The sequence below is a fragment of the Actinomadura fulvescens genome (assembly GCF_039533225.1).
Lineage (GTDB): Bacteria > Actinomycetota > Actinomycetes > Streptosporangiales > Streptosporangiaceae > Spirillospora > Spirillospora fulvescens.
Genome location: NZ_BAAATD010000001.1, coordinates 1,244,478 through 1,299,481 on the forward strand (window position 1 = coordinate 1,244,478; position 55,004 = coordinate 1,299,481).

The 55,004-nt window shown below is 72.5% G+C and carries 58 protein-coding genes (2 of these 58 cut by a window edge); 24 read left to right on the top strand and 34 right to left on the bottom strand.

The genetic code is table 11. The features are described 5' to 3' along the window. Positions 1-897: the 5' portion of a PheS-related mystery ligase SrmL gene (gene srmL / locus ABD333_RS05840; protein ID WP_344538353.1), read on the bottom strand. 282 nt of this gene lie to the left of the window's left edge; only the first 897 of its 1,179 coding nucleotides appear in the window; its start codon is at positions 895-897; the stop codon falls past the left edge of the window. Positions 898-1,221: 324 nt separating this feature from the next. Here srmL and ABD333_RS05845 point away from each other — a divergent pair, with 324 nt between their 5' ends. Beyond that, complete coding sequence (locus tag ABD333_RS05845) at positions 1,222-1,581, top strand: histone-like nucleoid-structuring protein Lsr2 (RefSeq protein WP_344538354.1); 360 nt, start codon at positions 1,222-1,224, stop codon at positions 1,579-1,581. Between the two features lie 28 nt (positions 1,582-1,609). Then, the gene (locus ABD333_RS05850; RefSeq protein WP_344538355.1) at positions 1,610-1,939 is read left to right on the top strand and encodes a histone-like nucleoid-structuring protein Lsr2; all 330 of its coding nucleotides are present in this window, start codon (positions 1,610-1,612) and stop codon (positions 1,937-1,939) included. 120 nt (positions 1,940-2,059) lie between these two features. On the opposite strand, the gene ABD333_RS05855 is transcribed toward ABD333_RS05850, so the two are convergent. From ABD333_RS05855 to ABD333_RS05870, 4 genes are all read right to left on the bottom strand, one after another. Then, positions 2,060-3,064, bottom strand: a complete 1,005-nt coding sequence (locus ABD333_RS05855) for a Ppx/GppA phosphatase family protein (protein WP_344538357.1) — start codon at positions 3,062-3,064, stop codon at positions 2,060-2,062. 127 nt (positions 3,065-3,191) lie between these two features. Further along, positions 3,192-3,746, bottom strand: coding sequence for a hemerythrin domain-containing protein (locus ABD333_RS05860; protein WP_344538358.1), 555 nt, complete (start codon positions 3,744-3,746; stop codon positions 3,192-3,194). A gap of 88 nt (positions 3,747-3,834) precedes the next feature. Continuing rightward, the gene (locus tag ABD333_RS05865) at positions 3,835-4,272 is read right to left on the bottom strand and encodes a DUF6098 family protein (RefSeq protein ID WP_344538360.1); all 438 of its coding nucleotides are present in this window, start codon (positions 4,270-4,272) and stop codon (positions 3,835-3,837) included. Positions 4,273-4,346: 74 nt separating this feature from the next. Beyond that, the gene (locus tag ABD333_RS05870; RefSeq protein ID WP_344538362.1) at positions 4,347-5,528 is read right to left on the bottom strand and encodes an MFS transporter; all 1,182 of its coding nucleotides are present in this window, start codon (positions 5,526-5,528) and stop codon (positions 4,347-4,349) included. 74 nt (positions 5,529-5,602) lie between these two features. Between ABD333_RS05870 and ABD333_RS05875 the strand changes: the two genes are divergently transcribed. Further along, positions 5,603-6,634, top strand: a complete 1,032-nt coding sequence (locus tag ABD333_RS05875; RefSeq protein ID WP_344538364.1) for an ROK family transcriptional regulator — start codon at positions 5,603-5,605, stop codon at positions 6,632-6,634. Between the two features lie 14 nt (positions 6,635-6,648). Here ABD333_RS05875 and ABD333_RS05880 read toward each other — a convergent pair whose 3' ends face one another. From ABD333_RS05880 to ABD333_RS05900, 5 genes are read right to left on the bottom strand one after another with little or no spacing between them, the layout of a single operon-like run. After that, positions 6,649-6,873 (bottom strand): hypothetical protein, encoded by a 225-nt coding sequence (locus ABD333_RS05880; protein ID WP_344538366.1) that lies wholly within the window; start codon positions 6,871-6,873, stop codon positions 6,649-6,651. A 60-nt stretch (positions 6,874-6,933) separates the two neighbouring features. Then, positions 6,934-7,497, bottom strand: a complete 564-nt coding sequence (locus ABD333_RS05885) for a Clp protease N-terminal domain-containing protein (protein ID WP_344538368.1) — start codon at positions 7,495-7,497, stop codon at positions 6,934-6,936. Positions 7,498-7,500: 3 nt separating this feature from the next. Then, on the bottom strand, positions 7,501-7,734 hold the full coding sequence (locus ABD333_RS05890) for a helix-turn-helix domain-containing protein (protein ID WP_344538370.1): 234 nt from the start codon (positions 7,732-7,734) through the stop codon (positions 7,501-7,503). 31 nt (positions 7,735-7,765) lie between these two features. Beyond that, complete coding sequence (locus ABD333_RS05895; protein WP_344538372.1) at positions 7,766-8,827, bottom strand: hemolysin family protein; 1,062 nt, start codon at positions 8,825-8,827, stop codon at positions 7,766-7,768. After that, positions 8,824-10,179 (bottom strand): hemolysin family protein, encoded by a 1,356-nt coding sequence (locus ABD333_RS05900; protein WP_344538374.1) that lies wholly within the window; start codon positions 10,177-10,179, stop codon positions 8,824-8,826. Before ABD333_RS05900 ends, ABD333_RS05895 begins: the two co-directional genes overlap by 4 nt. A gap of 109 nt (positions 10,180-10,288) precedes the next feature. On the opposite strand from ABD333_RS05900, the gene ABD333_RS05905 reads away from it, so the two are divergent. From ABD333_RS05905 to ABD333_RS05920, 4 genes are all read left to right on the top strand, one after another. Further along, the gene (locus tag ABD333_RS05905; RefSeq protein ID WP_344538375.1) at positions 10,289-11,248 is read left to right on the top strand and encodes an MBL fold metallo-hydrolase; all 960 of its coding nucleotides are present in this window, start codon (positions 10,289-10,291) and stop codon (positions 11,246-11,248) included. Between the two features lie 13 nt (positions 11,249-11,261). Further along, positions 11,262-12,854 carry an FAD-dependent monooxygenase gene (locus ABD333_RS05910; RefSeq protein WP_344538377.1) on the top strand — a complete coding sequence of 531 codons (1,593 nt, stop codon included), beginning with the start codon at positions 11,262-11,264 and terminating at the stop codon, positions 12,852-12,854. Between the two features lie 30 nt (positions 12,855-12,884). Further along, positions 12,885-13,880, top strand: coding sequence for a hypothetical protein (locus ABD333_RS05915; RefSeq protein WP_344538378.1), 996 nt, complete (start codon positions 12,885-12,887; stop codon positions 13,878-13,880). Positions 13,881-13,970: 90 nt separating this feature from the next. Further along, entirely contained in the window at positions 13,971-15,497 is a 1,527-nt protein-coding gene (locus ABD333_RS05920) for a flavin-containing monooxygenase (RefSeq protein WP_344538380.1), read from the top strand. Here ABD333_RS05920 and ABD333_RS05925 read toward each other — a convergent pair. After that, positions 15,484-17,310: a translocation/assembly module TamB domain-containing protein gene (locus ABD333_RS05925; protein WP_344538382.1), complete on the bottom strand. Its 1,827-nt coding sequence runs from the start codon at positions 17,308-17,310 to the stop codon at positions 15,484-15,486. The two genes, ABD333_RS05920 and ABD333_RS05925, sit on opposite strands and share 14 nt — an antisense overlap. Before the next feature lie 68 nt (positions 17,311-17,378). Between ABD333_RS05925 and ABD333_RS05930 the strand changes: the two genes are divergently transcribed. From ABD333_RS05930 to ABD333_RS05945, 4 genes are all read left to right on the top strand, one after another. Then, a complete protein-coding gene (locus ABD333_RS05930) occupies positions 17,379-19,286 on the top strand; it encodes a hypothetical protein (protein ID WP_344538383.1) in 1,908 nt (635 codons plus the stop codon). Positions 19,287-19,365: 79 nt separating this feature from the next. Beyond that, the gene (locus ABD333_RS05935) at positions 19,366-20,580 is read left to right on the top strand and encodes a GNAT family N-acetyltransferase (protein WP_344538385.1); all 1,215 of its coding nucleotides are present in this window, start codon (positions 19,366-19,368) and stop codon (positions 20,578-20,580) included. Between the two features lie 66 nt (positions 20,581-20,646). Next, positions 20,647-21,693, top strand: coding sequence for a MerR family transcriptional regulator (locus ABD333_RS05940; RefSeq protein ID WP_344538387.1), 1,047 nt, complete (start codon positions 20,647-20,649; stop codon positions 21,691-21,693). 173 nt (positions 21,694-21,866) lie between these two features. Continuing rightward, positions 21,867-22,922 carry a magnesium and cobalt transport protein CorA gene (locus tag ABD333_RS05945; protein WP_344538388.1) on the top strand — a complete coding sequence of 352 codons (1,056 nt, stop codon included), beginning with the start codon at positions 21,867-21,869 and terminating at the stop codon, positions 22,920-22,922. A gap of 1 nt (position 22,923) precedes the next feature. Here the strand turns inward: ABD333_RS05945 and ABD333_RS05950 are convergent, their stop codons facing one another. The 5 genes from ABD333_RS05950 to ABD333_RS05970 form a co-directional block, all read right to left on the bottom strand. Beyond that, the gene (locus ABD333_RS05950) at positions 22,924-23,994 is read right to left on the bottom strand and encodes an esterase-like activity of phytase family protein (RefSeq protein WP_344538390.1); all 1,071 of its coding nucleotides are present in this window, start codon (positions 23,992-23,994) and stop codon (positions 22,924-22,926) included. A gap of 52 nt (positions 23,995-24,046) precedes the next feature. Then, positions 24,047-24,955 (bottom strand): maleylpyruvate isomerase family mycothiol-dependent enzyme, encoded by a 909-nt coding sequence (locus ABD333_RS05955; RefSeq protein WP_344538391.1) that lies wholly within the window; start codon positions 24,953-24,955, stop codon positions 24,047-24,049. Beyond that, a complete protein-coding gene (locus tag ABD333_RS05960; protein WP_344538393.1) occupies positions 24,952-25,506 on the bottom strand; it encodes a sigma-70 family RNA polymerase sigma factor in 555 nt (184 codons plus the stop codon). The genes ABD333_RS05955 and ABD333_RS05960 overlap by 4 nt, the downstream gene beginning before the upstream one ends. Before the next feature lie 104 nt (positions 25,507-25,610). Then, positions 25,611-27,371, bottom strand: a complete 1,761-nt coding sequence (locus ABD333_RS05965) for a glycoside hydrolase family 3 protein (RefSeq protein ID WP_344538395.1) — start codon at positions 27,369-27,371, stop codon at positions 25,611-25,613. Positions 27,372-27,382: 11 nt separating this feature from the next. After that, the gene (locus ABD333_RS05970) at positions 27,383-28,480 is read right to left on the bottom strand and encodes a lactonase family protein (RefSeq protein WP_344538397.1); all 1,098 of its coding nucleotides are present in this window, start codon (positions 28,478-28,480) and stop codon (positions 27,383-27,385) included. Positions 28,481-28,661: 181 nt separating this feature from the next. Here ABD333_RS05970 and ABD333_RS05975 point away from each other — a divergent pair, with 181 nt between their 5' ends. Further along, the gene (locus ABD333_RS05975) at positions 28,662-29,435 is read left to right on the top strand and encodes an IclR family transcriptional regulator (RefSeq protein ID WP_344538399.1); all 774 of its coding nucleotides are present in this window, start codon (positions 28,662-28,664) and stop codon (positions 29,433-29,435) included. Positions 29,436-29,439: 4 nt separating this feature from the next. Here ABD333_RS05975 and ABD333_RS05980 read toward each other — a convergent pair whose 3' ends face one another. After that, positions 29,440-30,273 carry an SAM-dependent methyltransferase gene (locus ABD333_RS05980; protein ID WP_344538401.1) on the bottom strand — a complete coding sequence of 278 codons (834 nt, stop codon included), beginning with the start codon at positions 30,271-30,273 and terminating at the stop codon, positions 29,440-29,442. Positions 30,274-30,665: 392 nt separating this feature from the next. Here ABD333_RS05980 and ABD333_RS05985 point away from each other — a divergent pair, with 392 nt between their 5' ends. Then, entirely contained in the window at positions 30,666-33,635 is a 2,970-nt protein-coding gene (locus tag ABD333_RS05985) for an AfsR/SARP family transcriptional regulator (protein WP_344538403.1), read from the top strand. Here the strand turns inward: ABD333_RS05985 and ABD333_RS05990 are convergent. Next, complete coding sequence (locus ABD333_RS05990; protein ID WP_344538404.1) at positions 33,610-34,974, bottom strand: MFS transporter; 1,365 nt, start codon at positions 34,972-34,974, stop codon at positions 33,610-33,612. The genes ABD333_RS05985 and ABD333_RS05990 overlap by 26 nt on opposite strands. Continuing rightward, positions 34,971-35,939, bottom strand: coding sequence for a TIGR03557 family F420-dependent LLM class oxidoreductase (locus ABD333_RS05995; RefSeq protein WP_344538406.1), 969 nt, complete (start codon positions 35,937-35,939; stop codon positions 34,971-34,973). The genes ABD333_RS05990 and ABD333_RS05995 overlap by 4 nt, the downstream gene beginning before the upstream one ends. A 264-nt stretch (positions 35,940-36,203) precedes the next feature. On the opposite strand from ABD333_RS05995, the gene ABD333_RS06000 reads away from it, so the two are divergent. Beyond that, complete coding sequence (locus tag ABD333_RS06000) at positions 36,204-37,544, top strand: MFS transporter (protein WP_344538408.1); 1,341 nt, start codon at positions 36,204-36,206, stop codon at positions 37,542-37,544. Positions 37,545-37,572: 28 nt separating this feature from the next. On the opposite strand, the gene ABD333_RS06005 is transcribed toward ABD333_RS06000, so the two are convergent. Then, complete coding sequence (locus ABD333_RS06005) at positions 37,573-38,046, bottom strand: hemerythrin domain-containing protein (protein WP_344538410.1); 474 nt, start codon at positions 38,044-38,046, stop codon at positions 37,573-37,575. 237 nt (positions 38,047-38,283) lie between these two features. On the opposite strand from ABD333_RS06005, the gene ABD333_RS06010 reads away from it, so the two are divergent. From ABD333_RS06010 to ddaH, 6 genes are all read left to right on the top strand, one after another. Next, positions 38,284-38,736 carry a hypothetical protein gene (locus ABD333_RS06010; protein WP_344538411.1) on the top strand — a complete coding sequence of 151 codons (453 nt, stop codon included), beginning with the start codon at positions 38,284-38,286 and terminating at the stop codon, positions 38,734-38,736. Continuing rightward, on the top strand, positions 38,733-39,962 hold the full coding sequence (locus ABD333_RS06015; RefSeq protein WP_344538412.1) for an NRAMP family divalent metal transporter: 1,230 nt from the start codon (positions 38,733-38,735) through the stop codon (positions 39,960-39,962). Before ABD333_RS06010 ends, ABD333_RS06015 begins: the two co-directional genes overlap by 4 nt. Position 39,963: 1 nt before the next feature. Next, positions 39,964-40,371, top strand: a complete 408-nt coding sequence (locus ABD333_RS06020) for a hypothetical protein (RefSeq protein WP_344538414.1) — start codon at positions 39,964-39,966, stop codon at positions 40,369-40,371. Continuing rightward, positions 40,358-40,720, top strand: coding sequence for a PRC-barrel domain-containing protein (locus tag ABD333_RS06025; protein ID WP_344538416.1), 363 nt, complete (start codon positions 40,358-40,360; stop codon positions 40,718-40,720). The genes ABD333_RS06020 and ABD333_RS06025 overlap by 14 nt, the downstream gene beginning before the upstream one ends. A gap of 101 nt (positions 40,721-40,821) precedes the next feature. Then, positions 40,822-41,244 (top strand): pyridoxamine 5'-phosphate oxidase family protein, encoded by a 423-nt coding sequence (locus tag ABD333_RS06030; protein WP_344538417.1) that lies wholly within the window; start codon positions 40,822-40,824, stop codon positions 41,242-41,244. 48 nt (positions 41,245-41,292) lie between these two features. Continuing rightward, a complete protein-coding gene (gene ddaH, locus ABD333_RS06035; protein WP_344538419.1) occupies positions 41,293-42,126 on the top strand; it encodes a dimethylargininase in 834 nt (277 codons plus the stop codon). A gap of 23 nt (positions 42,127-42,149) precedes the next feature. Here ddaH and ligD read toward each other — a convergent pair whose 3' ends face one another. The 9 genes from ligD to ABD333_RS06085 form a co-directional block, all read right to left on the bottom strand. After that, on the bottom strand, positions 42,150-43,079 hold the full coding sequence (ligD, locus tag ABD333_RS06040) for a non-homologous end-joining DNA ligase (protein WP_344538421.1): 930 nt from the start codon (positions 43,077-43,079) through the stop codon (positions 42,150-42,152). A gap of 40 nt (positions 43,080-43,119) precedes the next feature. Further along, complete coding sequence (amaP, locus tag ABD333_RS06045) at positions 43,120-43,692, bottom strand: alkaline shock response membrane anchor protein AmaP (protein ID WP_344538423.1); 573 nt, start codon at positions 43,690-43,692, stop codon at positions 43,120-43,122. 2 nt (positions 43,693-43,694) lie between these two features. Continuing rightward, complete coding sequence (locus ABD333_RS06050) at positions 43,695-44,324, bottom strand: DUF6286 domain-containing protein (protein ID WP_344538424.1); 630 nt, start codon at positions 44,322-44,324, stop codon at positions 43,695-43,697. Then, positions 44,321-44,668, bottom strand: a complete 348-nt coding sequence (locus tag ABD333_RS06055) for an Asp23/Gls24 family envelope stress response protein (protein ID WP_344538426.1) — start codon at positions 44,666-44,668, stop codon at positions 44,321-44,323. The genes ABD333_RS06050 and ABD333_RS06055 overlap by 4 nt, the downstream gene beginning before the upstream one ends. Further along, positions 44,665-44,859: a hypothetical protein gene (locus tag ABD333_RS06060; RefSeq protein ID WP_344538866.1), complete on the bottom strand. Its 195-nt coding sequence runs from the start codon at positions 44,857-44,859 to the stop codon at positions 44,665-44,667. Before ABD333_RS06060 ends, ABD333_RS06055 begins: the two co-directional genes overlap by 4 nt. 28 nt (positions 44,860-44,887) lie before the next feature. Continuing rightward, a complete protein-coding gene (locus ABD333_RS06065; protein ID WP_344538428.1) occupies positions 44,888-45,130 on the bottom strand; it encodes a hypothetical protein in 243 nt (80 codons plus the stop codon). Next, positions 45,117-45,470, bottom strand: a complete 354-nt coding sequence (locus tag ABD333_RS06070; RefSeq protein WP_344538429.1) for a hypothetical protein — start codon at positions 45,468-45,470, stop codon at positions 45,117-45,119. The genes ABD333_RS06065 and ABD333_RS06070 overlap by 14 nt, the downstream gene beginning before the upstream one ends. Then, entirely contained in the window at positions 45,467-45,997 is a 531-nt protein-coding gene (locus ABD333_RS06075; protein WP_410557279.1) for an Asp23/Gls24 family envelope stress response protein, read from the bottom strand. Before ABD333_RS06075 ends, ABD333_RS06070 begins: the two co-directional genes overlap by 4 nt. A 260-nt stretch (positions 45,998-46,257) precedes the next feature. Next, the gene (locus ABD333_RS06085; RefSeq protein ID WP_344538431.1) at positions 46,258-47,109 is read right to left on the bottom strand and encodes a DUF72 domain-containing protein; all 852 of its coding nucleotides are present in this window, start codon (positions 47,107-47,109) and stop codon (positions 46,258-46,260) included. A 112-nt stretch (positions 47,110-47,221) separates the two neighbouring features. On the opposite strand from ABD333_RS06085, the gene ABD333_RS06090 reads away from it, so the two are divergent. Beyond that, positions 47,222-48,478, top strand: a complete 1,257-nt coding sequence (locus ABD333_RS06090) for a PucR family transcriptional regulator (RefSeq protein WP_344538433.1) — start codon at positions 47,222-47,224, stop codon at positions 48,476-48,478. A gap of 30 nt (positions 48,479-48,508) precedes the next feature. Here ABD333_RS06090 and ABD333_RS06095 read toward each other — a convergent pair whose 3' ends face one another. The 3 genes from ABD333_RS06095 to ABD333_RS06105 form a co-directional block, all read right to left on the bottom strand. Continuing rightward, a complete protein-coding gene (locus tag ABD333_RS06095) occupies positions 48,509-49,963 on the bottom strand; it encodes a sigma-70 family RNA polymerase sigma factor (protein ID WP_344538434.1) in 1,455 nt (484 codons plus the stop codon). Between the two features lie 206 nt (positions 49,964-50,169). Beyond that, the gene (locus tag ABD333_RS06100) at positions 50,170-50,370 is read right to left on the bottom strand and encodes a hypothetical protein (protein WP_344538435.1); all 201 of its coding nucleotides are present in this window, start codon (positions 50,368-50,370) and stop codon (positions 50,170-50,172) included. 113 nt (positions 50,371-50,483) lie between these two features. Then, on the bottom strand, positions 50,484-50,720 hold the full coding sequence (locus ABD333_RS06105) for a hypothetical protein (protein WP_344538436.1): 237 nt from the start codon (positions 50,718-50,720) through the stop codon (positions 50,484-50,486). Positions 50,721-50,881: 161 nt separating this feature from the next. On the opposite strand from ABD333_RS06105, the gene ABD333_RS06110 reads away from it, so the two are divergent. Beyond that, on the top strand, positions 50,882-52,222 hold the full coding sequence (locus tag ABD333_RS06110) for a cytochrome P450 (protein ID WP_344538438.1): 1,341 nt from the start codon (positions 50,882-50,884) through the stop codon (positions 52,220-52,222). Positions 52,223-52,235: 13 nt separating this feature from the next. Here ABD333_RS06110 and ABD333_RS06115 read toward each other — a convergent pair whose 3' ends face one another. Beyond that, positions 52,236-52,511, bottom strand: a complete 276-nt coding sequence (locus tag ABD333_RS06115) for a hypothetical protein (protein WP_344538440.1) — start codon at positions 52,509-52,511, stop codon at positions 52,236-52,238. 116 nt (positions 52,512-52,627) lie between these two features. Here ABD333_RS06115 and ABD333_RS06120 point away from each other — a divergent pair, with 116 nt between their 5' ends. After that, positions 52,628-53,269 carry a S1 family peptidase gene (locus ABD333_RS06120; RefSeq protein WP_344538441.1) on the top strand — a complete coding sequence of 214 codons (642 nt, stop codon included), beginning with the start codon at positions 52,628-52,630 and terminating at the stop codon, positions 53,267-53,269. Between the two features lie 27 nt (positions 53,270-53,296). Here the strand turns inward: ABD333_RS06120 and ABD333_RS06125 are convergent, their stop codons facing one another. Continuing rightward, a complete protein-coding gene (locus ABD333_RS06125) occupies positions 53,297-54,064 on the bottom strand; it encodes a 2,3-dihydro-2,3-dihydroxybenzoate dehydrogenase (RefSeq protein WP_344538443.1) in 768 nt (255 codons plus the stop codon). Positions 54,065-54,198: 134 nt separating this feature from the next. Here ABD333_RS06125 and ABD333_RS06130 point away from each other — a divergent pair, with 134 nt between their 5' ends. Continuing rightward, positions 54,199-55,004, top strand: partial view of an isochorismate synthase gene (locus ABD333_RS06130; RefSeq protein ID WP_344538445.1) — the 5' portion only. It continues 391 nt past the right edge of the window; the window shows 806 of its 1,197 coding nt (coding positions 1-806); it begins with the start codon at positions 54,199-54,201; its stop codon lies beyond the right edge, outside the window.

The following is a 55,004-nucleotide window of genomic DNA, read 5'->3' on the forward strand; positions in this document are numbered from 1 at the left end:
GTCGGCGCCCGCCGCGACGGCGACCGAGAGGTCACGGGAGATCGCCGGATGCCTGGACACCGGCCGGTAGGGGGCCAGGTCGAGCATCTGGCCGGCGATGCGCGGGTCGGCAGCCGACAGCAGCCTGATGTCGGGTATCCCCTTGCGGAGCATCAGGAGCCTGTCCACGCCGAGGCCCATGGCCAGGCCGGTGGTCTCCGGGCCGAGGCCCGCGCGGGCCAGGACGTGCGGGGCGGCGAGCCCGCACTCGGCGAGCTCGATCCACTCGCCGCCGACCTGGACGTCGATCTGGCGCCCGTCCGTGGTGTAGGGGTGGTCGGCGGGCACGGTGCGGTACGCGGCGTCCGGCAGGACGGAGCGTACGACGGTGTCGATCATCTCGCCGAGGTCGGCGGTGCCCATCGGGCGGTCCCGCACGACGCGCCACAGGTCGAGCTGATGCGGGGTACCCGTATGGATACGGTCGACCACGTCGCGCCGGTACACGACGCCCGCGCAGGCCAGCAGGACGTCGTTCCAGTCCTGCGCGCCGGCGAGCTCGCGGAGGGAGGGCGGGACCATGGCACTGGTATGGCTGCGCAGCATGCAGGTCTCGCTGGCGTAGCGGGTATAGCGGGCGTCGCGGGTCACGGCGCCGGCCGGATAGCCCAGACGCTCGTAGTTGTCCTCGACGGGAACGAGCGGATGGGCGCGGACGAGGCGCAGCTCGTTCCGCCAGCGCGCCCGCAGCGCTTCGGTGAGCGCGCTGATGACGAGCTGCGCGGCGTGCGGGCCTTGAGCGGGGTCGGTCAGGTCCCGGACGCTGAGCGCGCGGGCGAGCTCGTCCGGGCTGAGCAGGCGGGAGTGCGCGGAGGGCTGTGCGGGGGAGTGCGTAAGGGAATGCGCAGGGGACTGCATGATCGCTCCGATCGGTGCGTGGTGTCCGGATGGGCGGTGATCCCCCCGGCCGGGCCGCGCTGGCACCGATACGGCTGCGATCAGGTCAGAGCACGCCGATTCGCCCCAGCGACCGGCGTTGCCGGCCGGGGGCACGGAAATCGATGTGCTCTCGGCATGATGTCCGCACTCTAGCATTCGGCGCGGCGACCTGATGATCATGCTGGGCGCTCCTGCGGCGGGCCGTCCGCCCAGGTCGGGGCCTCGGCCGAGGTCGGAGTCGGGCGCGTAATCCGCTAAGGTCATGGGCGCCGCACCGGCGAGGGGAAGGAAGACGGGACACATATGGCCGAGAAGGTCATTCGCGTGGATGACATCGACGGTTCCGAAGGGGGCGATGTCGCCAAGCGCGACTTCGAAATCCTGGGACGGATGTTCACCATCGACTTGAGCGATGACAACCACAAGCGCCTGACGGAGGCGCTGGAGACCGTGGCGTTGTACATCGACAAGTCCGTGGAGGTGAAGCGCGCCGGTAAGGGGCGCAAAGCACCCAGTCCGGCAAAGGTGAAGGGGTACACCAATGCCGAGGTCCGGGAATGGGCCGGCCGCAAGGGCGTAGAAGTGCCGGAACGCGGTAAGATTTCCGACGAGGTCTATGCGGCGTTCATAAATGATCACCCGGATGCCAGGCCGGACGCATAGTCGAAAGTAAGCGAATTGGGGGGCTCGCATGGCACAGAAGATCGAGGTTCTGCTGGTCGATGACCTGGACGGCGGCAAGGCCGACGAGACCGTTCGGTTCTCGCTGGACGGCACCGCCTACGAAATCGACCTGAGCAAGAAGAACGCCGCCAAGCTGCGCAAGGGCATCGAGCCCTTCCTGGCCGGCGCCCGCAAGTCGGGCAAGCCGGGGCGCCGCCGCGGAGCGGCATCGTCCGCGGCGAGCAACCGGGAGCGGTCCGCGGCGATCCGTGAATGGGCGCGCAAGAGCGGCATCGACGTCAACGCCCGGGGCCGCATTCCCGCCAACGTCATCGAGAAGTACGAACAGGCGCACTGACGCGCACCGGCCCAGGTTTCCGGCTTCGGGCAGAGTCTCGCGCCCAGGGCCGTCCCCGCTCAGCCAAGCGTTTCGCGCTTGGCTGAGTTGCTTTGTGCCGTATTCCGGCGGGCCACGGCGCTATGCCCGGGCCGGCGTGCGGATCGGGGCCGGGGCGTCCCGGAGCGGCTGCAGGAGATGCCCGATGTCGTCGTTTATCGGAGCGGCGTCGGCGTGCAGTTGCTGGAGGCGGCGCAGTGCGATGCCCTCGCGCAATGCCCAGGGGCAGATTTCGATACGGGTGAGGCCGAGGGCGGTCATGGTGGCCTCGGCGACCATCGCGCCGGCGAGGATCTGACGGGCCCGGGAGTGGGAAATCCCCTTGAGCTCGGCGCGTTCCGCGGCGGTGCGCTTGGCGAGCCTGGGGATCTGCTCGTCCAGCGCTTTGAGGCGCAGTACCCGGTATCCGCTGGGATTACGGTCCCGGGTGAGCTTGGCCAGCTGGGTGAACGTCTTGGACGTGGCGACCGCGTGCGCCTTCGGCCGGCCCCGGTCGCCGGGACGCAGGTGCTCGGAGAGCTGGGCGGCGAGGAAGCGGCGCAGCCGCCGGACGTGCTTGCGGGAGGGCGGGTCGCCGGGCAGATGGTCGCGGGTCAGCCGCCCGGCTCCGAGCGGCAGCGAGAGCGCCGTGCCCGCCTCCGCGCCGCTGCCCGTGGCGATCTCCAGTGAGCCGCCGCCGATGTCGGCCATCAGCAACGGCCCGGCCGACCAGCCGTACCAGGCGCGGACGGCGAGGAAGGTGAGGCGGGCCTCGTCCCGGCCCGACAGGAAGCCGAGGTCGACGCCGGTCCGGCCGGTGACCTGGTCGACGATGTCGCTGCGGTTGACGGCGTCGCGGACCGCCGAGGTGGCGAACGCGATGAGCTCGGCCGAGCGTTCGGCCCGGGCGATGCAGTGCGCCGCCGAGACCGCGGAGACCAGGCGTTCCACCGCCGTGCGGGAGATCCGGCCGTCCTTCTGGATCGCCTCGGCCAGGCGGGTGGGCCGCTTCACCGACAGGACGGTGCGGATCGGCCCGCCCGCGGCCAAATCGACGATCTTCAAATGGGCCGAGTTCGAGCCCACGTCCAGAATCGCGGTTCGCATGGCCCGGAAATGCCCGCCGGCAGGTGGATGTATCCGCCGTGGACATTTTGGGCGCCCGTTTTGGCGGCCCGCCGTTCGGTCACTCAACACGGATCGGAATCCGCCAGAGGGGTTCGGCCGGTCCGCGTCAGCTCATCGCCTTGCGGATGGCGTCACGGGTGCGGTCCATCACCGCGGCCATCGGGCCGAGCGCGAGGTTCTTGGCGGCCGACTCGGTGCCGGGATGCGGATGGGTCGGCGCGACCGCCTCGGCCGCCTTGACCGCCGCCTGCATGCCCTTGAGCTGCTGCGCGGTGGCCTTGTCGGCGAGCTCGGGAAACTCCAGCCGCTCCTCCTGCTCGGCGTGCGACTCGACCGCCTTGTGCAGGCGTTCGAACAGCGAGTCGAACTCCGGCGAGCCGGTGCCTGACTTCTCCAGCTCCTGCAAGAGCTCCTTGGCGCTCTTCTCCTCCTTGAGCCGGGCATCGATGATCCGCTCACCGTTGCCGATGGTCCGGCGGGCGAACGGGTGCACGATCTCCTCTTCGGCCGTCTCGTGCACGGCCAGCAGGTGGCGCAGCCGGTCGAACGCCTCGTCGCGGGCCTTTCCGGTGCTCTTCTCCACCGTGGAGAACAGGTTCCGGATCTCGGTGTGCTGCCGCAACAGCAGGCCCACCACCGTGTTGTCGCTCTGCTGGGTCATGTGAAGGCTCCCAACTCCACGCGCCCTCCGTCAGGGTGCTTGGACCGCCTGCCCTACCCCGGCGGCGGGATTCAATCTGAGGTGTGGGTCACGGTCTTCTCAACGGCCCCCATTCGCCGTTCTGCTCCGTCATCACGCGGGTGGCGTCCGCCAGGACGGACTCGGCCACCCAGGCGACCGGCCTGCGCACGCGGACGAGCGGCTCGTTGTCCGGGCCGCGCGCCAGTTCCTCGCCCTCCAGCACCCACGGCCGTACGCCGGGACCCTTCTCACGCTTGAGATGGGAGTAGTCGTAGAGGCGGCGGGCCACCCAGACCCAGGTGGGCCGCGGGCGCCACCACTCCTCCACGGCCAGCGGGTTGGCCGACAGCCCTGGCAGGTCGACGCCGGTCAGGGCGTCCTTGCTCTTCCCGGCCGAGTCCGCCGCCGGGCCGCGGGACCACCGGACGAACAACGCGTCCGTGCCCTCCACCAGTTCGGCGAGCTCGTCGAGGGTCGTGATCGTGGGCAGCTCCTTGTCGCACACACCGCACGTCTACCCCCTGAGCCACATCGGAATCACGCAGGTCAGCGCCGGTCAAGCCGCCATCGAGGTCGATCTCAGGCCGAGGCCGGAGCCGCCTCGTCGCGCGGCACGCGGGCCCGGGCCGGTGGCGCTCCGTGCGCCCTCAGCACACCTGCCAGCAGCGTCATCACCACGAGCACCGCCGTGATCATCGCGAAGGCCGCAGGGTACGAGGCGGCGTCCGCGACCCAGCCGGTGATGGCCGGCGCGGTCAGCACGGACAGATAGGTGATCGTGGCGACGCCCGCGACGCCCTCGGCCGGGGTCCGGCCGGCGTTGGCGGCGGCGACGAAGACCAGCGGCACGATGGCGGCGACGCCGAGCCCCATGAGCGCGAACCCCGCGATGCCGAGGGCGGGCGTCCGGGCGAGGACGACGAGCACGCCGCCCGCGGCGGCCGTGGCGCCACCGCAGCGCACGATGGCCACGGCCCCGAAGCGCCGGACGAACCGGTCGGCGACCAGGCGGGCGGACGCCATGGCCAGCATGAAGATCGTGTAGCTGGCGGCGGCCGTCCCGGGTCCGGCGTCGGTCACCTCGGTGAGATAGACGGCGGTCCAGTCGGCCGCGGCACCCTCGGCGAACGTCCCGCAGAACCCGACGGCGCCGATGGCCGCGATGGCCTTGGACGGCAGGACGAAGCGGCGCGGGGCCGCCGCCGCCTCGGCCTCCGTCTTCCCGGCGAACAACGAGCGCCCGCTCACCGCGCCCACGCCCAGCAGGACCAGGGCGGCCGTCCCGAGGTGCGCCCGCGCGTCGATCTCCAGGTGGGCGGCCAGCATGCCCGCCGCGCCACCCGCCAGGCTGCCGACGCACCACATCCCGTGCAGGCCCGACATGATCGAACGGCCGAGATGCCGTTCCAGCCGCACCGCCTGCGCGTTCATGACCACGTCGGACATGCCCGCGGTCAACCCGAACAGCAGCATCGCCCCGCACAGCCAGACGGGCGCCGGCGCGAGCGCGGGCAACGCCAGCACCGCGCACCACGCGGCCAGCAGGAGGCGGATGGCGAGCCGCTCTCCGAGGCGGTGCGCCAGCCGGCTGGCCATCGGCATTCCGGTCAGCGCGCCGATCGACGGGCAGAGGAGCGCGACGCCGAGCACGCCGGGGCTCAGGTCGAGCCGGTCCTGGATCCACGGGATGCGGGTGGCGAAGCTCCCCGCCACCGCGCCGTGGAGGGCGAAGACGAGGACGAGGGCACGATGGGGGCTCATGGCCACCGAAACTAACAGGCAGGCTTCCTGATGAAAAGAGCTATCAGGCAGGTTCCCTGACTATTATGTGCGGTGTGAAGACCGCCACCCCAGCCCTGGCCAGGGCGATCAACGATCGGCTGGCCCTCGACCTGCTGCTCGACAAGGGCCCGCTGACCGCCCCGCAGCTCCGCGCGCTCACGGGCCTGTCCCGCCCCACCGTGTCCGACCTCCTGGAACGCCTCCAGGGCGACGGGCTGGTCCAGGTCGCGGGCGAGTCGGGCGAGGTCCGCCGCGGCCCCAACGCGCGCCTCTACGGCCTCGTGGCCGACCGCGCCCACGTCGCCGGGGTGGACGTGCGCCGAGGCTCCGTGCACGTCACCGTCTCCGACATCACCGGGGGCATCGCCGGCACGATCACGAAGGTCGCCGAGCCGGACGATCTGGCGCCGTTCATCGCCGGCGCCGTGGTCGAGGCGGCGGCCGGGCGGGAACTGCACACGGTCGCGCTGGGCGTCCCCGGGCTGGTCGATCCGCGCACCGGGCTGACGACCGACAGCGGCCTGCCCGGCTGGCGGCCCGATCTCGCCGCCGCCGTCCGCGAGGCGCTGGCCGAGCGCGGCCCCGTTCCGGACCTCGTGCTGGAGAACGAGGTCAACCTCGCCACCGTCGCCGAGCACCGGCTCGGGTCGGCGGCCGGCCACGAGGACTTCGCCCTCCTCTGGGCCGACGACGGCGTCGGCGCCGGTGTCGTGCTGAACGGACGGCTGCGCCGCGGTGCCTCGGGCGGCGCCGGGGAGGTCGGGTTCCTGGACGCCGACGGCGTCGACTTCTGCGGCCTGATGGAGGCGCGCTTCACGCGGGGTCTGCCGCTGGAGGCGCTGGCCGACCGGCTCGCCAAGGGTGTGCTGCCCCTGGTAGCCGTCCTGGACCCCGGCCTGGTGGTGCTCGGCGGCACGACGGGCCGCGAGGGAGGAGGCGAGCTGGCGGCACTGGTGGCCGACCGTCTCGCCGCCCGCTCGCCCGCGCCCACCGCCGTCCGCCCGACCACCGTGGAGGGCAACGGCATCCTCCAGGGCGCCGTTCTCACCGCCCTGGACCGGACCCGGGACGCCATCTACGGCTGACGGCGTACCGCGCCTCAGCGGGAGTCGTCGTGGCTTTCGGCCTCCTGGACTCCTTCCTCGGTCGGCGGAAGCGTGTCGGGGTGGGGCTCGTCCACGCCGGGCGTGCCGGTGCCGCTGACGTCCCGAGGGCCGGGGCCGCCCTGCTGGCGGCCCCGGGCGTCGGCTCCCCGGTTGACCGGCGCGAACTCCTTGTCGTGGGTCTCCTCGGGCTCGTGGCCCAGATCCTCGCGATCACTCATGCCGAGCCCATACCCGGTGTGGTGCGCCCATAGCCGGTGGGACGCGGCCATGGGCGGTGGTCAGGCCGCCGCCTCGGCCACGATCAGGCGCGTGACCTCGGCGCGGAGCTCGTCGAGGTCGGCGCCCGACTCCACCAGCACCCGGACGGCCCGCGGGTCGCGGTCCTGGAGGATGCCCAGCAGCACGTGACCGGCGCCGATGTAGTTGTGCTTGAGCCGAAGCGCCTGCCGCAGGCTGAGCTCCAGGGACTTCTTGGCCGAGGGGCCGAACGGCAGATGCCGCTTGCCGGACGACCGGAACCGCCCTGGCGGCGCGTCCAGGGCTCCTTCGCCGAACGTCCGCTCCGTGGCCTGGCGTACGGCGTCCAGATCGATGCCCAGGGTGCGCAGGGCGTCGGGATCGAGCGGGTCGCCGTCGGCGTCCGCGGCGAGCCGTGCGACCGCCGCGCGCATCGCCGCCGCGTCCACTCCCTGGGCCCGCATCGCGGCGGCGGCGGGCCCGTCGCAGGCGATGAGGGCGAGCAGCAGATGCTCGGGACCGATCCGGTCGTGGCCGAGGCCGCGGGCCTCCTGCTGGGCGCCGGTCACGGCGTCCCGGGCCTGCTGGGTGAACCGTTCGAACATCCGTCAGCGCTCCTTCTTCAGTATCCGTCGGCCGCCACCGTGCTTCTTATGCACGGCCTGCCTGCTCACGCCGAGGCAGACCGCGATCTCCTGCCAGGACCAGCCCTGCTCGCGGGCGTTGGCCACCTGGAGCGTCTCCAGGCGCTCGGCCAGCTCGCGCAGTGCCCGTACGGCCCGCAGACCGATCGCCGGATCCCGGCTGCCCGCCTCCTGGGCGAGCTTCACTCCGTCGCTCATGGTGTCAATGTAGGTTGACAGTCGAGCGGTGTCAACCAGGGTTGACATCCTGGCCGGTGCGGCCGGGCGCCAGCAGCGTGGTGAGGAGATCGTCGAGGTTGATCACACCGGCCGGGGCGCCGTCGTGGCCGAGGACCAGGCCCAGGTGGCTGTGGTGGGCCCGCAGGGTGCTGACGGCCTCGCTCACCGGGGTCTCGACGCCGAGGGTGGGCACCGGGTGGCCGAGCTGCCCGGCCGGCGTACGACGGCCCCGCGCACGGGCGAGGTAGGCGTCGCGGACGTGGACCATGCGGGGCCGGCTCTGACGGCCGCCCGGGACGTGGCCCCGGCTCCGGAGCATGATCCGGGTGCGGCCGGTGCGGACCGAGGTGTCGATGACCTCCTGCGGCGTGGCGGACGGCGGGACCGAGACGATCTCGTCGACCGGCGTCAGCAGGTCTTCGAGCGAGGACTCCGGGGCCTCCAGGGCCGCCCTGAGCAGCCGGACGTCGGGCTCGTCGATGAGGCCCAGCCGCCGCGACTCCTCGACCAGGTCGCGCAGCTGCTCCGGCGTGCGCGACACGCTCAACGTGTCCTGCGGCGGCACGCCGATCGCCCGCAGCAGCAGGTTGGTGACGGTGTTGAGCGCGGCGAGCCCGGGGCGGACGAGCGTGGTGAACGCGCGGAACGGCGGGGCCAGCATCATGGCCGAACGTTCGGGACGGGCGATGGCCCACGACTTGGGCGCCATCTCGCCGATCACCATGTGCAGGAACGTGACCAGGGCCAGCGCGAGGACGAAGGCCACCGCGTGCGCGCCCGTCTCCGGCAGCCCGGCGGCGTGGAACACCGGTGTCAGCGTCTGGGCGATCACCGGCTCGGAGACCAGGCCCAGCCCCAGCGAGCACATCGTGATGCCCAGCTGGGCGCCCGCGAGCATCAGCGACAGCTCGCCGATGCCGGCGACGGCGGCCGCGGCGGCGCGGCTGCCCTCGGCGGCGGCGCGCTCCAGCCGTGGCCGCTTGGCCGCCACCAGCGCGAACTCCGCGGCCACGAAGAACCCGTTGCCGAGCAGCAGCAGGACGGTGAGCGGGACGCCGACGGAGAGGTTCACGCCTCCTCCCCGGTCTGGCTCTCGACCGACCGGACGCGGATCAGCTCCGGCACGTGCCGGTGGACGGTCAGCACCTCGATCGTGGCCTGCTGCGGCGGGTCGTCCAGCTGCCGGGGCGGCAGGTCCACCGTGACGCGGTCGCCCGGCTCGGCGATCCGGCCCAGCTGCTTGAGGACCAGGCCCGCGACGGTCTCGTAGTCGCCCTCGGGCAGGGCGATGCCGGTCTCGTGCGCGACCTCGTCCACGCGCAGTCCGGCGTCGGTCGTCCACCATTCGCCGCGCCGGACGGCCAGATCCTCCTCGACGTCGTTCTCGTCGGCGATCTCCCCGACCAGCTCCTCCGCGACGTCCTCCCAGGTGATCAGGCCCGCGAAGCCGCCGTACTCGTCCACCACGCAGGCCATCGCGCCGCTGTCGGCGCGCAGCCGCGTCACCAGATCCGGCAGCGGCAGCTTGCCCGGGACGAGCAGGGCGGGCCGCGCAAGGTCGCGCACCGGCGTGCGGCCGGACTCCTCGGGGGTGAGCCGGATCAGCTCCTCCAGCCCGACCGTGCCCACCACGTCGTCGACGCTGTCGCCGACGACCGGATAGCGCGTGTGCCCGTGGGCCGAGATGACCTCGCTGAGCTCGCTCGCCATGGCGGGCGCGGGGACGGTGACCACGTCCACGCGCGGCACCATGACCTCGTCGGCGGTGCGGTCGGAGAACGTCAGCGCGCGTTCCAGCAACTCGGTGTGGCCCTCCTTCAGGTACTCGCCGGACTCGCCGATGATGTGGCCCAGCTCCTCCAGCGTCGCGCCGTGGTGCAGCTCCTCCACCGGCTCGATGCCGACCGAGCGCAGCAGCCTGTTGGCGGCGGCGTCGAACAGCTTGATGAGCGGTGCCGCCAGCGTCATGTAGACCAGGGTGGAGGAGGCCAGCGCGCGGGCGAGCGGCTCGGCCCGGGCCAGCGCCAGGTTCTTGGGGAACAGCTCGCCCAGCACCATCTGGATGATGGTCGCCAGCGCGAAGCCGGCGGCCACCGCGATGCCGCCGACCGCGGCCGCCGGGACGCCGGCGGCGTCCAGCGGCGGCGCGATGAGGTCGGCGAGCGCGGGCTTGGCGATGAAGCCGACGACCAGCGCCGTCACCGTGATCCCGAGCTGGGCGCCCGACAACATGAACGACAGGCGTTCCATCACCCGCACGGCGCGGGCCGCGCGCCGGTCGCCGTCCTTGGCCTGGTGGTCCAGCGCGAGGCGGTCGGCGGTGACGTAGGCGAACTCCTGCGCCACGAAGTAGCCGGTGGCGGCGGTCAGCACCAGAACGGCCGCCAGCCCGAGCACGACGTTCACCTGGATTTCCTTCCCCATCCAAGATCTACTTATCCCGGATGTCCCACTGCACCGAGTGTGACGGTTATCGGGGCTCCCGCAGTGGAATGAATCCTGCGCGCCGGGTCCACACAGCGAAGGGGCGACGATGCCCAAGCCGTTCGCGTCCTCAGCCGATCTCTCTGACAAGACGCCGACCCTGGAGGTCCTCGCCGAGGGCGTGTACGCGCTCACCGCCGAGGGCGATCCCAATGTGGGGGCGATCGAGGGCGAGGACTTCGTCGTCTGCTTCGAGGCGCTGGCGACCCCGACCGCGGCCCGCGACTGGCTGGCCGTCCTGCGCGCCTACACCGGCAAGCCGATCCGCCATCTGGTGCTCTCGCACTACCACGCGGTGCGCACGCTCGGCGCGAGCGCGTTCGGCACCACGTCGATCATCGCGCACGACCGCACCCGCGCGCTCATCGCCGAACGCGGCAAGCAGGACTGGGAGTCGGAATTCGGCCGGATGCCCCGGCTGTTCAAGGACCCGGCGTCGGTCCCGGGGCTCACCTGGCCGACCGTCACGTTCAGCCGCACGCTCTCGATCGACCTGGGCGGCGACCGGGGCGAGCTGGACCTGGCGTACTGCGGGCGCGGTCACACCGAGGGCGACATCGTCGCCTGGCTGCCGCGGCAGCGGATCCTGTTCGCCGGCGACCTGGTGGAGACGCAGGCGGCGCTCTACACCGGCGACGCCTTCCACCGGGAATGGTCGACCGGCACCCTCGACCACGTCGCCGGGTTCCCCGCCGAGACGCTCGTCGGCGGCCGGGGCGCCGTCGCGCACGGCCGCGACGCGGTGCGGGCCGCCGTCGCCCAGACCCGCGGGTTCCTCACGGTGATGATCCGCGAGGTGGAGGCGGTCCGGGATCGGGGCGGCACGCTGAAGAACGCCTTCGAGGCGGTGCACCGGGCGCTGGAGCCCTCCTACGGCGGCTGGCCCATCTTCGAGCACTGCCTGCCGTTCGACGTCTCCCGGCTGTGGGACGAGCTCGACGGCGTCGAACGACCGCGCGTCTGGACCGCCGAGCGGGACCGCCGGGTGTGGTCCGAACTGCAGGGCTGAGCCGGTGCCGGCGATGGACCCGGTCGCCGTCATCGGCGCCGGCCCGGTGGGCCTGACCGCCGCCCTGCTGCTCGCCCGCTGGGGCCTTCCCGTCGTCGTCCTCGAACGCGAGCCCGCCCGCGCTCCCGAGGGCTCGCGGTCGATCTGCCAGCAGCGCGACGTGCTCGACATCTGGGCGTCGGTCGGCGCCGCGGCGATCGCGGAGGAAGGGCTCGCCTGGACCACCGCGCGCACGTACTACCGCGAGCGCGAGCTGTTCTCGTGGCGGTTCGCCGACACCGAGACGCTGCCGCCGTGCGTCAACATCTCCCAGACCCGCACGGAGGAGATCCTCGAAGAGCGCGTCGCGGCGCGCGGCGATCTCATCGAGCTCCGGCGCGGGCGGGAGGTGGTGGGGCTGGCGCAGGACGCCGGCGGCGTGACGCTCCGGTGCTCGACGGGGGAGGAGGTCAGGGCGTCGTACGTGGTGGCGTGCTCGGGGGCCCGTTCCGACGTTCTGCGGCGCGCGGTCGGCGTGGGCTTTCCCGGGGAGAGCTTCGACGACCGATTCCTCATCGTCGACCTGCGGGCAAAGCTGGCCGGATGGGAGCACGAGCGCCGGTTCTACTTCGACCCGCCGTGGAACCCGGGCCGCCAGGTGCTGATCCATCCCTGCCCCGGCTCGCGGTACCGCGTCGACTGGCAGGTGCCCCCCGGGTTCTCGCTGGCGGAGGAACGCGCGAGCGGCGGGCTCGACCGCCGGGTCCGGCAGATCATCGGGGACGGCCCGTACGAGACGTCGTGGGCGTCGGTGTACCGCTTCCATTCCCGGGTCGCCGAACGGATGCGGGTGGGGCGGGTCCTGCTCGCCGGGGACTGCGCGCACCTGTACGCCCCGTTCGGCGCGCGCGGTCTCAACTCCGGCGTTCCCGACGCCGAGAACGCCGCCTGGAAGATCGCGTTCGTGGCCCGCGGCTGGGCGCCGGACGACCTGCTGGCGACCTACCACGCCGAACGGCACGCCGCCGCCCTGGAGAACCTCGACGTCACCGCCGCCACCATGCGCTTCCTCGTCCCGCGGACCGACGCCGAACGGGAACGCCGACGCGCCGCGCTGGACCGGGCCGCGGCGGATCCCACGACCGCCGGGGCGATCGACTCCGGCCGCTTCGCCGAGCCGTTCTGGTACACCGGCTCGCCTCTCACCACTCCCGAGCCCACCCGCCCGCCGCCCACGGGCCGTCCGCCCAAGGGCGCGCCGCAGCCCCTGGCGCCGGGCGTCATCGTGCCCGACACCCGCGTCCAGATCGCGGGACGTCCCGAGGTCACCCGGCTGAGGGAGCTCCTGCGAGACGGCTTCACACTGCTGACCGGCAGCGAGGACGAGCGGCTCGTGGCCGCCGCCCGAACGGCCACCCCGGCGCCCGTCAACGTCGTGCGCCGCAAGGACCTCGGCGCCGACGCGGTCGTCGACCTGCGCCCCGGTGAGGCCTGGCTCATCCGTCCCGACGCGCATCTGGCCGCGATCTTTCCCGCGCCCGCGCCGCGCGAGGTCGCCGTCGCCCTCGGGCGAGCCTGTGCTCATCGGCGTCCCGGTGGACCGGAACGGACCAGAAGCCCACTATGAGAGGACGGTTCCTCTTCGGCGGGAGAGCCAATGAGCGACAGCGGTCCCCGGCCCGTCTTCGACCCGTCCGTTCCCACCCGCGAGCGCGACCTCCTCGCGGCCGAGCCCGGACGCCTCGTCGCCGCCCGCCTGCCCGCCCCGCGGGCTTCTCGTCCCGGTGCCGCCACCATCGCCGCCCGCGCCGTCTGGATCCCGGTCTTCGCGTTCTTCTACGGCGTGCTGCCGGGTGGCTGGTTCCGGGTGTTCTTCCTGGCCTCGCTGGACGACGACACGTTGCTGGACGGCGTGTTCCGGTGGGGCCGCACGGCACTGCTCGCGATGATGGCGATCCCGGCCGTGCAGATCCTGCTGATCCTCCTCGGCCAGGGCGAGGCGGCGGCGCTGCTCGCCGCCGCCGGCTTCACCGGGTGGACGATCGGCGCGATCCGGCACCTGCGCGAGCCGGCCTCGGCGCGGGCCGCACGCGACCACCACGGGCATTACCTGCTGCCCGCCGACTTCGACCGGCCCGCCGCCCAGCTGCTCGTGCGCGCGCAGCGGGCCGTCGACGCCGTGCTCGGCTCCGAGACCCACCGGGCCGGGCTCCTCGACGACGTCGACAACGCCGTGGTGCTGCCCCGGCAGGAGTGGGAGATCGCGTGGGCGCTGGCGGAGCACACCAAGCTGCGCCAGGAACGCAGGGACCAGCGCCCCGAGCGCCTCACGCCCCGCGTCCGCGCTCTGCTGGAGCCGCAGCGCCGCGCGATGGAGCTGTCCGTCCGCGCCATCACCGACCGCATCGAGGCTCTGGAGACCTACGCCCGCCGCGCGCACGACGCCGACGACGCCTACCACGAGTGGCAGGTCGTGGAACGGCTGCCCGAGCAGAACGCGCGCTACCGCGATCTCCTCGCGCGCACCGTCCGCCATGACCTGGCCCGCGAGGAGATCGGACGCCTGGCGGACGACGCCCAGCGTGCCGAGGCCGTCCTGCGCGACTCGGTGGGGACCGCCCTTCAGGCGGGCCGCGCCCTCACCCTCGGCTGAGCGCGAGACAGCCGCCGAACACGGGACGCCTCTGGCCCGGCTTATTGGACTCTGTGTAGAATTGGAGGGGAACCCCTGGGAGGCGTGCTCATGACGGAGACCACGGAGACGGACGCGAAAACGGAACAGGCCCGCCCCGACCACGAGGTGGTCATCGTCGGTGCGGGATTCGCCGGGATCGGCGCGGGCATCGCGCTGAAGGGCGCCGGCATCCACGACTTCGTGCTGCTGGAGCGCGCCGGCGACATCGGCGGAACGTGGCGCGACAACACCTACCCGGGCCTGTCGGTCGACATCCCCTCACCGACCTACTCGTTCGCGTTCGAGCCGAGGCCCACCTGGTCGCGGCTCTACGCCAAGGGGCCGGAGATCAAGGACTACGCCGACCACTGCGTCCGCAAGTACGGCATCATGCCGCACGTCCGCCTCGGCACCACGGTCGTGGCGGCGCGCTTCGACGAGGGCGCCGACCTCTGGCGGCTGGAGCTGGCCGGCGGCGGGACCGTCACCGGCCGCTACCTGCTGTCCTGCCAGGGAGCGCTGACCACCCCGAGCCACCCGGAGATCGACGGCCTGGCCGACTTCGCCGGGCACACGGTGCACACCGCCCGCTGGGACCACGACCACGACCTGACCGGCAGGCGCGTCGCCGTCATCGGCACCGGCGCGACCGCGCTCCAGGTCATCCCCGAGATCGCGGGACGCGTGGCCCACCTGGACGTCTACCAGCGCACCCCGATCTGGGTCTACCCCAAGATCGATCCGCGCCTGCCCCGCGGCGTCCAGGAGCTCTTCCGCCGGGTGCCCGCGACCCAGAAGGCCACCCGCTTCGTCACGACCACCGCCGTCGAGATCATCGTCACCGGCGTCGTCCACCACCGCCGGGTCCAGCCGCTGGTCAAGGCGGTCGAACGCAGGTGCCTGCGCCATCTGAAGCGCCAGGTCAAGGACCCGGAGACCCGGGAACGCCTCACCCCGCGCTACGGCTTCGGCTGCAAGCGCCCCTCGTTCTCCAACGACTACTGGCGCACGTTCAACCGCGCCAACGTCGACCTGGTGACCGACCGCATCGACCGGATCACCGAGACCGGCGTCCGCACCGTCGACGGCCGGGAACGCGAGATCGACACGCTCATCCTCGCCACCGGCTTCAAGGTGTTCGACATCTCCTTCCCCATCGTCGGCCGCGAGGGCGTCGAGCTGACCGCGTTCTGGAAGCAGTACCGGCGGCAGTCGTACGAGGGCGCCGCCGTGCCCGGGTTCCCCAACCTGTTCCTGGTGCCCGGTCCGTACGGCAACATCGGGCTGTCCTGGTTCCAGATGATCGACGCGCAGATCCGCCACGCCCTGCGCGTGATCGGCGAGGCGCGCAGCCGCGGCGTCACCCGCGCCGAGGTCAGCCGGCAGGCCCATGACCGTTACATGAGCTGGGTCGAGCGCCGCATGCCCCGCACCGTCTTCCTCAACGGCGACTGCGCGACCGCCAACAGCTACTACTTCGACGAGCACGGCGACGCTCCCTGGCAGCGCCCGTCCTCCGTCGTCGCCGCCCGCCGCCGCAGCCGTTCCTTCCCCCTGGACGACTACGACTACTCGACCCGGGTCAGCGCCGGCTGAAGATCCGCGCGGCCCCGGCCGCGACGGTCGCGGTGAGCACCCAGCCCGCGGCGACGAGCGCGTAGGACAGCCACTGGTGGGCACCCGCTGGGTTGAACGCGCGCTCCTGCCCGAGTTCGACGATCGGGATCAGCAGATCCAGTGCGTAGACCACGGGGTTGAAGTGCGGCGCCTCGTCGCGCTTCAGCGGCTCCGGCGGCGAGATCCCGTACACGACCCCGCCGGCCGTCAGGAGCACGCCGAGCCACAACAACGCCCGCCAGGGGCGGTAGCCGTACCCGGTCGTGATGTCCTGCAGGCGACTCCAAACCCGGAGGAGCCGGGTCTCCGTGGCCTGCCGGTGACGTTCCTTCGCGTACAGCACCTTGCGCGCGTCCGCGTTCTGGCCGGTCGCCGTGTAGTGGTTGGCCAGCTGCTCGTACGGCTGCGACTCGTACCCCTCGGGATTGCGCGTCAGCCACCGCAGCCGCTCGCGCGCGGGTAGCCGGGGCTCCAGCGCCTCGTATCGCGCACCGCTCAGGACGATCTCCTCCGGCCAGCGGTCGGGGTCGTCGCGGAGTACGCCGATCTGAGCGTGGGACAGGACGAGCCGGCCCTGGACGGGCTCACCCGGACGCAGGGTGAGCTCACCGGCCTGGAGTGCGTGCGCGTCGATCGCCTTCGGCCCGGACGGCGACAGCCGTATCTCGGTGAGGACGAGATGACCGCCTATCCGCGTGCGGCGCAGCCGGAGGCCGCCCTCCAAGGTGAGGCCGATGCAGATGACGTCCGCGCCGACCTCGGTGCGGGAGAGCCGCAGCGCGACACCGCCGGGATTACGCAACCGCGCACCGGCGACCATGATCCGGTTGTCGATCCGGCAGGCCCGGATCCTGACCTCACCGCCGGCCTGGACACGCCGGAGATCCGCCGAGGCCAGGCGCGCGTTGTCGATCTCCAGGACCGGCTTGTCCGGGGCGCTCGTGGGCAGCACCGCGTCGCGCAGGTCCACCACGCCGCTGACCTGCGTCCCGCGCATGCTGACCCGCCCCGCTCCGACCCGGAGGTCGCGCGCGGCGAAGTTTCCGATCGACGCCCGGTCCAGGTTGAGGGCCGTGCCCTCACCCGGATGGTCCAGACGCGCACCGTCCATGGTCAGGTTGGCCCGGAGGTCGGCGCCGACCAGCCGGATCCTGCCCTCGGCCGCGAAGCCGTCCCAGCAGAAGACACCGCCCTCGACCGTCAGGCCGCCCAGACCCATCGCGACGCCGCCAGGGTTGGTCATCCGGGCGCCGCCCAGGTGCAGGCTGCCGCCGATGTGCGCGTTGTGCGCGCGGAACTCCCCGTGTACCTCCAGGTTCCTGGCGTCCAGCCGCCCCTCCACGGTCAGCTTGTCGGCCAGCACCGGGCCGAGGCGTGTCCCGCTCATCCGCAGCGGGCCGCCGATGTGCGCCCCGTCCAGCCACAGGCCCCGCTCGATCTGCGAGCCGTCCAGGGTGAGCAGACCGTTCAGCTGGAGCCGTGAGCAGACGAGCTCCGGAAGCCGGCAATGCTCGATCCGCAGCGTCCGCAGGGTGGAGTCGACGAACTGCGCCGCGTCGTCGAAGTCGCAATCCACACAATGCAGCCCGACATCGGCCGTGGCGCCCTTCAACCGAAGACGACCGGTGACCCGCGCGCCGCGCAACCAGATGCCGGAGGCGTAGCCGGGGCGCGGCGGCACGGCGCCGAGGAGCAACGCGGCGAGGACCTCGCCGCGTACCTCGGCCCTGTCCAGCTCGACCCGTTCGCCGACGGGGAAGGCCTGCCACACCAACCGTTCGGCTTCGTTCAAACCGTTCTCATCCACCAAGAAAAGGACGTCCACCCATCGGCTGTGGTTCCGTCCTTGCCATGGAAGCGATGAGTGCTGAGCAGTTGGTGGACCTGCTCCTGGCGCCGCCCGAGCGCCCCGGGCCGTTCAGGCTGCGGGGAGCGCACATCACGGGCGCACTGGACCTGGAGGCCTGCACGCTGGACCGCCCCCTGGCGTTCGAGGACTGTGTCTTCGAGGAGGCGCCCAACTTCGACGAGGTCACCGCGCCCGCCCTCCGGCTGCCCGGCTGCCGCGTGCCGGGCCTGTCCGCGCAGCAACTGCGGACCACGGGGAACGTGGAGCTCAACAAGGGCTTCGTGGCCGAAGGCGTGGTCGACCTGCTGGGCGCCCACATCGGAGGGAAGCTCTCGCTGACGGGGTCGCGCCTGTCCAACGCGGGCGGAGTCGCCCTGAACGCGGACCGGCTCATCGTCGAGCAGGGAATGTTCTGCTGGGAGGGTTTCGTCGCCGAAGGCGAGATGCGTCTGCTGGGCGCCCGCATCGACGGGCAGCTCTCGCTCAGCGGGGCGCGGCTGTCCAACCCCGGCGGGAACGCGCTGATGGCGAACTGGCTCTCGGTCGCGCAGTACATGCTCTGCAAGAACGGATTCAGCGCCGAGGGAAGGGTCAGCCTCGCCGGTGCCAAGGTCGGGCACCTTGACCTGTCGACCGCGGTGCTGAGGAATCCGGGCGGGCCTGCCTTGAACGGCTCCTCGCTGACGGTCGAGCAGGATCTCGTCTGTGCCTTCGAGAGCGCGGGGGAGGTCCAGCTCGCGGGGGCCAAGATCGGCGGGAATCTCGTCCTCGACGGCGCACGGCTCACCAACCCGGGCCGGTCGGCGCTCAGGGCGGACGGGCTCGTCGTCGAACGTTCGCTGTTCTGCCGGGGCGGCTTCGCGGCGGAGGGCGAGCTGCGGCTGATCGGCGCGCGCGTGGGCGGTGTCTGCGACCTGACGGGCGCGCGGCTGGCCAACCCCGGTGGCCGTGCGCTCTACGCCATCCGGCTGGAGGTCGGCGGCGACCTGATGTGCCGGAACGGGTTCGCCGCGGCGGGGGAGATCCGTCTGAACGGCGCGCATGTCGGCGGGCAGCTCGAGTTCACCGGCGCGACGTTGTCCCATCCGGGCGGGCACGCGCTCGGAGGGCTCGGCATGACCGTCGATCAGCATCTGTTCTTCCGGGACGGGTTCGTGGCCGAAGGCGAGCTCTACCTGACCGGTACGCGGGTGGGAGGCCGCCTCTCGTTCATCGACGCGGAGCTGTCCAACCCGCGGGGCCATGCCGTGAGTCTGGAGGCGGTCCGTGCCCGCGCCCTGGTCATGCGGTTCGGGCGGGCTCCGGCCGGGACGATCGACCTCACCAACGTCCAGGTCGAGAGCCTCCGTGACGACGCCGAGAGCTGGCCGGCCTCGCGCGTCACCCTGCGCGGCTTCGCGTTCGACAGGCTCGAACACGACGAGATCGACGTACGGACACGGCTGAGGCGGCTGGCCCGGCACCCGGACGGATACGTGCCTCAGCCGTACGACCAGCTCGCGGCGGCCTATCGGCGGGACGGACGGGAGGAAGCGGCCCGGCGGGTCGCCATCGCCAAGCACTGGCACCGGCGCAAGGTGCTCGGCCCGTTCGGGAGGCTGGCCAACTGGATGCTCTACCTGACCGTCGGCTACGGCTACAGGACCTGGCTGGCCGCGGTGTGGCTGGCGGGGCTCCTCGCGCTGGGCAGCCTCGTCTTCGCGCGGGCCGAGATGGGCCGGGCCGATCCGAAGGGCCCGGCCTTCCACGCGTTCGCCTACACCCTCGACGTGCTGCTGCCGATCGTGGACCTCGGCCAGCAGAAGGCCTGGAACCCTGGGGGAGCGGCCGTCTACTGGTCGTGGGCGCTGATCGCCGCGGGCTGGATCCTGACGACGGCCGTGGTGGCGGGCCTGACCGGGATCATCAAGCGTGACTGACCGGCCTGCGGGAAATCCGGCCTGGTCAAAGGAAAATTGGGTTGCTTCGGCCACGGGGGGCTCGCTTACCGTGGAGAGCATGGGTGATCTTGAGATCCGTACGGTGCCGGAGTCCGAGCTGGACCAGATGCTCGACCTCGCCGAAGTGGTGTTCCACTTCCGCACCGAGGACGACCAGCGGGACCGCAACCTGTGGATACCGCGCAGGTCGGAGCGGATCGGCGCCTACGACGGGAACACGCTGGTCGGGCAGCTGGGGGCGCTGCCGATGAGGCTGGCCGTGCCCGGCGCGTTCCCGGAGTGCTCGGCGATCACGTTCGTCGGCGTGCTGCCGACGCACCGGCGCCGGGGCGTGCTCACCGCCATGATCGAACGCATGCACGCCGACGCGGTCGAGGCGCGGCGTCCGGTGGCGGCACTGTGGGCGTCGCAGGCGGGCATCTACGGGCGGTACGGCTTCGGCCTGGCCGACCGTTCCCTCACCCTGGAGGTCGACAGCTCCCGGCCGCTGGCGCTGCGCGTCGAGCCCGACCCGCGCCCGCTCCGGCTGATCGGGCGCGACGAGGCGGCCGAGGTGCTCGGGCCTATCCACGCCCGGGCCATCGAGCGGCGGCCCGGCGGCCTCGTCCGGGACGCCGAATGGTGGGAGAAGGCGATCGTGCCCAAGGTGGACGAGCACCACCAGGAGTACAGCGTGCCCCGGATCGCGGTGATGGAGGGCGACCCCGGCGGCTATGCGGTCTACCGGACGCGGGGCGACGATTCCGGCGCGTCCGGGATCGTCCGGCTCGACGAGCTGGAGGCCGACACCCCGGCGGTCGAGGCCGCGCTGTGGGCCTACCTGGCCGCGATCGACCTGACCGACCGGATCCAGGCGCACAGCAGGCCGGTCGACGACCTGCTCCCGCTGCTGGCCGCCGACCCCGACCAGGTCGTGATCAAGGGCGACTGGGGCGCGCTCTGGCTGCGGCTGATCGACGTTCCGGCCGCGCTGCGGCTGCGGAGCTGGGCGGCTGAGGAAAGCCTGGTGATCGAGGTCAGGGACGCCAGGCTGCCCGCGAACGACGGACGCTGGCGGCTGACGACCGGCGCCACGGCGGAGTGCGAGGCCACTTCGGACGAGCCCGACCTCACGTTCGGCGTGTCCGAGCTGGGCTCGGTCTACCTCGGCGGTACGCAGGTACGGCGGCTCGTACGCGCGGGGCTCGTCACCGAGCACACGCCCGGAGCGGCCCACCGGTTCGACGCCGCGCTGGAGGTCCCGCTGGCCCCGCACACCAACGACGACTTCTAGGACCGCTTGACCTTCACCCTTGGGCAGGCCCCAGCCTCGGAAGCACGCGACGAGGAGGATGAGCACGTGCTGACGATCGGGGCGTTCGCCAAGGCCTCACGCCTTTCTCCGAAGGCTCTGCGGCTCTACGACGAGCTCGGGCTGCTGACGCCCGCCCGCGTCGATCCCGTGACGGGCTACCGGCTGTACGACCCGGCGCAGCTCGAACGGGCCCGGCTGGTGGCGTGGCTGCGGCGGCTCGGCATGCCGCTGGCCCGCATCCGGCAGGTGTGCGACCTGGAACCGGCCGCCGCCGCCCGGGAGGTACGGGCCTTCTGGGCACAGGTCGAGGCCGACACCGAGGCGCGCCGGGAGCTCGCCCGATTCCTCGTCGACCACCTTTCCGAGGAGGAATCGGCCATGTCCAACGTCCCGATGGGAATCCGCTACGCCGCGCTGTCCGACACGGGCCTGGTCCGCGAGAGCAACCAGGACGCGGCGTACGCGGGAACGCGCCTGCTCGCCGTCGCCGACGGCTACGGGAGCGCCGGCGGCCCGGCCAGCGCCGCCGCGATCGAGGCGCTCCGGCACCTCGACGCCGACGGGCTCCCGGCGGGCAACCTGCTCAACGTCCTGGAGGAGGCCGTGCACGAGGCCGGCCGGGCCGTCCACCACGTCGCCGGCGACGACGCCGGGACGACGCTGACCGCCATGCTCTGGACCGGCTCGCGGCTGGCCCTCGTCCACATCGGGGACTCGCGCGCCTATCTGCTGCGCGGCGGCGAGCTCTTCCAGATCACCCACGACCACACGTTCGTGCAGTCGATGCTCGACGAGGGGCGCATCAGCCCGGAGGAGGCGACGGCGCATCCGCAGCGGTCGATGCTGCTGCGCGCGCTGTCCGGCGGAGCGGGCGCGACGCCCGACATCCGCCTGCACGATGTCCGGCTCGGTGATCGGTATCTGCTGTGCTCCGACGGCCTCTCGGCGGTCGTGGCGGCCGGGAGCGTGCACGAGGTGCTGGCCGCCGGGGCAGATCCCGAACGGACGGCCCGCGAGCTGGTCGACCTGGCCAACCGTTCGGGCGGGCCGGACAACGTGAGCTGCGTCGTCGCGGACGTGGTCGCGGAGTAGCCGCCCGTCCCCGGGCTCTTGAAGATCGGGAGATGGGTAGGAGTCCCTCGGAGGCTTCAGCGGAGGGAGTGGCGATGGCGGATCGGCGAGGGCGAGTGTTTCGTCCGTTCGTGCGGCCTTCCTCCCGTTCTGTCAAGGGGGAGTCGCCCGACGAGGCGCCGCCGGAACAGTCCATGGCGCCTCGTCCGGGCGGCCACGAACCGGACGGCGAGGGCGTCGTCGACGCCGCCATCTACGTCAAGGGCGTCCGCGCCGAGTCGCCCGCGACCCTCGCCGACACCTACCAGTGCCTGCGGCAGACCGAGGGCGGCATGGCCTGGATCGGGCTCTATCGCCCGTCCGAGCCGCAGCTGGTGTCGCTGGCCGAGGAGTTCGGGCTGCACGAGCTGGCCGTCGAGGACGCGATCGTGGCCCACCAGCGGCCGAAGCTCGAACGGTACGGGGACACGCTGTTCGTGGTGCTGCGCGCGGCCCGCTACCTGGACGAGGTCGAGGAGGTCGACTTCGGCGAGCTGCACATCTTCGTCGGCAAGGACTTCGTGCTGACCGTACGCCACAGCGAGTCCCCGAACCTGGCCGTGGTGCGCAAGCGTCTGGAGGAGACGCCCGAGCTCCTCGCCAGGGGCCCGGAGGCGGTGCTCTACGCGATCCTGGACGCGGTCGTGGACGAGTACGCGCCGGTGGTCGCCGGGCTGCAGAACGACATCGACGAGATCGAGACCGAGGTCTTCCGGGGCGATCCGCAGGTGTCGCGGCGCATCTACGAGCTGTCCCGCGAGGTGATCGAGTTCCAGCGGGCGACGCGCCCGCTGGCGCAGATCCTCGGCGCGCTGTCGGCGGGCTTCGAGAAGTACGAGGTGGACGACGAGCTCCGCCGCTACCTGCGCGACGTCGCCGACCACGCGACCACCGTGATGGAACGCGTGGACGGCTTCCGCCAGAACCTGCAGGACATCCTGACCGTCAACGCGACCCTCGTCGGGCAGGCCCAGAACGAGGAGATGAAGAACCTCGCCGAGGCCAGCAACGCCCAGAACGAGGAGGTCAAGAAGATCTCCGCGTGGGCCGCCATCCTGTTCGCGCCGACGCTGATCGGAACGATCTACGGGATGAACTTCGACCACATGCCGGAGACGCACTGGACGCTCGGCTATCCGCTCGCGCTGCTGCTGATGGCCGCGACCTGCGCCGTCCTCTACCAGGTCTTCAAGCGCCGCGACTGGCTCTGACCTACCGGACCGCCAGCGCGTACACGCGGGTGATCTGCGTCGCGCCGCCGTTGTCGTCGGAGACCAGGTAGAGCACCGTGCGCCCGTCGCGCGTGCGGCCGCCGAGCGCCATGCCCTCGATGTTGTCCAGAAGCGGGTTCGGCTGCGGCTGCCTGGCGGTCGCACCCGACGGCGGGCACGTGACGATGTCGACGAGCAGCTTCTTCCTGAGCGCGGAACCGGGGGTGAGCGACGGCACGCGGCTCACGTCGCGGGCGCGCCAGGTGGACGTCCGGTAGATCCGGACGGTGTTGCCGATCCCGGGCGTGAAGCCGCGTTCCAGGGCGAGCAGGCCGCCGTGCCGCAGGGCGACGAGTTCGACGAGGCCGAGCGAGGGATCGGTCTGGTAGGCGTACTGTGCGGCGGGCGCGTAACGGCCGCCTGCCCGTCCTTGGTAGCGGATGATGCGCTGGAGGCCGGGCGCGTCGGCGCTCAGCGGGCCTTCCATGCCCGCGTAGAGGGTGCGGCCGTCGGGGGTGGCGGCCAGCGCTTCGAAGGTCTGGTTGCGGGCGGCCTGGCCCGCCGGTGCGACCCGGAAGCGCGCGGGCACCGGCAGCTCCGCCGTCTGGCGCCCGTCGGAACGGCGGAACCGGCGGATCGACGGCTCGGTCTCGGAGCTCGCGAGGATCGTCCGGCCGCCGCGCTCGGCCACCAGGCCCTCGCCGTCGAAGTCGGCCCCGGTGTAGGGCGTCCCGTCGGGGCGGGCGAGCGTCGTCACCTTCCGCGCCGCCACCTGCGGCCCGCCGCGGCCCAGCCGGAGCGACAGGTCGTAGAACCGCGCGGGCGTGGTGCCGAGGTTGTCCACCAGCGCGACGGCGCTTCGCCCGCCCGTCACGGCGAGCGCGGAGAGCCCGCTGACGGCCGTCCCGCCCAGCTCCGTCTTGTCGAGGGCGTCGGAGAATCCGAGCAGCGAGGCGGAGGGGGAGCACGGGGCGGCGAGCGGGGCGGCCGAGGCGGACGCCGGGGCGGGGGCCGCGAGGACGCCGAGCGTCGTCAGGGCCGCCACGGGAATGATCAGCTGGGAGGACCTCATGCCGGGGAGCGTACGCCCGCCCCTCGCCGCACGATCGAACACCAGGTGAACGTCACGGGCCGGAGAAGGCGGGCGCGGCCGCGAGGACCCGGCGGGCCAGCTCCCGGTCGCCCTCGATCGCGGCGGGCAGCGCGCCGGGGTCGACGCGGCCGCCGAGCAGGAAGCAGAACGCGACGCCGTCGGTGACGATGTGGGCCTCGGCGTCGCCCTGCCCGCCCTCGCGGACGCCGCCGGTGTCGTTGACGTCGAGCGGCACGTGCCAGGTGCCGCCGCCGGCGCCGGTCAGGGTGACCCGCACGGCCGGTCCCGTTCCGTCGCCGCCGGACGCGAGCAGCGTCCAGGGCAGCAGCCGGACGCAGAAGCCGGCCATCGGGTGGAGGTGCCCGGCGACCGGGGGCGGCAGCCGCAGCGCCGACGTGCGCGCCGCGTCGTCGGCGTGCACCCAGGTCTCCAGGCCGCGGGCGAGGATGGCGTCGCGCACCGGGATGGGCAGCCCGTCCGGGGACGCCGGGGTGGCCGGATCGACCTCGGCGAGGCGGGCGCACAGCACGTCGGCCTGGGCCCGCCAGGTCTCGCGGGTCTGCTGGGGCGACCGGCCCTCTTCGGCGGCCTGCACCTCGGCGGTGCGGCCGAGGGCGTCGCGCGTGCCGATCGGCGGGCCGAGCACCGGCGCGCCCACGTCGGCCGCGACCAGCCCGTCCTTGGCGGTCAGATGGGCGACGAGCTGCTGCAGCGTCCAGCCCTCGACGACCTGCCGCGACCAGTCGTCGGCGGAGGCGGACGCGAGCACCGCGTCCATGGCCGCGACCCGGCCCGCGTAGGGCGCGGCCCAGGCCGCGGTCGGCGTCGCGGGGCGGCGCCGTGATCGTGCCGTGGCGAGAAGGGCACCCGGAGAGGGACGCTCGTCACGTTCCACGCCCTCCTCCAGGGCGTCCAGGTACAGCCGTTCCACCGGATTCATCGCACGCCTTCCTCGGCCAGCATCCCCGCCAGCTGCCGCAGCGCCTGCCGGATGCGTGACTTGACCGTACCCTCTGGAAGGCCGAGCCGTTCCGCGACCTGCCTGTACGTCCGGCCGCCCCAGTACGCCATCTCCAGGGCCTCACGCTGCTCGGCGGGCAGGCTCCGCACCGCCTGGCGGACCCGGGCGGAGGCCTCGGCGTCCAGGACCGAGTCCTCCATCGGAGCCGGTTCGCGCTCGAAGAGCCGGGGGCCGACGTGCGAGGCCTTCTTGCGTTCCTCGGCGCGCACGTGGTCGACGGCCCGGCGGTGCGCGATCGTCGTGAGCCAGGCGCGCAGCGTGCCGCGCCCGGGGTCGAAGGCCAGCGGCTTCTCCCAGAAGGTCAGGAACACCTCCTGCGTGATGTCCTCGGCGATCGCCCGGTCCCGGGTGACGCGGAAGGCCAGGCCGTAGACGAGCGGCGAGAGCAGGTCGTAGAGCTCGGCCAAGGCGGACTCGTCGCCGCTGACCACCCGCTGGTGCAACAGCGCGTCATCGCCCGGAGGCCCCATCCGGCACCACACTCCCGTCGAGGTCGTCGACGTCTCGGTCTGAGTGACGTTGCAGGACCGAGCATGTCACCATCGGCGCCGGATGAGGAGAGCCACCTGTGGCCTTACCCGGCGGGGTAGCGAAGCCCGTGGCCGTAGGGGTAGTGGCCCGTGATGGTGACCGGCAGCGTGCCGCCGGGCTGGGCACCGAAAACCACCTCGGCGGCCGCCTTGTGCATGGTGAGGTTCAGGCGCTGCGCACGGGCCGTGGTGGCGTAGGCGGCGACGTAGGCCCGCACGTCCGGATACTCCGCGTAGTCATAGGGAAGTCCGGTGGCGAGGGCCGCTACCGGCTTGCCGGTGGCCTGAAGGGCGCGCACCAGCTTCGCCTGCCCGGCCGGTAGTGGACCGGAGGAGAACGTGGCGACCAGTACCCGGTCGGCCTCGCCCGCCAGCCGTACCGCCTCGGCGATCTCCGCGTCGGCCGGGTCGGTCGTGGCGGACTGCCAGCGGCTCACCGGGCCCGCGCTCGCCGCGTCGACGGCCTGGGCGAGCTGCTCGGTCTGCGCGGCCCCGGCGACGAGCGTCCGCTGCCCGGACCGCGGGTCGAACGGGAGCACGCCCTCGTTCTTGACCAGCGTGACCGCGGCGCGCCCGATCGCGGCGGCCTGGCGCATGAAGGCGGGGTTGGCGGCGACCTTCTCGGCGAGGCCGGGGCTGACGTACCTGTGCCTGAACGCCCCGTACCTGCACTTGAGGTCGAGGACGCGCCGCACGGACTCGTCGACGCGCTCGGTGCTGAGCGCGCCCGACCGGACGGCGTCGAGCAGCGCGCCGACGGCCTCCACGTGCGTCGGGTACTCGCCGCTGGACATGATGACGTCGGCGCCGGCCTTGACCGCCATCACGGTGGCCTCGCGGGTGCCCCAGTTCTTGTCGATGGCGTCCATGTCCATGCCGTCGGTCACGATGAGGCCCTTGAACCCCAGCTGCCCGCGCAGCAGCCCGGTCAGGACTTGCGGCGACAACGTCGCGGGCACGGTGGGATCGATCGCCTTCACCACGACGTGCGCGGTCATGACGGCCGGGACGCCCGCCTTGATCGCGGCCTGGAACGGCGGCAGGTGCACCTTTTCGAGCGTGGCCCGGTCGTAGGTGACGGCGGGGAGTTCGAGGTGGCTGTCGTTCTCGGTGTCGCCGTGGCCGGGGAAGTGCTTGGGCGTGCCGATGATCCCGGCTTCCTCGTACGCGCGCGCCTGTGTCGCGGTGAGCCGTGACACCAGGTCGGTGCGTTCCCCGAACGAGCGCACGCCGATGATCGGGTTGCGCGGGTTGGTGTTCACGTCGGCGACGGGCGCGTAGTTCCAGTGGAAGCCCATCGCCCGCGCCTCGGCCGCCGTGATGTGGGCGGCGGTGCGCGCCAGGCGCGGGTCGCGGGCGGCGCCCAGGCCCATCGCGTTCGGCAGCGGCGTCGTGCCCTCGCGCACGTTGTGCGTGGTGCCGAACTCGAAGTCGCCGGACACGAGCAGCGGCAGGCCGAGCCTGGTGTCCTGCGACCACCGCTGCAGCTGGTTGGCGTAGCGGGCGGCGAGCCCCGGCGTACGCGGCTCGGAGGTGAGCACGGACCCGATCCTCAGCTCCTGGAGCGACCGGCGGGTCTCGTCGTTCGGCATGCCGTCCGGTCCGTCGTGGGTCACCGCCATGACCATCTGGCCGACCTTCTCGGCGTCGGTCATCTTGGCGAGGTGGGCATCCGGGTCGCAGGCGGACGCGGCGGCCGGTGAGGAACCGGCGGCCGGTGACGCGGCGGCCGGGGGAGCGGCGACGAGGGCGGCGGCGGAGAGCGAGGCGGCGGCGACGAGCGAGGTCGTTCTGTGCATCGGCATGGGGAGGCTCCTCAGAAGCGGGGAAGGACGCAGACCGGCGCGGGGGTGGCGAGCGGTGCGCCGGTGGGGGTGAGCAGGGCGCCGGCGACCCGGAACGCGGCCACGGTGCCCGAGCGCTGGTTGGCGACGTAGAGCAGGCGGCCCTCGTCGGCGAACTCCATGTGGCGCGGCCACGTGCCGCCGCACGGCACCGTGTCGACGAGGCTCACGGCCCGGCCGCCCGCGCTCGTGGCCAGCACGGCGACGCTGTCGTGCCCGCGGTTGGTCCCGTAGACGTGCCGCCCGTCGGGCGAGACGAGGATCTCGCCGGGATAGTTGGCCCCCGGAGTGCCCGCGGGCACCGTGGACACCACCTGGCCCGGACGCAGCCTGCCCGCGTGCGGGTCGTAGGCGCAGACGGTGATCGTCGAGTCGAGCTCGCTGATGACGTAGGCGGTCCGCCCGCTGGGGTGGAAGGCCAGGTGGCGGGGCCCCGCGCCCGCCCGGAGCCGGGCCGCCGAGTGCCGCCGCAGGCGCCCGCTCCCGAGCTCCAGCCGGTAGACGACCACGGTGTCGGTGCCGAGGTCGACGACGAGCACGAACCGGCCCCACGGATCGGTGACGATCTGGTGGGGATGGGGAGCGGCCTGGTCGGGATGCGGCCCCGACCCCGTGTGCTCGACGACGTCGGAGGCCGGCCGGAGCGAGCCGCCGGCCTCGATCGGATGGACGGCGATGTTGCTCCCGAAGAAGTTGGCGCTGAGCAGGTAGCGCCCGCTCGGGTGCACCGACAGATGGGCGGGGGAGTGGCCGTGCGTCGGCTGCCGCCCGAGCTCGCGCGGCGAGCCGTCCGCGCCGATCTCCAGTGCGACGACCTGGCCGTCCGCGACCTCGCTCACCGCGTACATCCGCCGGCCCCCCGGCGCCATGGTCAGGAACGACGGGCGCGGCACGTCGCCGAACGCCTCGTCGACGGTCAGCGTGCCCGACCGGTCCGCGTGCGCGCGCACGATGCCGAGCCCGCCCGCCTCGGTATAGGTGCCGAGGTAGACGCGCCGGACCCGGTCGCCCGCGCCGCCCTCCGCGCTCGCCTGGCCGCTCATCGCCGTGCCGCCCAAGGTGCCGCCCAATGCCGCTCCGCCGACAAGCCCAAGAAAACCCCTGCGTGTGGACGTGGTACGTGTGCGTCCGTTCGTGTCCACCGTGCCGCCTTCCGTCGTCGCCGACTGCCACGGTGAACGGTCCGGCCGAAACTGGAAAGATTCCTGCCGGAAGATTTCACATTGCACAACAGCATTCCAGGAGAGCGTCATGACCGGTGCGCGCAACCAGTCGTCCTCCCTGCGGCGGGCGCTGGCGGTGCTCGACCACGTCCGCGCCCACGGCGGCGGGCGCGGGCTCTCGCTGACCCGCGTCGCCGACGATCTCGGGCTCAGCAAGAGCACCGTGCTGAGGCTCACCGTGCCGCTGGTCGAGGCCGACCTGCTGGCCCGCGACCGCGAGACCGGCTGGTTCCGCCTCGGGCACGGCACGCTGCGGCTGAGCCAGGCCTACCTGACGTCCCTGGACCTGCGCACGGTCGCCGCCGAACCGCTGCGGCGGCTCCGGCAGGAGGTCGGCGAGACGTGCCACCTGGTCGTCTGCGACCTGCCGGACGTGGTCTACATCGACAAGGTCGAGAGCGAGCACAACGTGCGGATGGGCTCCAGGGTGGGCAGCCGCATGCCCGCCTACCGCACCGCCGTCGGCAAGGCGATGCTCGCGTGGATGGACGAGGCGGCGGTGCGCCGGGTCGTCGACGCGGGCATGCCGGCGGTGACCGAGCGCACCATCACCGGAGCGGACCGGCTCCGCACCGAGCTGAGCCGGATCCGCCGCCTCGGCTACGCGGTCGACGACCGGGAGAACGAGCCGGAGGTGCGCTGCGTCGCGGCGCCGATCTTCGACCACGAGGAACGGGTGGCCGGCGCCCTCAGCGTGTCGGGGCTGACGTCGCGGCTGCCGCCCGCGCGCGTCCGGGAGGTCGGGCCGCTCGTCGCGCGGATCTGCCAGGAGATCTCCCGCGTGCTCGGCTCGCCGAGGTAGGACGCTAGGGCACGGCGTCCCGTCGATCCGGCGGGCGTATCCCGACCCCGGCGAGGAGCTGTCCCCGCGGCGGCGGCCGTTCGCCCCGGGGCCGCCACTGCGCGGTGAACGCCAGGCCGGGGTCGAGCAGCTCGAAGTCGCCGAAGAACTCCGCGACCTCCTCGCGGGTGCGCAGGACCAGCGGAGAGACGCAGGCGGTGGTGTAGAGCTCGGCGACCCTGGCCGCCTCCGCCGGGAACGTCCCGGCGGTGGCGTGGGAGATCACCAGTGCGCTGCCGGGCGCGAGCTCGGCGCGCAGGCCGGCGAGGATTCCGGCGGGGTCGTCGGCGTCGGCCACGAAGTGCAGGACCGCGGTGATCAGCACGGCGACCGGCTCGGTCCAGTCGAGCAGGCCGCCGCCGGCGGCGACGTCGGCGCGCAGCTCGTCCGGCTTGCGCAGGTCGGAGTGCACGATGGCGACGTTGCCGTCGTCGGCGAGCAGCGCGCGGGCGTGGGCGAGCACGATCGGGTCATGGTCGACGTACACCACGCGTGCGCCGGGGCCGTGGCGGGCGGCGATCTGGTGCACGTTCTCGTGGGTGGGGAGCCCGCAGCCGAGATCGAGGAACTGGCGGACCCCGCGCCCGGCGAGGAGGCCGACCGCCCGGGCGAGGAACGCGCGGTTCTCGCGCGCGACGGCGGACAGGTCCGGCTGGATCGCCAGGAGACGGTGGACCAGCTCGCGGTCGGCGGCGTAGTTGTCCTTGCCGCCGAGCAGATAGTCGTAGACGCGGGCGGGACTGGCGAGGTCGGTGCCGCCGCCGGGCGGCGTCCACCCCGGACCCGCGGCCGTCACCATCGCTGGTCCGTTCGGTACGGGCCGGCTCATCGTCGTGCCGGCCGGGATTTCGTCGTCATGCAGACCCTCCTCGGGCGCTCCGGGCGGGGTGCGGGGAAGACCGGGGCGGGGTTGCGGGGGATGTATGGGACTTTCCGGGATTACACAGAAGCGGGATGAGACAAAAAGGGGGACGTCGACGGTAGAGGGCGAAGGTCAGCGGAAGGTGAGCGGACCCGCCGCGCCCTCCGGCCCGGCGAGAAGTGTCGCGGCCCCTGAGATCAGGATCTCGCAGGCCGCGGCAACAGGGCCCCTTACTCGCGTTGACTGGTGGCCACATCCGGTCATGATTGTCTCGGGTGATGTTCACTAGCTTGGCCTTCCTGGGGCGTGGAGAGGCTGCGAGAAGGTCAGTGGAGTTTCGAATTCTTGGGCGGCTGGAGATCCGCACCGACGATGGCGAACCCATCACGGTCTCCCAGCCGCTGATCCGTTCGGCGATCAGCGTGCTGGTCCTCAAGGACGGTCAGGCGCTCTCGTCCGAGCAGTTGCAGGCGCTGCTCTGGGACCCCGGCGCGGACGGCGGCCGGGCGGATCGCACCGGTGCCATCAAGACCTGCGTCGCCGGCGTGCGCCGGTTGCTGTCCCAGGAGCGGGTCCCGCCCGGCCACGGCGGCTACCGGCTGCGGCTGGCGGGCGGCGACACCGTCGACCTGGTCACGTTCCGCGATCGCGTCGTCCAGGCGCGCGAGGCCCGGGGCCGCGGCGACGCCCCGCTGGCCGCCGAGCTGTACGAACGCGCCCTCGCGCTCTGGCGGGAGCCGCCGCTGGACGACCTGCCCGCGACCTCCGCCGTGGCCGGCATCGCGGCCGGGCTGCTGGCCGAACGCCGCGTCGCCCGGGAGGAGCTGGTGGAGACCCGGCTCGCGCTCGGCCGGCACCGGGCGCTCGTCCCGGAGCTGCGGACCTGGGTGCTCGACGACCCGCTCAACGAGCATCTGTGGGCGCAGCTGCTGCTCGCGCTGTACCGGTCGGGCCGCAAGACCGAGGCGCTGCAGTCCTACGACGAGGCGCACGAGATGCTGGAGCAGGCCGCGGGCAGCGAGCCGGGTCCCGAGCTCCAGCGCATGTGGCACCGGATCAAGGTCGACGACCCTGACCTCGGCCCGTGCCCCGCGCCGCATCCGGTACCGGGCCGGGACGGGCACCCGGCCCGCGCGGCGCGCCCGCCCCGGCAGCCGCTGGCCCGCCAGCTCCCGCCCGACGTGCGGGACTTCACCGGCCGCGAGACCCAGCGCGGCAGGCTCCGCCAGCTGCTGGCGTCCGCCGCGGAGGCGACCGCGCCGCCCGTCGTGCAGATCAGCGGCCCGCCGGGCGTGGGCAAGACCTCGCTGGCCCTGCACGTCGCGCACCTGGTCACGCCGTCGTTCCCGGACGGCCAGCTGTACGTGCAGCTCGCCGGGGCGTCGCAGAACCCGCGCGACCCGGCGGCGGTGCTCAACGAGGTGCTGCGCGCGATCGGGGTCGCGCCCGCCGACATCCCCGAGACCCTCGCCGAACGGGCCGCGCTCTACCGCTCCCGCCTGGCGGGCGAGCGGGTCCTCGTGGTCGCCGACGACGCGGCGGGACCCGAGCAGATCCAGCCGCTGCTCCCCGGCACGCCCGGCTGCGCGATCCTCATCACCAGCCGCAACCGGTCGCTGGGCCTCGACGGCGCGCACCTGCTCGCGCTCGAACGGCTGAGCCGCCGCGAGAGCCTGCGCATGCTCGGCCGGATCATCGGCCCGCACCGCGTGGCCGCCGAGGAGGCCGCCGCCGCCCGCGTCGTCGCGGCCTGCGACGGCTTCCCGCTGGCGGTGCGCATCGTCGGCGCCCGGCTGGCCGGCCGTCCCACCTGGCCCCTCGCGCACATGGCCGGCCTGCTCACCGATTCCGAACGCCGGCTGGACCACCTGGTGGCGGGCAACACGGCCGTGCGGGCGCTGATCGAGGCCAGCTACCAGTCCCTGGACGACCGGGCCCGGCGGGCGTTCCGCATGCTCGCCCTCGCCGGGCCGCACGACTTCGCACCGTGGGTCGTGGGCGTGCTGCTTGAGGACCCGGCCGCCGAGGACATCGTCGACACCCTCGCGGACAAGAGCCTGCTCTTCGCCGCGGGCGTGGACCAGGTGCACCAGCCGCGGTACCGCCTCCACGACCTGCTGCGCGACTACGCCGCCGAACGCCTCGCGGACGACGCCGAGGCCGAACGCGCCCTGGAACGGCTGACCATCGGCTGGCTGGAGCTGGTCGACCACGCCGACTCCCTCCTCCCGCGCGACCCGTACTTCCCGCCGCCGTCGCGCTTCACCCCGCGCATGGCGGTGAGCGACGAGCTGGTCAAACGTCTCATCGAGCCCGATCCGGCCGCGTGGTTCACCAGCGAGCTGGCCAACCTGCGCACGGCGGTGACGTCCGCGTGCGCCGCCGGGCGCTTCAGGCTGGCGACCGGGCTCGTGCTGCGCATGGCGTCGCACCTGCACCTGCACCACCTGCACGAGGAGGCCGAGCACCTCTGGCGGATCGTGGCGGCGGCGGCCGAGCGCGAGGGAGACGCCCCCGCCGCCGCGCGGGCGCGGTTCCGGGCGGCCAAGGTGATCGCCGCCGACCGCGGCAGGCCGGCCGAGGCGCTGCCGCTGATCGACGACTGCGCCGCCGTCTTCGCCGAGACCGGCAGCCGGCAGGATCTGGCCCGCGCCCTGGAACTGCGCGCCTACAGCGTCCAGCGGCTCGGCCGCCCGTACGACGCCCGCGAGGACGCCGAGCACGCGCTCCGGCTGGCGCGCAAGGTCGGCGACCCGCACACCGAGTTCGCCGCGCTGCGGGTGCTCGGGCTCGTCTACAGCCAGACCGGCGAGCCCGGACGGGCCGTCGCGGCGTGCGAGGAGTCGCTCGCCATCGCCCGCGACCTCGGGGAGGCGGTGTACCAGGGCAGCGCCCTCTACAGCCTGGTCCGTGTCCATCTCGCCGCCGGGCACTTCGGCAGGCTGCCGTCGCTCTGCGAGGAGGGCCTGCGGCTCACCGAGGGCATCGGGCACAAACTGGGCGAGGCCTACTTCCACGAGCTGTGGGGCTACGCGCACCAGGAGCTGGGGCGGCACGAGCAGGCCGCCTCCCACCTGGAGGCCGCCGCCGAGCTCTTCGAGGCCCAGCAGGCCCCCGCGGACGGGGCGGCCTGCCGGATGCGGCTGGCCTGCAGCCACGAGGCGCTCGGCCGGCACGCGGACGCCCGCGCCGACCTGGAGTGGTGCGCCGCCACGTTCGCCGACCTCGGCAGGCCCGACGACGAACGGCGCGCCCGCGCGTCGCTCGGGGAGCTCAGTGCCGGGCCCGGGGTCCGGTGAGCTCGCCCGCGTGCCGGTCGTTCTCCTCGTCGATCACCTCGATGGGCACCCCGGCCGTCTCCGGGATGCGCAGGATCGGGATGATCGCGATCGCCGCGGCGCCCATCAGGTAGTAGGCGGGCCAGTTCTTGTCCCCGGTCTTGTTGATCAGCGCCTCCACGATCACCCCGGCGGTGCCGCCGAACAGCGCGGTCGACACGTTGTAGCCGATGGCGAACGAGCCATAGCGCACCCGGGTCGGGAACATCGCCGGGAACGTCGAGCCGATCACCGAAAGGATGAGGGCCAGCAGGAACGCGACCGCGAGAAAGCCGATGACCAGCGCGACCATGCTCCCGCTCTGCATCAGCCGGATAGCGGGATAGCTGAGCAGGAGGAAGCCGATGGCGGAGGCCATCAGCAGGGGTTTGCGCCCGATCCGGTCCGACAGCATGCCGAGCGGTACGAGCACGCACAGCTGCGCGAGCTCCACCCCGATGATGATGATCGTCGAGGTGTTGGCGCCGATGTCCAGATGCGAGGTGAAGTACGACGGCATCGTGGTGAGCAGCATGTAGTCCGCGACGTTCAGCAGGATGACGATGCCGATGAGGTTGAGGATCATCGGCCAGTGGCCCACCAGCGTCTCCTTGAAAGGCGCCTTCCGCGGTTTGCGGCCCGTCTCCTGCAGCCTGCGGAACGCCGGCGGATCGTCCAGCTTGGAGCGCAGGTAGAGCCCGACGACGCCGAGCGGCAGCGCGAACAGGAACGGGATGCGCCAGGCCCAGTCGTGCATCGCCTCCGTGCCCGCCAGCAGGCTCACGGTCAGCACCACGCCGTTGCCGAGGATGTAGCCGGTCAGCGTGCCCACTTCGAGGAAGCTGCCGTAGAAGCCCCGTTTGCGCGTCGGCGCGTACTCGGCGATGAACGTGGCCGCGCCGCCGTACTCACCGCCGGTCGAGAAGCCCTGGACCAGCCGGAGCATCAGCAGCAGGACGGGCGCGGCCACGCCGATCGTGGCGTAGGTGGGCAGCACGCCGACGATGAACGTGCAGGTCGACATCAGCAGGATGGTCAGCGCCAGCACCGGCCTCCGGCCGATCTTGTCGCCCAGCGGGCCGAAGAAGGCACCGCCGAACGGCCGCACGATGAAGCCGATCGCCACCAGCGCCAGCGACTTGAGCACGGCGTTGGAGTCGCCGGGGAAGAAGGCGGCACCGATGATGCCGGTGATGGCACCGGAGGTGAAGACGCCGTAGTCGAACCACTCCACGGCGTTTCCCATGGTGGACGCCAGGACGGCGCGCCGTACGGAGGAAGGGTCGGCTTTCGGGTCGCTGGGCGCCGTGGTGTGGCTCACCCGAAGCGTTCACGCAGCTCTGGCAGGAGCTCCACCTCGGCCCACCGGCGGAAGTCCTTCTGGCGGTCATGCCCGCTCTGGCAGAACGAGATGTGCGTGAATCCCGCGTCCTTCCACTGCTGCACGGCCTCGACGTAGCGCCCGACGTCATCGCCGTAAGGGGCGGACTTCGCCACGTCGTCCGGTGTTACGGTCCCGGAGTTGGCCTCGAAGTTCTTCGGTCCCGGGAGCTCGGACATCACCTTCCAGCCCGGAGCCGAGAACTTCCAGAACTTGTGCGCGATCTCCTTGGCCTCGTCCGCGTCGGTGCCGTACGAGACCGGGATCTGGCCGTACGCGGGCTTGCCCTCGCCGCCCTTCGCCTTGAAGATCTTGACGACGTCGCCGACGGGCTGGTCGGAGATGAACACGTCGGCGTACTTGGCCGCCAGCCTCCCGGCCCGCGGCCCGGCGGCGGCCATGCCGATCGGCACCGGCTGCTCGGGCAGGTCCCAGATCTTGGCCGAGTCGACGGTGTAGTGCCGTCCGCGGTAGTTGACGTAGTCGCCGCGGAACAGCTCCTTGATGATCTCGACGGCCTCGGTGAACATCTCGTGCCGGATGTCGACCGAGGGCCAGCCGCGGCCGACGATGTGCTCGTTGAGGTTCTCGCCCGCGCCGAGTCCCAGCGTGAACCGGCCGTCGGACAGGATCCCGACGGTCGCCGCCTTCTGGGCGACCACGGCGGGGTGGTAGCGCATGATCGGGCAGGTCACGAACGTCATCATGGGGATCCGGTCGGTGGCCTGCGCCAGCGCGCCGAGCACGGACCAGGCGTAGGCCGAGTGCCCCTGCTCCTCAAGCCAGGGGAAGTAGTGGTCGGAGATGACCGAGTAGTCGAAGCCGATCTCCTCGGCCCCGACGAGGTCCTCGATCAGCTGCTTCGGTGGCGTCTGCTCGCACAGCAGTGTGTATCCGAACTTCATGTCCGCTCGCATACCCACCTGACCTTGACAAACCCTCCACGTTTGGCAAGGCCCTGTTGACGCTGCCATGCCCTGGACCCGCCTGGCCACAGGGCCTGCCGCGCGACGGCCGCCGACCTTGCCCGGCGATGGTCAAACGCCGCCGCGGGGTGATCTGCCTCATATTTGCCCGAATTTGGGTCCGACTGGAAGTCCCGGGAGAGCCGCCTTGTTGGAACCTCTCTGAACACCCAAGGAGAGGCAAAAGAAGTGGCTCTACCAGCGATGTTTCGCTCCCTGCGTCATTACAACTACCGGCTGTGGGCAATTTCGGACATGGTCTCCATCACCGGTACCTGGATGCAGGCGCTGGCGCTGAACTGGTTGATCTTGTCCATCACGCACTCGGCGACCAGCGTCGGGCTCGGTCTCGTGCTGAACGCCGCGCCGGCCCTGCTGCTCGGCCCGCTGGCCGGCGCCCTCGCCGACCGGCTGCCGGTGCGGCGGCTCGTGCTGGCCGCGCAGGTGGCCCAGGCCGGGCTGGCCGTCCTGCTGGCCTTCCTGGCGGCGGGCGACGTCACGTCCACCGGCGGCCTGTACGCGATCTCGCTGGCGTCCGGCGTCGTCGGCGCGTTCAGCGGCCCCGCGCTGGGCCGGTTCGGCGCCGAGGTGGTCGGTCCCGATGACCTTTCCAACGCGCTGGCGCTCGGCTCGGTGATCAACTCCGCCGGGCGGATCCTGGGCATGAGCCTCGCGGGCGCCCTGATCCCCCTTCTGGGCGTCTCCGGGGTGTTCGTGGCCAACGCGGCCAGCTTCTTCGCCGTCATCGCGGCCATCCTGGTCATGCGGCGCTCGGAGATGCACGCCATCCCGGCCGCCGCCGACAGCGAACGCGGTATCGCGGACGGGCTGCGGTACGTCCTGCGTACGCCCTGGCTGCTGGTGACGTTCGCCCTGGCGTTCATGATGGGCAGCCTCGGGCGCAACTACCAGGTGACCATGGCGGCCATGAGCGAGGGACCGCTGGACGCGGGCGCCGGAGGCTACGGCGTGCTGTCGGTGGCCTTCGCGGTCGGCACCGTCCTCGGTGGCCTCTACGCGGCGGCCCGGGCGCGGCTGTCCCTGCGCCTGCTGCTGATCGTCGCGGTGGCCTGCTCGGTCGGCCAGCTGTTCGCCGGTGTCACGCCGGGCCTGGTGGCCTTCGCCATCCTGATGGTCCCCGTGGCGGCGGGCGCGGTGGTCATCGACACCACCGTCAGCACGCGGGCCCAGCTCGACAGCCCCTCCCACCTGCGCGGCCGTGTGATCGCCGCCCAGGGCATGGTCGGGGCCGCCGCCGGTGCCGCCGGGCCTCCCGCGCTCGGCGCGCTGAGCGACACCCTCGGCCCGCGCGCCGCACTCGTCCTGGCGGGCGTGATCACCACGATCACCGCGCTGGTCGCCGCCTACGCCCTGATCCGCATCAAGCGGGCGCGCAGGGTCCCGGCGCCGGCGGTGGAGACCGTTCCGGCTCTCGCCCCGGCCCAGGCTCCCGTCCCGGCGATGGCCGCGCACGCCCCCGCCGCTCCGGCGATGGCCGCGCATGCCCCCGCTCCGGCGATGGCCGCGGCCTCGTCGTCCGGCTGACAGACCGCACTGCCACTTCTTTGCCCGGTCATTGCCTGGCGCTCGGGTTGGCGAGCGGATCGTTGGGCGCCTCCGCCTTGGCGGCCTCCATCCGCTCGCCGAGCTCCTGGAGCGCCTTGCGGCCCATGGCCTTGCGCACCTCGGGGAACCACTCCTTCTCCTCTTCCTCCACGTGGTGGCGCACGTTCTCCATGAGCACGGTGACCTTGGCGTCGAAGCGCTCGTCGGCGGGGTCCATGCCGGACAGTTCCGAGAGCATCCACACCACGACGTGGTGCTCCTCGATGCTCTCGAGAATGTGGTCCTTGGTGTCCGGCGCGGCCTCACGCGCGGCCGGGTAGAAGAGCCGCTCCTCGATGTGGGTGTGCGCGGTCAGCTCCTCGATGATCTGATCGACGAGCTTCCGCTTGGTCTTGACGGCGTCGTCCCCGGCCTTCTCGAACTTCTTGAAGAGGCGTTCCACGGTCTTGTGGTCGTCCTTCAACAGCACGATCGCGTCCATCCGACCCTCCTGCTCCGGTACTCGAGCGCGTCTGTCCCGGCCGCTCAATGCCCGCGATCGCCGCTCCCATTCCTGCTGGATCAGGCCGGGACGGATTTCCCGACCGCCCGCTGGGGATGATGATCGACAGGGGGGAATCGGTGCCATGGAGAACGAGGGCCTGGTGCTGCTCGGGGCCTGGGGACAGCTGCTGGCGATCCTGGCGGTGCTCGGGTGGCTGCTGCTGAGGGACCAGCGGTGAGGGGCCGCGCCCGGTGGGCCGCCGCCGCGGCGCTGGCCGGGACGGTCTGGCTGAGCGGCTGCGCGGGCCCGTCGCGGACGGACGCCGACTTCACCGCCAAGGCCGCCAACACGGCGGAAGCGGCGCTCTCCTCGGTGCGGACCGCGCGGATCGCCGCCGAGGCCGCTGCGAAGGGCAAGGCGCCCTCGCGGTACCTGCCGGTGGTGTTCTCCGACCAGGAGACCGCGCTGACCAGCGTCCAGTCCACGTTCGACTCCGTACAGCCGCCCTCGTCGGCGGCCGACGGCGTGCGCGACCGGCTGGACGAGCTGCTCGTGGCGGCGATCGACCAGGTCGCCCGGCTGCGCATCGAGTCCAGGCGCGGCGGTTTCATGCCGGATCGCCGCACCCTCGACGGGCTGACGGCGGTCGGTGACGCGCTCGACCGGTTCGCCGCGGAGCACTCATGACCAGGGTGTACGCGCTCGCGCTGGGGGTGCTGACCGCGTTCGGCGGTTTCGTCGACATCGGAGACCTGGTCGCGGGCTCCCTCATCGGTGCCCGGTTCGGGCTCTCGCTGGCCTGGGTGATGGTCGTCGCGATCGTCGGGATCTGCCTGTACGCGGAGATGTCCGGGCGGATCGCCGCCGTGTCGCACCGGCCCGTGTTCGATCTGGTGCGCGAACGGCTCGGGCCCCGCGCGGCGCTGGCCAACCTGAGCGCCTCGTTCCTGATCACGCTGCTGACGCTCGCCGCGGAGATCGGCGGCGCGGCGCTGGCCCTGCAGCTGGTGACCGGCGTCAGCCATCTGCTGTTCGTGCCGGTGATCATGCTGACGGCCTGGCTGGTGATCTGGCGGCTGAAGTTCTCGATCATGGAGAACGTGTTCGCGCTCGGCGGTCTCGGTCTGCTCGCCTTCGCGGTGGCGCTCTGGGTCCTGCGGCCGGACTGGGGCGAGCTCGCCGGCCAGGCGCTCCACCCGTCGCTGCCCGAGCAGGAGGGCCTGCCGACCTACTTCTACTACGCGATCGCGCTGTTCGGCGGCGCGATGACGCCGTACGAGGTGTTCTTCTTCTCCTCGGGCGGTGTCGAGGAGCGCTGGAGCCGCAAAGACCTGCTCACGAGCCGGATGAACGTCTTCGTGGGGTTCCCGCTCGGGGGGATGCTGTCGCTCTCGATCGCCGCGTGCGCCGCCGTGGTGTTCCAGCCGGCGAGCGTCCAGGTCGACAGCCTGAGCCAGGTCGTCCTGCCCACCGTCGTCGGCCTCGGGCAGGCCGGGTTCGCCTTCGTGATCCTGGGGATCTTCGCGGCGACCTTCGGCGCCACCCTGGAGGCCGCCCTGTCCTGCGGTTACACGGTCGCCCAGTACTTCGGCTGGCAGTGGGGCAAGTTCGTCGCCCCGGTCAAGGCCGCCCGGTTCCACACCGTCGTGCTCGTCAGCCTGCTGATCGCCGGGATGGGAATCCTGACGACGGTCGATCCGATCACGGTCACCGAGTACTCGCTGGTGTTCTCGGCCATCGCCCTGCCGCTCACGTACCTGCCGGTGCTGGTCGTCGCCAACGACGCCCAGTTCATGGGCGACAAGGTCAACGGCCGGATCTCCAACCTCTTCGGCTCGGTCTACCTCGTCCTGCTGCTGGTGGTCGCGCTGGCCGCCATCCCACTGATGATCGCTACCAAGGCGGGTGAGTGACATGACCGGGCCGCGCTACGTCTACGCGGCGCAGGGTCTGCTCGACCGGCAGGTCGAGCACGGCGAGGACCGGATGGTCTGCAAGGTCGACGACGTCGAGCTCGCCGCCGGTGAGGACGGCCGCCCCTACGTCACGGCGCTGCTGGCGGGCCCGCTCGCGCTGGGCCCGCGCATCGGCGGCACGCTGGGCCGGCTGATCCACGACATCGGCCGCCGGCTCAGGAACGACGCCGATCCGCGGGCCGCGCGCATCGACTACCGCCACGTCACCGAGCTGGACCGCGTCGTCCGTGTGGACCGGCCGCCGGAGGCCTTCGATCTCGACCGGCTCGAACGCTGGACGTGCCACCACGTCATCGGCAAGATCCCCGCGGCTGGCCGGAAGGGGGACGGCGATGCGGGCGAGTGAGCTGCTCGGCGCGGCCGTCGTCGACGTCGACGACCGGCTCGTCGGAGACGTCGTGGACGTGCGCTTCAGTGAGGACGGGCCGCGGCTGGGCCACCGCGCCGCCCTGCGGCTCGACGCCGTCCTGATCTCCCCGCGTCGCACCGGCCGCCTGATGGGCTACGGCGAGGGCCGCCCCGGCCCGGACGGGCCCTGGCTGATCAAGGCCGTCGTCAAGGTCCTGCACCGCGGCACCACCATCGCCCGCTGGCACGAGATCGCCGAGCTGGCCCCGGGCCGGGTCCGCCTGCGGGTGCCCGCGGCCCGCCTCACCTCGCTCACCGAGTTCCCGCCCGACGAAGGAGCCGGATGAGCCATGCCTCACTGTCTTATTTGTCCGTGTTTGCCGACCCCGGTGGCGGGCACGGTACGTACTTGCGAGTCACGCAGCGTCAACGTACGGGGGGGAAGATCATGGGAACGGCGGCGACGCGGACGATATCGGTGGAGCTCGACCGTGACGAGTGCCTGTCGCTCGTCGGGACGACCGAGGTGGGCAGGGTCGGCTTCGACGACGGCGAGGGCCCGACGGTGTTCCCCGTCAACTTCGCGCTCGACGGGGAGTGCGTGCTCTTCCGCACCACGCTCACCGGGCGGCTGTACCAGAGCCTGACCGCCATCCCCGACGCCGCGATCCGCATCGCGTTCGAGGTCGACTGGATCAACCAGGAACAGCACATCGGCTGGAGCGTGCTCCTGCGCGGCGGAGCCGAGGCCGTGTCCGTCGAAGAGGGCGAGAAGCAGGAATGGCCGCAGCCCTGGCCGGCGGGGGAGCGCGAGGCGTACGTCCGGCTCCGTCCCACCTCGGTGTGCGGACGCCGTCTGAAGCACGCCTGAGCACCCGGAGCACCTGATCGCAGACCGGACCACCCGAGGAGGAGGGCCATGGGAGAACCCGCGACCGAGACGCACGAGGAGCGGCGGCGCGTGCTCATGTGCCCGCCGGAGTACTACGAGATCACCGGCGACAACCCGTGGACGCCCGAGGGGGCGGAGACCGACCGGGACGCCGCGATGAGCGAGTGGGAGCTCCTGCGCCGCACCTACGAGAGCTTCGGGCACCAGATCGAGGTCATCGAGGCGCGTCCCGGGCTGACGCAGATGGTCTTCGCGGCGAACGGGGCGCTGGCGATCGAGGGGCAGGCGTTCGTGGCCCGCTTCCACAGCGAGGAGCGCGCCGGCGAGCGGCAGGCGCACCAGGAGTGGTTCCGCGACGCCGGGTACGACGTACGGCTGTCGGAGGCGACGAGCGAGGGAGAGGGCGACTTCCTGCTGACCAGGAGGTTCGTCCTCGCGGGGACGGGCTTCCGGACCGCCCAGGAGGCGCACTTCGAGGCCCAGCAGTTCTTCGCGCGGCCCGTCGTCAGCCTCCAGCTGATCGACGAGAAGTTCTACCACCTCGACACGGCGCTGTGCGTGCTCGACGGGGACACCATCGCCTACTACCCCAAGGCGTTCTCGGCCGACAGCCGCAGGCTGCTGGAGCGCCTCTTCCCGGACGCGATCATCGCCACCGACCACGACGCGCACCAGCTCGGGCTCAACTCGTGGTCCGATGGCCGGCATGTGGTCATCCACGGCCCGGCCGAGGACCTGGCGCAGCGGCTGGCCGACCGCGGCTACGAGCCGGTCACCATCGACATGCCGCAGCTCCAGCAGGGCGGCGGCGGCCCCAAGTGCTGCACGATGGGGTTGTACGAGCAGGTCCCCGGGCACTGAGCGGAGTGCGCGTCGCCCGTTCGTCAGGACTCGCGGCGCACCTCGCGCGGGCTCTTGTCGTCGCGCAGGCCCCGCCAGGCGGGATGCCGCAGCCGCCCGTCGCCGGTCCACTCGGCGAACACCACCTCGCCCACCAGCTCCGGCCGCACCCAGCGCACTCCGCGGGCATGGCCGCGCGGAACGCCGCCGACCGGCGGCTCCCGCTGTTCGAGCGGGGCGAGCCGGTCGGCGAGATCGTCCAGCGCCGCCTCGGTGAAGCCGGTGCCGACCTGCCCGGCGTAGGCGAGCCGGTCCCGCTCGTCGTTGACGGCCAGCATGAGCGCGCCGATCCGGTCGGCCCGGCGTCCCTCCCCGGGCGTCCAGCCGACCACGACGACCTCCTGGGTCCGGACGTTCTTGACCTTCGTCCAGTCACGGTGCCGCCGGCCGGCGCGGTAGGGCGAGTCGAGGCGTTTGGCGACCACGCCCTCCATACCGAGCCGGGCGGACTCGGCGTAGGCGTGCGCCACGTCGTCGAAGGCCGGCGGCGTGTCCCAGCGCGGGCCGGACAGGCCGAGTCCCGTCAAGACCTCCCGCCGCTCGGCGTAGGGCCGGGCGATCTGGGGCTCGGTGCCGTGGTGGAGCACATCGAAGATCATGTACGTGACCGGGGCGGCCGCCGCGAGCGCCCTGATGCGGGCCTCCTGCCGCAGGTGCATCCGGGGCCCGAGCGCCTCGAACGACGGCCGCCCCGCCGCGTCGAAGCCGACGATCTCGCCGTCCAGCACGAGCGGGCGGCCGGCCTCGCCCGCCAGCGGCGCCAGCTCGGGCCAGGCGACGGTGATGTCCTTGTCGTTGCGCGAGACCAGCCGCATCCGGCCGTCCCGCAGGTAGGCGACGGCGCGGACGCCGTCCCACTTCATCTCAGCCGCCCAGCCCGCCGTCTCCGGCAGCTCCCCGAGGACTGCCAGCATCGGCGCGTACGTCGGTAAGGGTGCCAAGGCGAGCCCGTGGTCAGACGACGGTACGGCGATGCTGGCCGGCGACGAGGCGCAGCCGGACGACCGTGGGCAGCGAGCTGAGGTCCAGGGCGGCGCGCACGTGCGTCACGGCCTTCTCCTCGATGCCCTTGCGCAGCGCGTCCAGGTTGGCGCGGGCGCCGTACGCGACGTTCAGCATCAGCCTGGGATGCTCCTTGTCGCCCAGCAGCCGCGCGCGTGCCCCGTACACGCCCGGCAGGGTCTCGATCTCGTCCTCCAGCGCGGAGGTCACCGCCTGCGAGGAGACCCGGGTCTGCCCGTCGGAGTCGTCGGCCTCCAAGGACAGGCCGGGAAGCTTCTCGCTCCGGGCCTGCGCCAGCAGCCAGGCGACGCCGATCAAGGCCAGGGCGCAGGCGACGGCCGCCACCGTCGGCCAGAACCACGACTGCCCCTGCGGATAGCGGCGCACCGTGTCCGTGAGAACGGGCGCGCTCGATGATCCCCAGGCACCGAGAGCCCGTGCGAGCACGGCGGCGCCGCCCACCGTGAGCAGCACGCCCACGACGGTCAGCCCGAAGCGGTTGATGAACGCGGCTCTGCGGTCCACGGTCACGCCCCTTTGTGCCGGACTCGGACGCCGACGGTGCGGGCGGGCTCGACTCCGAGTTCGTCGAGGCGCGTCCGCACGGCGGTGCGGACGCTCTCCTTGAGGTCGCCCGCCTCCCGTACCGGCGTGGCCACCGTCACGATGACCCGGTGGCCTCGCGTCTTGACGCTCCGGACGTCGCTGACCAGGTCCAGGTCGCGCGCCGCCGCTCCGGCCGCGGTGCGCAGGCCGCGCTCGGTGACGCCGATGACGAGATCGGGGTCGTCGGTGCGCAGCCGGATCAGCCGCGTGTGCCCCGGCAGCAGCCCAGCCAGCAGCGCGACGAGGCCGAGGAGCACGGCCCCGACACCCGCGGTGACGATCGCGGCGCTCTCCCAGGAGGCGCCGGCCAGCCAGTTCGCCAGCCGCTCGTACGGGACTACCCGGGCGGGGCTGCCGGCGAGCGCGGAGATGGCCTCGACGGCCACGATCGTGCCCGCGGCCGTCAGCACGGCCGCCGTCACCAGCGCCGGCCACACCCGGCGCGGCCGGAAGACACGGCGGGCCGCCCGCCGTGCCGCGCGGTCGGCGGCGCGCGGCGGAGCCTCCGCCCGGCTCGGCGCGTTGCGCAGTTGTCCGGCGGTGGTCGTCATGACGACCACGTCCCCTGGGGCAGCGCGGCGACGTCGATGTCCACCGGGCCGACCCGCAGGCCGGTCATCGTCCTCAGCTCGTGCTGGATGCGCTTGCGGGCCTGCCGGGTCACCTCACGCACCGAGGCGGGATAGGCCACCGAGATCCGCACACGCGGCGAGATCCGGTCGCCCTCGGCGGACGTGCTGCCGCGCGGATGCTCGCCGGCGCCCGCGTGGGAGCCGAGCCGGCCCGCCACGCCGCCGATGCCCGGCGTTCCCGCCGCGGCCCGGCACGCGATCGCCACGATGACCCGGTCGTCGATCGCGGTGGTCCCGCGGTCGGAGACGAGCCGGGCGGTCATGAGGACGACCTGCCGCGCCGGGCGTTCGCCGACCCGAACAGGGCGCCCATGTCGAGCTCGCCCGCGATCACCCGGCCGGCCAGGAAGCCGATGATCCCGAGCACGAGCACGGCCAGGAACGGCCCGAAGCCCCCGAATCCCGCGACCACCCCCAGCACGGTCCCGAAGGCGAGGCCGACCAGCGGCCAGATCTTCATGTCATCCATCGTGGTTCCCCCATCAGTTCAGCTTGCGAGCACGTCGCCGGCGGCGACGCTCCAGCCATCGTTGGACGGCGCCGCGTGGCCCCCGCCGCCGCCGTACGACGGTCACCCCACCGGACGCACGCCCGGACGCGCCGCCGGCCGCCCGTCCGTGGCGCCGGCGGTGGAGCTCCGCCGCGAACACCTCCGGGTCGCCGCCCGCGTCCGGATGGTTGGCGCGGATCCAGGCGCGGAAGGCGGCCCGGTCAGTTCTGCCCATCGACCGCGTCCGCGCCGCCCGCGGCCGTGACGATGTCTCCCACGATCACGTGCACGGACCGTCCATCCGCCAGCGGAGCGACGGCCGCGGCGACCTCGTCGGCCGTCTCGAACACCGGCCGCTCCAGCGTCGCGACCACGCACACCACCAGCTCGTCGTCGTGCACGGCCACCCCCCGCAACGGCGCCCCGGGCCGGTAGGTGACCACCCGCTCCGGCCCGTCCGTGGCGAGGCGGGCCACGCCGCGGCACCGCACGGCCGTCTCCGCGACGCGCTCGGCGAGTTCCCCGGCGGGCGGCGCCCCGGTGGAGCCGGGCGCCGGAGCCTCGACCGGGGTCATTGGACTCGCGACTCCCTGGGCCTGTCCGAAGCGCGGCTCGAGTCCTGGTCGTCGTTCCCGTCCTCCTCGGGCAGATGGATGTCGTCGACGGTGATGTTGACCTCGACGACGTCCAGCCCGCACATCTGCTCGACCGAACGGATGACGTTGTCGCGGACGGCGTCGGCGAGCGCCGGGATCGCCACCCCGTACTCGACGACCACGTCGATGTCGACCGCCGCCTGCCGCTCGCCGACCTCGACGGACACGCCCTGCGAGACGCTCTTGGTCATGCCGGGGATGTGCTCGCGCATCGAGCCGAGCGTCCGGCCCATGCCGGCGCCCATGGCGTGCACGCCGCCGACCTCCCGGGCCGCCATCCCCACGATCTTGGCGACGACGCCGTCGGCGATGGTCGTGCGCCCCTGCTGTGTGACGAGCGCCCCGCCGTCCGCCGAGCGCGTGCTCGCCCCCGACCGGGCCGGCGCGCTCGACGAGCCCGCCGACTTCGCGGTGCCGGACGTGCTCGACGTGCCCGTCCTGGGCAGGCTCGTGCCGGCATCGGTCCCCGCCTGCCGTGATCCTTCCGTGGTCGAACCGTCCGCACTCGAACGGTCCGTGGTCGTGCTCCTCCCGTTGCCCTGACCCACGATCCTCTCCCCCGATCGGTCTGTGAGCATGAAGCATGGATAACCGACTTCATACCCGCGTGGGCCGTAATATGACGCCAGAAAAGAATAATGGTTGAATTTGCACAAGCAGACCATTTCTTTGTGTTTTCTGTGGCGTTCGCGCAGGTGGCAGCGGATCAGAAAAGGGTCGGCGGCCCGGCCGGAACGGGCTCGGGCAACGGCTCGACCTCCGGCATTCGCTCGCGCACCTCGTCGTGGAAACGGCGGGCGAGCGTCAGCGCGCCGGCGTTGTCGGGCGTGTGGATGAAGACCGTCGGCGACCGGCCCTCGCGGAGCCACTCGGCGACCCGGCCCACCCACGGCCGCCAGCCCTCCACGGTCCGCTCGGTGTCGTCGCGGCCCAGGTAGCGCACGATCGGCCGGTCGGTGAGCGCCGCCGACCGGCGCGGCACCCGGGGCTTCTTCGTCCAGGCGTCCCGTTCGGCGTCGCTCGCCGGCGGGCTCTGGAACATGGTCACGGTGTCGAACGGGATCCACTCGGCGCCGACCTCGGTGAGCAGCCGTTCGAGCCATCCCGCCGACCGCGCGTCCTCGAAGAACGCCCGGTGCCGGACCTCGACGGCCCACCGGTACGAGCGCGGCGCCCGCCGCAGGAACGCCGCCAGCGTCGCCAGATCCGACGGCGCGAACGATCCCGGCAACTGGATCCAGAGGGCGTGGGCCCGTGACCCGAGGGGTTCGACGGCCGTCAGGAACGCGCGCAGCTCCTCGTCCGCCCCGGTGAGCCGGCGTTCATGGGTGATCGTCTTGGGCAGCTTCACCACGAAGCGGAAGTCCGGGCCTGTCTGCGCCGCCCACGACTCCACGGTGTCCCGGCTCGGCGTGGCATAGAACGTCGTGTTGCCCTCCACCGCGTTGCACCAGCTGGCGTAGGCACGCAGGCGTTCTTGCGGGGACAGCGGATGGGGGAGCAGCCGCCCCTGCCACGGCGCGTGAGCCCACATCGCGCATCCCACATGAAGCCGCATGGCCCCGACGCTACCGAAGCCGCCGAGAAGACAAAAAATTTGGCGAAACTCCGTAATCCCGCCGTAGCCTCGCCGTCTCTCCATCACGTCGGTACGAGTGAAGGAGATCTCATTGTCTGACCGCAGCCGGGTGGTCGGCCTCCCCCTTCCCCGCATCGAACTGGGACTCTCGTTCCGGGACGACGCGCGGATCGCACGCGATCTTCGTCCGTACGTGCCGGAGATCGCCGCGGAGGCGGCCCGCCGGATCGAGGAGCGGGTGCCGGAGTTCCTGCGGCCCCACGATCCCCGGTACGCCGAGGCGCTCGGGGTCGGCGTCGAGCAGGCCATCGGCCACTTCCTGGACCTGATGGCCGACCCCGACTCGGGGTCGGGCGAGGTACTGGAGTTCTGGCGGGGGGTCGGCATCGGCGAGGCCATCGAGGGACGGACGCTGGACGCCTGGCAGGCGGCGATCCGGATCGGCGCCGGGGTGGCCGTCGAGCGGCTGACCGAACGCGCGGAGAAGCTCGGCTATCTGACCAGCCCCACCATCGTGGCGGGCATCGCCAACGCCGTCTTCGGATACCTCAACCAGCTGGCCGAGATCGTCGCCGCCGGGCACGCCGACGCCGCCGCCCGCGCGGCGGGTGCGCACCACGACCGCCGGCGGCGGCTGCTCGACCTGCTCCTCGGCGACCCGGCCCCGGATCTGAAGGACCTCCGCGAGCCCTCCCGTGAGGCGGGCTGGCCGCTGCCACGGACCGTGGCCGCCGTGGCGCTGCGCGAACACGGCACCGACACCCGCCGTCCGGCCGTGCCGCCCGACGTGCTGCTCGGGCTGCACCGCACCGAGCCGTGCCTGATCGTCCCCGATCCGGACGGCCCCGGACGCAACCAGATCCTGCGGCAGCAACTGCGCGGCTGGTCCGCCGCGATCGGCCCGACGGTGGAGATCACCGAGCTGGCCATGTCGATGCGGTGGGCGGCCGACGCGCTGGAGCTGGCGGGCCAGGGGCTGATCGACGCGACCGGGCTGATCGTGGCCGAGGCGCACATGCCGATCATCTTGATGATGCGGGAACGCGATCTGATCGAGCGGATGATCAAGCGCCGGCTCGCGCCGCTGCTCACCGTGCGCCCCGCGCAGCGGTACCGGCTGGCCGAGACGCTGCTGACGTGCCTGGAGTGCGGGTTCAACGCCACCGAGGTGGCCGGGCGGCTGCACGTGCACGCCCAGACCGTGCGCTACCGCATCCGCCAGCTCGACGATCTCTTCGGGGACAGCGTCCACGCCACCACCGGGCGGCTGGAACTGCACATGGCGCTGCGTGCCTGGCTCACCCTCAACGCCGAGCCGCTCGCCCGCGACCAGCTCAGCTGCGGGTGAGCGCCGCCACCGCCGGCCGGCCCAGGGCGGCTACCGATCCATGGACCAGCCCTGGGCGGCCATGCCGGAGAACGACGAGGACTTCAGGGTGACCGGCTGGAGCCCCGAATAGCTCGCCTGCAGGTACCAGCTTCCGTTGGCCAGCCGCGCGCCGGCCACCCCGCCGGTCTGCACGATCTTCCATACCTGGTTCGGCCCCCCGCAGGGCGTCGTGGTCACGGCGTACTCGGTGCTGCCTTCCCACGGGACGGACGCCGAGGCCGCGCCGCGGCTCATGCACTTGCCGTTCGCCCCGCTCTTCAGCGTGAAGCCGCCGGCGGTGTTCGTGCGCCGCCAGGCCGTGGCCGCGTTGCCGCAGGGGCGCTGGACGACGTTCGCGCCCTGCGGGGCCAGGCAGGACTGCAGGGTCGCGCTGCGGATCCGGAAGACCCCGGCCGAGGCGGGAGCGGCGCCCCGGGGCCTCGGCCTGGCGGGTTTGATCCGCTTGGGCGACACGGGCGGCGCCGTGCCCGCGCGGGCGGGTGGCACCGGCGTGGTCGCAGTCGGGCTCGCCGACAGCACGGGTGGGCTGTTGGGCGGCGCGGCCTGCGGCGGCGGCGTGCGTTCGGCCGGTCCGAGCACCATCGTCCCGAAGAGGATGGCCAGCAGGGCGCCCGCGCCGACTCCCGCGAGCCCCGCCGGCAGGACCCAGCCGGAGAGGGACGAGCCGCCCGCCTGGACCAGGGCGCTCAGCGGCGCCGAGGGCGCCCCCAGCGCGACGATCCCGACCGGCAGGGCGCGCCGCAGGCGGGCGTTGAGGTCGGACATCTCCTCGGCGGTGCGCCGGCAGTCCGCGCAGGACTCCAGGTGCCGCCGCAGGGCACGGCCGCGACGCCGCCCCGGACGCCGGACGCTCGCGGCGAGCTGGGCGGTGAACTCCGCGCACTCCGGACGGCCCTCGCAACTGGCCGCGAGGAAGGCCTGCCGGAGCCCCTCGCGGGCCCGGAACGCCAGCTGGGCGACCGCGCCGGGCTCCATCCCGAGCAGCTCCGCGACCTGCTGGACGGGCTCGTCCTCGATGATCGTGTGCCACAGGACGGTCTGCCAGCGTTCGGGCAGGGAACGGAACGCGCGCACCAGCGCGTCGAGCTCGTCCAGGTCGGGCAGCTCGTCGGCGGGGCGGTCGGCCCATTCGGCGACCTCGTCGGTCACCACCGTGCGGCGGCCCGCCCGGGCCCAGTCGACGGCGGCGTTCCGCACGACGGTGTAGAGGTAGGGCCGGTAGGCCTCGCGAGGCCCCATGCCCTGGCGCAGTGCCGCGAGCGTCCGCGTGAACGCCTCGCTCGTCAGGTCCTCGGCCGCGTGCTGGTCGCGGACCAGGCCCCGGGCGTATCCCAGCACCGCGGTGTGATGCCGCCGGAACAGCTCGCCCGACGCCTGCTCATCGCCGGTCCCGGCCGCCGCCACCAGATCGGCGTCCGACTCCGTCCCCACGCGCGTAGCCACCAGGCCATCCAACCCAAGCCTCACAAGTCACCACAACCCTCGCCAGCCACTATTCGCGCTTTGGGGCGGCCCCAAGCTCCCTGGCGACCCGGTGAGCGGGTGGAAGCCGGTGACGCCGGGCGGCTAGGGTGCCCGAAAGCTACCACTTCGTACTCGGGAATCACCCGGATACGGGGTTGTGGGAGGAATGCGCGGCCTCTTGCCCGTTACTTGCTCGGCTCCGGCGCCTTACACGAGATCTTCGGATTCACGCCGACATAGTTGAGCGGTCCGGCGACGATGGTCACCGCGATCGTCGCCAGGTTCGAGCAGTCGGTGTCGGAGTCGTCGTCGAAGTAGTGGCGCTGCCCGGCGGCCAGCGCGCCGATCACGAGCCAGATGACGAGCAGAGCCGTTCCGATGCGCATCGCTACCTCCGACGGTCGGCCACGGGGGGACGTGAATGGCGTTCACATCGTTGAACGAGACGACTCTGCCCCGGGTATTTGAGGACAAACCTGTTCATCAGACCCGGAGGGCGTCAATCCAGTCCGAGTTGCCGCCGGAGCTGGGCCTGTTCCCTCTCCAGGGATTCGATCAGCGCGCCCTGCTCCTCCCTGGCGAGCATTTCGGCGGCGGCGTCGCCGTAGTCCTTCGGATCGTCGGTGGGAGGCCCGATCTCACCCCGCAGCACGTCCAGCGTCTCCTCGATCTCCTTCAGCCGCTCACGTGCCTCGTCGTCCCCGGCGCCCATACCGTCCCCCTCAGAACGTGCCAAGCCATCGTCCGTCCTCTATTCCATGGTCGGAAGCCACTGAAACCACGGGACGGCGAGGCCGGCGGCGCCCAAAAGCCGGTCATTACGGTGAATACCTGAGAGTATGCGAGCACAGCACTTAATCCCGGGACGACCGAATCAATTCGACGCGAGAGAGTGTCATGCGAGGCGACGGCATCACCCCAGAGCAGATTCCCGGGCCGCCCGCGGAGGGCGGCGTCGAAGCGATCGCGGCGGCGGGAGGGCTGCACAACTACCAGCTGCGGCTGCACGCCGAATACGGGCCGGTGGTGCGGTTCCCGCTGCCCGGTGCCGACCTCGCGGTGTCGGTCGCCGATCCGCTCCTGCTGGAGGCCACCGCGAAGATCAACAAAAGGCCGGACAAGCTCTTCGAATTCCTCGCGCCTTTGCAGGAGTCGGGCAACCTGCAGACGCTTCCGGCGGACGAGCACGTGCCGTGGCGCAAGGTGATGCTGTCGGTGCTGGCCGGCCGCCCCTCGCACGAGGCGCACTTCGCGCGCTTCACCGAGCTGGCGACCGAACTGGCCGACCGGTGGGAGGGGCAGCCGCCCCCGGTCGAGCTGCAGAAGGACCTGAGCGCGCTCTCGCTGCGCATGATCTGCGAATACGCTCTGGGCAGCGGCCTTGCGTCCGAGGAGTCCGCCGGACGGGTGGTGTCGGCGTTCGAGACCGTCCTCACCGAACACCTCGGGCGGCTCTACCAGCCGGAGACGGGTGACGAGGACGAACGCGCCGCCCGTGTCGAGCAGGCCCTCGCCTACCTGCGCGCGACCGTCGACCAGGTGATCGCCGCGCACCGCGAATCGGCGGAGGCCGACCGCAGCGACCTGGTCGCGGCCCTGGCCGCGTCGGGCGAGTCCCCGGCGCGCATCCGCGACACCGTCCTGATGACGTTGCTGGCCGCCCACCACACCACCGGCGTGGCCATCTCCTGGACGCTCTACCTGCTGGCACGGCATCCGGACGTGGCCAAGCGCGCCGCCGACGAGGTGGACGCCGTTCTCGGTGACCGCGCTGTGCCCGGGTACGGCGACCTCAAGAGGCTGACGTACCTGGACATGGTCCTCAAGGAGGCGATGCGCCTGTATCCGCCGGGGCCGTACGGCGCACGCGAGACCACCGAGGACCTGGTGCTGGGCGACTACGCCGTCCCGGCGGGCACGACCATCTTCTATCCGTTCTGGGCCGTCCACATGAACCCCGACCACTGGCCCGACCCGGAGGTGTTCGATCCTGACCGCTTCACTCCGGAAGCGTCCGCCGGACGGCACCGGTTCGCCTACATCCCGTTCGGGCTCGGCCCCCGGAGCTGCGAGGGCGCCGGACTGGCGATGGTCGAGGCCGAACTCGTCCTCGCGACGCTCCTCAGGCGGTTCGACTTCCGCCTGGCGTCCGAGCAGACGATCGAGCCGATCGAACGCTTCGTCCTGTGGGCGGCCGACGACATCCGCATGAACCTGACCCCGCGTACTCCCGCCTGAGCCGGCCACGTTCTCAAGCCCCGGACCCGGTGCGGCCCCGCAGCCGGCCGGTGGTGAGCAGGCCCGAGACGGTCCCGTACGCGATGGTGTCGTACTGCTCGGCGACCAGGGCGGGCCGGGCGATGGTCGCGACGCCGAAGGCATAGAAGAGAACGCCGTAGCCCACGGTCTGGGTGATGGCCAGCGCGGTGACGATCCACCAGCCGTAGAACACCCGGCCGGAAGCGCCGCCGCTTTCGCCGTCGGCTCGGATGGCGGGAGCGGCGGGTTCGTTGGTTCCTGCCTCCATGTCGTCCTCCACGTTCATGATGACGGCGGCCGGTGGCCGGATCCGGTGATGGATCGCGCCCCGATTCTGTGCTTTCAATGACGGGGGAACACCACCCCCGATCTCTGGGAGAGCCGATGATCCGGAGTCTCCTCCTTCTCGCCGGTGCCCTTGCCTCGCTGACCATGGCGCCCCCGCCGCACGCGGTGGCCACGGCCGTCCACGACGTACGGGGCGGCGATCTGTTCACCACGGCGCCCGTCGCAGGGCGGTGCACGGTCGGATTCTCCGTCCGGGGCGGCTACGTCACCTCGGGGAAGTGCGGCCGGGCGGGTGCGACCGCCATCGGCTACAACGGGGTCGCGCAAGGAACGGTGCAGGCCTCCACCTTCCCCGGCAACGCCGGGGGCTGGGTGCGGACCAGCACCGCCTGGAGGCCGCGCGGCCTGGTCAACCGGCACGACGGCACGTTCATGACCGTGCGCGGCGCGCAGGCCGCGCCGGTCGGCGCGGCCGTGTGCATGTCGGGAGCGGCCAGCGGCTGGAAGTGCGGGGTGATCCAGGCGGTGAACGTCACCGTCAGCTTCCCCGACGGCGTGCTCACCGGGCTCATCCGCACCAGCATCTGCGCGCAGCCGGGCGACCTGGGCGCGCCGCTGATCGCCAACGGGCAGGCGCAGGGCATCCTGGTCGGCACCGGCGGCGGCGGTTGTCCTTCGTACTTCGTGCCCATCAGCAAGGTGCTGTCGGTCTACGGGCTCACGCTGGTGACCGAGTAGGCCGGTTCGGACGTTCCGCCTGCCGGGTCAGGCGCGCAGGGTCGCGCCGCCGTCCACGTAGACGTTCTGCATGGTGATGTGCCGGGCCCGGTCGGACGCCAGGAAGAGCACGGTCTCGGCGATGTCCGCCGGATCGGCGATGCGGCCCAGCGGTATGCCGACGCGGAACTGCTCGGGGGCGCCCGCGATGACCTGGTCGGCGCCGTTGCCGCCGGTCCAGAGCAGACGTTGCATCGGCGTGTCGGTCGAGCCGGGCGACACCACGTTGCAGCGGATGCCGTGGCCGGCCAGCTCCAGCCCGAGACAGCGGGTGAGCATCACGGCGGCGGCCTTGGATGCGGCGTAGGCGGCCATGCCGGTGCGCGGCACGCCCGCGGCGTTCGAGGCGACGGTGACCAGGGTGCCGCGCCGGCGGGGCGCCATCCGGCGGGCGAGCTCGCGCAGCACGGTGAACGTGCCGGTGGCGTTGACGGCGAAGGTCGCGGCCCAGTCCTCGTCGGTGGTGTCGCACACCGATGCCGGTCGCAGGACGCCGGCGACGCTGACCCCGATGTCGATCGGGCCGAGCGTGTCCTCGACCTCGGCGACGACGCGCGCGACGGCCGGCGGATCGGCGACGTCGGCTGTGAAGGGCGTCGTCCGTTCCGTCGCGACCGGGTCTGACCAGGTGAGGTCGACCGCGGCCACGGCGGCTCCGTCGCGGGCCAGCCCGGCCGCCACGGCCGCGCCGATGCCGCTCGCGGCGCCGGTGACCAGCGCGGTCCGGCCCGAGATGCCGCTGACCGGAAGATTCACCGCGTCCCCTTCCCCAGAAAGTTAGGCAAGCCTAACCTAAGTGTCTGGTGGGCCTTGGGTAAAGATCGATGTTAGGTTAGCCTTACCTAACCTTGATCATCAGATTGGACTGTCGGCTGCAAAGGAAGCTCCTCGTGTCCTCACCCGCGTTGGTTCGCCCCCGGCCCGCGCACCGAGCGGCGGATCTGCTGGCCGCCTACCTGCCCGGCTCGTTCTACTGCTCCTCGCCGCGCGGCTCCCTGCTCGCCGATGGCGTGCACGCCTTCGTCCGGTCCCGTGACGGCTCCCATGCGCGCGCCGCCGCCGAGGCGCTCGACGCGGCGGCGGTCGCGGGCGTCGAGGAGCCCGTGGTCGTGGGAGCCGTCGGCTTCCGGCCCGGCTCGGCGAGCAGCCTGGTCGTCCCGGCCGTGGTGCGGCGCGCGGGCGCCCCGGCGGCGGGCGGTGCCCGGCCGGCCGACGCCCGCACGCGGTGGTCGGTCACCCCGCGACCCGAACCGGCGGCCTACGCCGACGGTGTCCGCCGCGCGCTCGCGCTGATCGGCTCCGGCCGGCTCGACAAGGTCGTCCTGGCCCGCTGCCTCGAACTCACCGCGGACCGGCCGGTGGCGGTGCCGTCCCTGCTCACCCGGCTCGTGCACGCGGACCCGGCCACGCACGCCTTCGCCGTCGACGTCACCGCGCCGGGCGACCCCGCCACCCGCACGCTGGTGGGCGCCAGCCCGGAGCTGCTGGTCGCGCGGCGCGGCGCCGAGGTGCTGGCCAACCCGCTCGCCGGATCGGCGCCGCGCTCCGGCGACCCCGCCGAGGACCGGCGGCGCGCGGCGGCGCTGCTCGCCTCGGCGAAGGACCGCGGCGAACACGCCCATGTCGTGGCGCAGGTCGGCGAGGTGCTGGCCCGGTACTGCGCCGGACTGCACGTGCCCGCCGAGCCCGAAGTGAT

Coding starts and splice junctions, on each gene's coding strand:
- ABD333_RS06065 (WP_344538428.1), bottom strand. CDS start 45,130: ATGGGCAGAACTGACCGGGCCGCCTTCCGCGCCTGGATCCGCGCCAAC.
- ABD333_RS05975 (WP_344538399.1), top strand. CDS start 28,662: ATGACCGGTGCGCGCAACCAGTCGTCCTCCCTGCGGCGGGCGCTGGCG.
- ABD333_RS06020 (WP_344538414.1), top strand. CDS start 39,964: ATGACCGGGCCGCGCTACGTCTACGCGGCGCAGGGTCTGCTCGACCGG.
- ABD333_RS06100 (WP_344538435.1), bottom strand. CDS start 50,370: ATGCGCATCGGAACGGCTCTGCTCGTCATCTGGCTCGTGATCGGCGCG.
- ABD333_RS05950 (WP_344538390.1), bottom strand. CDS start 23,994: ATGAGGTCCTCCCAGCTGATCATTCCCGTGGCGGCCCTGACGACGCTC.
- ABD333_RS06120 (WP_344538441.1), top strand. CDS start 52,628: ATGATCCGGAGTCTCCTCCTTCTCGCCGGTGCCCTTGCCTCGCTGACC.
- ABD333_RS06000 (WP_344538408.1), top strand. CDS start 36,204: ATGTTTCGCTCCCTGCGTCATTACAACTACCGGCTGTGGGCAATTTCG.
- ABD333_RS06070 (WP_344538429.1), bottom strand. CDS start 45,470: ATGACCCCGGTCGAGGCTCCGGCGCCCGGCTCCACCGGGGCGCCGCCC.
- ABD333_RS05995 (WP_344538406.1), bottom strand. CDS start 35,939: ATGAAGTTCGGATACACACTGCTGTGCGAGCAGACGCCACCGAAGCAG.
- ABD333_RS06055 (WP_344538426.1), bottom strand. CDS start 44,668: ATGACCGCCCGGCTCGTCTCCGACCGCGGGACCACCGCGATCGACGAC.
- ABD333_RS06115 (WP_344538440.1), bottom strand. CDS start 52,511: ATGGAGGCAGGAACCAACGAACCCGCCGCTCCCGCCATCCGAGCCGAC.
- ABD333_RS05920 (WP_344538380.1), top strand. CDS start 13,971: ATGACGGAGACCACGGAGACGGACGCGAAAACGGAACAGGCCCGCCCC.
- ABD333_RS05855 (WP_344538357.1), bottom strand. CDS start 3,064: ATGCGAACCGCGATTCTGGACGTGGGCTCGAACTCGGCCCATTTGAAG.
- ABD333_RS05930 (WP_344538383.1), top strand. CDS start 17,379: ATGAGTGCTGAGCAGTTGGTGGACCTGCTCCTGGCGCCGCCCGAGCGC.
- ABD333_RS05960 (WP_344538393.1), bottom strand. CDS start 25,506: ATGGGGCCTCCGGGCGATGACGCGCTGTTGCACCAGCGGGTGGTCAGC.
- ABD333_RS05870 (WP_344538362.1), bottom strand. CDS start 5,528: ATGAGCCCCCATCGTGCCCTCGTCCTCGTCTTCGCCCTCCACGGCGCG.
- ABD333_RS05850 (WP_344538355.1), top strand. CDS start 1,610: ATGGCACAGAAGATCGAGGTTCTGCTGGTCGATGACCTGGACGGCGGC.
- ABD333_RS05845 (WP_344538354.1), top strand. CDS start 1,222: ATGGCCGAGAAGGTCATTCGCGTGGATGACATCGACGGTTCCGAAGGG.
- ABD333_RS05935 (WP_344538385.1), top strand. CDS start 19,366: ATGGGTGATCTTGAGATCCGTACGGTGCCGGAGTCCGAGCTGGACCAG.
- ABD333_RS06025 (WP_344538416.1), top strand. CDS start 40,358: ATGCGGGCGAGTGAGCTGCTCGGCGCGGCCGTCGTCGACGTCGACGAC.
- ABD333_RS05860 (WP_344538358.1), bottom strand. CDS start 3,746: ATGACCCAGCAGAGCGACAACACGGTGGTGGGCCTGCTGTTGCGGCAG.
- ABD333_RS05945 (WP_344538388.1), top strand. CDS start 21,867: ATGGCGCCTCGTCCGGGCGGCCACGAACCGGACGGCGAGGGCGTCGTC.
- ABD333_RS05910 (WP_344538377.1), top strand. CDS start 11,262: ATGGACCCGGTCGCCGTCATCGGCGCCGGCCCGGTGGGCCTGACCGCC.
- ABD333_RS05900 (WP_344538374.1), bottom strand. CDS start 10,179: ATGGGGAAGGAAATCCAGGTGAACGTCGTGCTCGGGCTGGCGGCCGTT.
- ABD333_RS06110 (WP_344538438.1), top strand. CDS start 50,882: ATGCGAGGCGACGGCATCACCCCAGAGCAGATTCCCGGGCCGCCCGCG.
- ABD333_RS06050 (WP_344538424.1), bottom strand. CDS start 44,324: ATGACGACCACCGCCGGACAACTGCGCAACGCGCCGAGCCGGGCGGAG.
- ABD333_RS05965 (WP_344538395.1), bottom strand. CDS start 27,371: ATGCCGATGCACAGAACGACCTCGCTCGTCGCCGCCGCCTCGCTCTCC.
- ABD333_RS06005 (WP_344538410.1), bottom strand. CDS start 38,046: ATGGACGCGATCGTGCTGTTGAAGGACGACCACAAGACCGTGGAACGC.
- ligD (WP_344538421.1), bottom strand. CDS start 43,079: ATGCTGGCAGTCCTCGGGGAGCTGCCGGAGACGGCGGGCTGGGCGGCT.
- ABD333_RS05885 (WP_344538368.1), bottom strand. CDS start 7,497: ATGTTCGAACGGTTCACCCAGCAGGCCCGGGACGCCGTGACCGGCGCC.
- ABD333_RS06030 (WP_344538417.1), top strand. CDS start 40,822: ATGGGAACGGCGGCGACGCGGACGATATCGGTGGAGCTCGACCGTGAC.
- ABD333_RS05915 (WP_344538378.1), top strand. CDS start 12,885: ATGAGCGACAGCGGTCCCCGGCCCGTCTTCGACCCGTCCGTTCCCACC.
- ABD333_RS05955 (WP_344538391.1), bottom strand. CDS start 24,955: ATGAATCCGGTGGAACGGCTGTACCTGGACGCCCTGGAGGAGGGCGTG.
- ABD333_RS06085 (WP_344538431.1), bottom strand. CDS start 47,109: ATGCGGCTTCATGTGGGATGCGCGATGTGGGCTCACGCGCCGTGGCAG.
- ddaH (WP_344538419.1), top strand. CDS start 41,293: ATGGGAGAACCCGCGACCGAGACGCACGAGGAGCGGCGGCGCGTGCTC.
- ABD333_RS05980 (WP_344538401.1), bottom strand. CDS start 30,273: ATGGTGACGGCCGCGGGTCCGGGGTGGACGCCGCCCGGCGGCGGCACC.
- ABD333_RS06015 (WP_344538412.1), top strand. CDS start 38,733: ATGACCAGGGTGTACGCGCTCGCGCTGGGGGTGCTGACCGCGTTCGGC.
- ABD333_RS05880 (WP_344538366.1), bottom strand. CDS start 6,873: ATGAGTGATCGCGAGGATCTGGGCCACGAGCCCGAGGAGACCCACGAC.
- ABD333_RS05890 (WP_344538370.1), bottom strand. CDS start 7,734: ATGAGCGACGGAGTGAAGCTCGCCCAGGAGGCGGGCAGCCGGGATCCG.
- ABD333_RS05905 (WP_344538375.1), top strand. CDS start 10,289: ATGCCCAAGCCGTTCGCGTCCTCAGCCGATCTCTCTGACAAGACGCCG.